This is a genomic window from Sphingomonas sp. Leaf23 (assembly GCF_001421585.1).
GTDB lineage: Bacteria > Pseudomonadota > Alphaproteobacteria > Sphingomonadales > Sphingomonadaceae > Sphingomonas.
The window spans coordinates 56,794-112,728 of sequence record NZ_LMKR01000001.1; the positions used below are offsets into that span (position 1 = coordinate 56,794).

58 protein-coding genes (2 of these 58 cut by a window edge) are annotated in these 55,935 nt (G+C 67.6%); 29 read left to right on the forward strand and 29 right to left on the reverse strand.

Translation table 11 applies throughout. The features are described 5' to 3' along the window. A protein-coding gene (locus ASE67_RS00285) for a COX15/CtaA family protein (protein ID WP_055755712.1) crosses the window boundary here: on the reverse strand, positions 1 to 395 show its beginning. 634 nt of this gene lie to the left of the window's left edge; the window shows 395 of its 1,029 coding nt (coding positions 1-395); it begins with the start codon at positions 393 to 395; its stop codon lies off the left edge, out of view. 101 nt (positions 396 to 496) lie between these two features. Between ASE67_RS00285 and ASE67_RS00290 the strand changes: the two genes are divergently transcribed. Further along, entirely contained in the window at positions 497 to 1,051 is a 555-nt protein-coding gene (locus tag ASE67_RS00290) for a DedA family protein (RefSeq protein ID WP_055755714.1), read from the forward strand. Between the two features lie 24 nt (positions 1,052 to 1,075). On the opposite strand, the gene coaD is transcribed toward ASE67_RS00290, so the two are convergent. The 8 genes from coaD to ASE67_RS00325 all read right to left on the reverse strand — a co-directional run bounded on the left by coaD (position 1,076) and on the right by ASE67_RS00325 (position 7,567). Next, positions 1,076 to 1,576, reverse strand: a complete 501-nt coding sequence (gene coaD / locus ASE67_RS00295) for a pantetheine-phosphate adenylyltransferase (protein WP_082456866.1) — start codon at positions 1,574 to 1,576, stop codon at positions 1,076 to 1,078. Next, complete coding sequence (locus ASE67_RS00300; RefSeq protein WP_055755716.1) at positions 1,573 to 2,478, reverse strand: polyprenyl synthetase family protein; 906 nt, start codon at positions 2,476 to 2,478, stop codon at positions 1,573 to 1,575. The genes coaD and ASE67_RS00300 overlap by 4 nt, the downstream gene beginning before the upstream one ends. Next, a complete protein-coding gene (locus ASE67_RS00305) occupies positions 2,478 to 2,720 on the reverse strand; it encodes an exodeoxyribonuclease VII small subunit (RefSeq protein WP_055755721.1) in 243 nt (80 codons plus the stop codon). The genes ASE67_RS00300 and ASE67_RS00305 overlap by 1 nt, the downstream gene beginning before the upstream one ends. Before the next feature lie 112 nt (positions 2,721 to 2,832). After that, entirely contained in the window at positions 2,833 to 3,258 is a 426-nt protein-coding gene (locus ASE67_RS17985) for a DUF6678 family protein (protein ID WP_156348441.1), read from the reverse strand. 22 nt (positions 3,259 to 3,280) lie between these two features. Beyond that, positions 3,281 to 3,847 carry a DNA-deoxyinosine glycosylase gene (locus tag ASE67_RS00310; RefSeq protein ID WP_235511730.1) on the reverse strand — a complete coding sequence of 189 codons (567 nt, stop codon included), beginning with the start codon at positions 3,845 to 3,847 and terminating at the stop codon, positions 3,281 to 3,283. Then, entirely contained in the window at positions 3,811 to 4,977 is a 1,167-nt protein-coding gene (locus ASE67_RS00315) for an NAD(P)/FAD-dependent oxidoreductase (RefSeq protein WP_055755723.1), read from the reverse strand. The genes ASE67_RS00310 and ASE67_RS00315 overlap by 37 nt, the downstream gene beginning before the upstream one ends. A 39-nt stretch (positions 4,978 to 5,016) precedes the next feature. Continuing rightward, positions 5,017 to 6,435, reverse strand: coding sequence for a M48 family metalloprotease (locus tag ASE67_RS00320; RefSeq protein ID WP_055755725.1), 1,419 nt, complete (start codon positions 6,433 to 6,435; stop codon positions 5,017 to 5,019). A gap of 61 nt (positions 6,436 to 6,496) precedes the next feature. Then, positions 6,497 to 7,567, reverse strand: coding sequence for a PA0069 family radical SAM protein (locus ASE67_RS00325; protein ID WP_055755727.1), 1,071 nt, complete (start codon positions 7,565 to 7,567; stop codon positions 6,497 to 6,499). A gap of 54 nt (positions 7,568 to 7,621) precedes the next feature. Between ASE67_RS00325 and ASE67_RS00330 the strand changes: the two genes are divergently transcribed. Further along, positions 7,622 to 7,951 (forward strand): VOC family protein, encoded by a 330-nt coding sequence (locus tag ASE67_RS00330; protein WP_055755730.1) that lies wholly within the window; start codon positions 7,622 to 7,624, stop codon positions 7,949 to 7,951. Positions 7,952 to 8,010: 59 nt separating this feature from the next. Continuing rightward, on the forward strand, positions 8,011 to 8,496 hold the full coding sequence (locus tag ASE67_RS00335) for a YbjN domain-containing protein (RefSeq protein ID WP_055755732.1): 486 nt from the start codon (positions 8,011 to 8,013) through the stop codon (positions 8,494 to 8,496). Between the two features lie 49 nt (positions 8,497 to 8,545). Here the strand turns inward: ASE67_RS00335 and moaB are convergent, their stop codons facing one another. The 3 genes from moaB to ASE67_RS00350 are packed head-to-tail and all read right to left on the reverse strand — an operon-like array spanning position 8,546 to position 11,548. Next, positions 8,546 to 9,073 carry a molybdenum cofactor biosynthesis protein B gene (gene moaB / locus ASE67_RS00340; RefSeq protein WP_055755734.1) on the reverse strand — a complete coding sequence of 176 codons (528 nt, stop codon included), beginning with the start codon at positions 9,071 to 9,073 and terminating at the stop codon, positions 8,546 to 8,548. Further along, entirely contained in the window at positions 9,063 to 10,835 is a 1,773-nt protein-coding gene (locus ASE67_RS00345; protein WP_055755736.1) for a lytic transglycosylase domain-containing protein, read from the reverse strand. The genes moaB and ASE67_RS00345 overlap by 11 nt, the downstream gene beginning before the upstream one ends. Beyond that, positions 10,832 to 11,548, reverse strand: coding sequence for a uracil-DNA glycosylase family protein (locus tag ASE67_RS00350; protein WP_055755738.1), 717 nt, complete (start codon positions 11,546 to 11,548; stop codon positions 10,832 to 10,834). Before ASE67_RS00350 ends, ASE67_RS00345 begins: the two co-directional genes overlap by 4 nt. Positions 11,549 to 11,662: 114 nt before the next feature. On the opposite strand from ASE67_RS00350, the gene ASE67_RS00355 reads away from it, so the two are divergent. The 9 genes from ASE67_RS00355 (at position 11,663) to ASE67_RS00395 (ending at position 22,126) form a co-directional block, all read left to right on the forward strand. Then, positions 11,663 to 13,324, forward strand: a complete 1,662-nt coding sequence (locus ASE67_RS00355; protein WP_055755740.1) for an electron transfer flavoprotein-ubiquinone oxidoreductase — start codon at positions 11,663 to 11,665, stop codon at positions 13,322 to 13,324. Between the two features lie 25 nt (positions 13,325 to 13,349). Beyond that, a complete protein-coding gene (locus ASE67_RS00360; protein ID WP_235511731.1) occupies positions 13,350 to 14,906 on the forward strand; it encodes a tetratricopeptide repeat protein in 1,557 nt (518 codons plus the stop codon). A gap of 5 nt (positions 14,907 to 14,911) precedes the next feature. Continuing rightward, complete coding sequence (locus tag ASE67_RS00365) at positions 14,912 to 15,739, forward strand: 4-(cytidine 5'-diphospho)-2-C-methyl-D-erythritol kinase (RefSeq protein ID WP_055755742.1); 828 nt, start codon at positions 14,912 to 14,914, stop codon at positions 15,737 to 15,739. Positions 15,740 to 15,888: 149 nt separating this feature from the next. Next, complete coding sequence (locus tag ASE67_RS00370) at positions 15,889 to 16,608, forward strand: enoyl-CoA hydratase/isomerase family protein (protein ID WP_055755745.1); 720 nt, start codon at positions 15,889 to 15,891, stop codon at positions 16,606 to 16,608. Then, on the forward strand, positions 16,609 to 17,334 hold the full coding sequence (locus ASE67_RS00375; RefSeq protein WP_055755747.1) for an N-formylglutamate amidohydrolase: 726 nt from the start codon (positions 16,609 to 16,611) through the stop codon (positions 17,332 to 17,334). A 9-nt stretch (positions 17,335 to 17,343) separates the two neighbouring features. Further along, entirely contained in the window at positions 17,344 to 19,065 is a 1,722-nt protein-coding gene (gene ilvD / locus ASE67_RS00380; protein ID WP_055755748.1) for a dihydroxy-acid dehydratase, read from the forward strand. A 75-nt stretch (positions 19,066 to 19,140) separates the two neighbouring features. Next, positions 19,141 to 19,539 carry a hypothetical protein gene (locus tag ASE67_RS00385; RefSeq protein WP_055755750.1) on the forward strand — a complete coding sequence of 133 codons (399 nt, stop codon included), beginning with the start codon at positions 19,141 to 19,143 and terminating at the stop codon, positions 19,537 to 19,539. Continuing rightward, entirely contained in the window at positions 19,536 to 20,930 is a 1,395-nt protein-coding gene (locus tag ASE67_RS00390) for an NAD(P)H-hydrate dehydratase (RefSeq protein ID WP_235511732.1), read from the forward strand. Before ASE67_RS00385 ends, ASE67_RS00390 begins: the two co-directional genes overlap by 4 nt. After that, positions 20,921 to 22,126, forward strand: coding sequence for a class I SAM-dependent RNA methyltransferase (locus ASE67_RS00395; protein WP_055755752.1), 1,206 nt, complete (start codon positions 20,921 to 20,923; stop codon positions 22,124 to 22,126). The genes ASE67_RS00390 and ASE67_RS00395 overlap by 10 nt, the downstream gene beginning before the upstream one ends. Positions 22,127 to 22,138: 12 nt before the next feature. Here ASE67_RS00395 and truA read toward each other — a convergent pair whose 3' ends face one another. Beyond that, on the reverse strand, positions 22,139 to 22,885 hold the full coding sequence (gene truA / locus ASE67_RS00400; RefSeq protein WP_055755754.1) for a tRNA pseudouridine(38-40) synthase TruA: 747 nt from the start codon (positions 22,883 to 22,885) through the stop codon (positions 22,139 to 22,141). Continuing rightward, complete coding sequence (fmt, locus tag ASE67_RS00405) at positions 22,882 to 23,793, reverse strand: methionyl-tRNA formyltransferase (RefSeq protein WP_055755757.1); 912 nt, start codon at positions 23,791 to 23,793, stop codon at positions 22,882 to 22,884. Before fmt ends, truA begins: the two co-directional genes overlap by 4 nt. Positions 23,794 to 23,847: 54 nt before the next feature. Here fmt and recR point away from each other — a divergent pair, with 54 nt between their 5' ends. From recR to rmuC, 3 genes are all read left to right on the forward strand, one after another. Then, positions 23,848 to 24,444: a recombination mediator RecR gene (gene recR, locus ASE67_RS00410; RefSeq protein ID WP_055755758.1), complete on the forward strand. Its 597-nt coding sequence runs from the start codon at positions 23,848 to 23,850 to the stop codon at positions 24,442 to 24,444. Between the two features lie 31 nt (positions 24,445 to 24,475). Then, a complete protein-coding gene (gene def, locus ASE67_RS00415; RefSeq protein WP_055755760.1) occupies positions 24,476 to 25,000 on the forward strand; it encodes a peptide deformylase in 525 nt (174 codons plus the stop codon). 93 nt (positions 25,001 to 25,093) lie between these two features. Next, a complete protein-coding gene (gene rmuC, locus ASE67_RS00420) occupies positions 25,094 to 26,518 on the forward strand; it encodes a DNA recombination protein RmuC (RefSeq protein WP_055755762.1) in 1,425 nt (474 codons plus the stop codon). A 114-nt stretch (positions 26,519 to 26,632) separates the two neighbouring features. On the opposite strand, the gene ASE67_RS00425 is transcribed toward rmuC, so the two are convergent. The 8 genes from ASE67_RS00425 to ASE67_RS00460 all read right to left on the reverse strand — a co-directional run bounded on the left by ASE67_RS00425 (position 26,633) and on the right by ASE67_RS00460 (position 33,786). After that, positions 26,633 to 27,580 (reverse strand): arginase family protein, encoded by a 948-nt coding sequence (locus tag ASE67_RS00425; RefSeq protein ID WP_055755764.1) that lies wholly within the window; start codon positions 27,578 to 27,580, stop codon positions 26,633 to 26,635. 30 nt (positions 27,581 to 27,610) lie between these two features. Then, positions 27,611 to 28,408, reverse strand: coding sequence for a TrmH family RNA methyltransferase (locus ASE67_RS00430; protein ID WP_055755767.1), 798 nt, complete (start codon positions 28,406 to 28,408; stop codon positions 27,611 to 27,613). A 9-nt stretch (positions 28,409 to 28,417) separates the two neighbouring features. Then, positions 28,418 to 28,639, reverse strand: a complete 222-nt coding sequence (locus ASE67_RS00435; RefSeq protein WP_055755768.1) for a hypothetical protein — start codon at positions 28,637 to 28,639, stop codon at positions 28,418 to 28,420. A 78-nt stretch (positions 28,640 to 28,717) separates the two neighbouring features. After that, positions 28,718 to 29,965, reverse strand: coding sequence for an N-succinylarginine dihydrolase (locus ASE67_RS00440; protein WP_055755770.1), 1,248 nt, complete (start codon positions 29,963 to 29,965; stop codon positions 28,718 to 28,720). Beyond that, positions 29,962 to 30,972 carry an arginine N-succinyltransferase gene (locus ASE67_RS00445; RefSeq protein WP_055755772.1) on the reverse strand — a complete coding sequence of 337 codons (1,011 nt, stop codon included), beginning with the start codon at positions 30,970 to 30,972 and terminating at the stop codon, positions 29,962 to 29,964. Before ASE67_RS00445 ends, ASE67_RS00440 begins: the two co-directional genes overlap by 4 nt. Then, positions 30,969 to 32,177: a hydrolase gene (locus ASE67_RS00450; RefSeq protein WP_055755774.1), complete on the reverse strand. Its 1,209-nt coding sequence runs from the start codon at positions 32,175 to 32,177 to the stop codon at positions 30,969 to 30,971. Before ASE67_RS00450 ends, ASE67_RS00445 begins: the two co-directional genes overlap by 4 nt. A gap of 168 nt (positions 32,178 to 32,345) precedes the next feature. Beyond that, entirely contained in the window at positions 32,346 to 33,242 is an 897-nt protein-coding gene (locus ASE67_RS00455; protein ID WP_055755776.1) for a DUF481 domain-containing protein, read from the reverse strand. A gap of 64 nt (positions 33,243 to 33,306) precedes the next feature. Then, on the reverse strand, positions 33,307 to 33,786 hold the full coding sequence (locus ASE67_RS00460) for an RNA pyrophosphohydrolase (RefSeq protein WP_055755778.1): 480 nt from the start codon (positions 33,784 to 33,786) through the stop codon (positions 33,307 to 33,309). A gap of 63 nt (positions 33,787 to 33,849) precedes the next feature. Here ASE67_RS00460 and ASE67_RS00465 point away from each other — a divergent pair, with 63 nt between their 5' ends. Both ASE67_RS00465 and ASE67_RS00470 read left to right on the forward strand, forming a co-directional pair. Continuing rightward, positions 33,850 to 34,758, forward strand: a complete 909-nt coding sequence (locus ASE67_RS00465; RefSeq protein ID WP_055755780.1) for a histone deacetylase family protein — start codon at positions 33,850 to 33,852, stop codon at positions 34,756 to 34,758. A gap of 9 nt (positions 34,759 to 34,767) precedes the next feature. Continuing rightward, a complete protein-coding gene (locus ASE67_RS00470) occupies positions 34,768 to 36,132 on the forward strand; it encodes a cryptochrome/photolyase family protein (RefSeq protein ID WP_055755782.1) in 1,365 nt (454 codons plus the stop codon). 42 nt (positions 36,133 to 36,174) lie between these two features. Here ASE67_RS00470 and ASE67_RS00475 read toward each other — a convergent pair whose 3' ends face one another. Then, positions 36,175 to 36,648: a hypothetical protein gene (locus ASE67_RS00475; RefSeq protein ID WP_055755784.1), complete on the reverse strand. Its 474-nt coding sequence runs from the start codon at positions 36,646 to 36,648 to the stop codon at positions 36,175 to 36,177. Continuing rightward, complete coding sequence (hisI, locus tag ASE67_RS00480; RefSeq protein ID WP_055755786.1) at positions 36,645 to 37,004, reverse strand: phosphoribosyl-AMP cyclohydrolase; 360 nt, start codon at positions 37,002 to 37,004, stop codon at positions 36,645 to 36,647. Before hisI ends, ASE67_RS00475 begins: the two co-directional genes overlap by 4 nt. Before the next feature lie 114 nt (positions 37,005 to 37,118). Here hisI and purF point away from each other — a divergent pair, with 114 nt between their 5' ends. The 3 genes from purF (at position 37,119) to ASE67_RS00495 (ending at position 39,941) form a co-directional block, all read left to right on the forward strand. After that, positions 37,119 to 38,579 carry an amidophosphoribosyltransferase gene (gene purF, locus ASE67_RS00485; protein WP_055755788.1) on the forward strand — a complete coding sequence of 487 codons (1,461 nt, stop codon included), beginning with the start codon at positions 37,119 to 37,121 and terminating at the stop codon, positions 38,577 to 38,579. Beyond that, entirely contained in the window at positions 38,576 to 39,283 is a 708-nt protein-coding gene (locus tag ASE67_RS00490; protein ID WP_055755790.1) for an SDR family NAD(P)-dependent oxidoreductase, read from the forward strand. The genes purF and ASE67_RS00490 overlap by 4 nt, the downstream gene beginning before the upstream one ends. A gap of 277 nt (positions 39,284 to 39,560) precedes the next feature. Further along, the gene (locus ASE67_RS00495; protein WP_235511733.1) at positions 39,561 to 39,941 is read left to right on the forward strand and encodes a hypothetical protein; all 381 of its coding nucleotides are present in this window, start codon (positions 39,561 to 39,563) and stop codon (positions 39,939 to 39,941) included. Positions 39,942 to 40,170: 229 nt separating this feature from the next. On the opposite strand, the gene ASE67_RS00500 is transcribed toward ASE67_RS00495, so the two are convergent. The 4 genes from ASE67_RS00500 to ASE67_RS00515 all read right to left on the reverse strand — a co-directional run bounded on the left by ASE67_RS00500 (position 40,171) and on the right by ASE67_RS00515 (position 43,868). Continuing rightward, positions 40,171 to 40,863 (reverse strand): prolyl hydroxylase family protein, encoded by a 693-nt coding sequence (locus ASE67_RS00500; RefSeq protein ID WP_055755794.1) that lies wholly within the window; start codon positions 40,861 to 40,863, stop codon positions 40,171 to 40,173. A gap of 52 nt (positions 40,864 to 40,915) precedes the next feature. Continuing rightward, positions 40,916 to 41,329: a methylmalonyl-CoA epimerase gene (mce, locus tag ASE67_RS00505; protein WP_055755796.1), complete on the reverse strand. Its 414-nt coding sequence runs from the start codon at positions 41,327 to 41,329 to the stop codon at positions 40,916 to 40,918. Between the two features lie 138 nt (positions 41,330 to 41,467). After that, positions 41,468 to 42,994, reverse strand: a complete 1,527-nt coding sequence (locus ASE67_RS00510) for an acyl-CoA carboxylase subunit beta (protein WP_055755798.1) — start codon at positions 42,992 to 42,994, stop codon at positions 41,468 to 41,470. A 76-nt stretch (positions 42,995 to 43,070) separates the two neighbouring features. Beyond that, the gene (locus ASE67_RS00515; protein WP_055755800.1) at positions 43,071 to 43,868 is read right to left on the reverse strand and encodes a DODA-type extradiol aromatic ring-opening family dioxygenase; all 798 of its coding nucleotides are present in this window, start codon (positions 43,866 to 43,868) and stop codon (positions 43,071 to 43,073) included. Between the two features lie 104 nt (positions 43,869 to 43,972). On the opposite strand from ASE67_RS00515, the gene ASE67_RS00520 reads away from it, so the two are divergent. From ASE67_RS00520 to ASE67_RS00560, 9 genes are all read left to right on the forward strand, one after another. Next, positions 43,973 to 44,515, forward strand: a complete 543-nt coding sequence (locus ASE67_RS00520) for a (2Fe-2S)-binding protein (RefSeq protein ID WP_055755802.1) — start codon at positions 43,973 to 43,975, stop codon at positions 44,513 to 44,515. A gap of 106 nt (positions 44,516 to 44,621) precedes the next feature. After that, positions 44,622 to 45,623 (forward strand): RcnB family protein, encoded by a 1,002-nt coding sequence (locus ASE67_RS00525; protein WP_055755804.1) that lies wholly within the window; start codon positions 44,622 to 44,624, stop codon positions 45,621 to 45,623. Between the two features lie 129 nt (positions 45,624 to 45,752). Then, positions 45,753 to 46,529 carry an enoyl-CoA hydratase-related protein gene (locus ASE67_RS00530; RefSeq protein ID WP_055755806.1) on the forward strand — a complete coding sequence of 259 codons (777 nt, stop codon included), beginning with the start codon at positions 45,753 to 45,755 and terminating at the stop codon, positions 46,527 to 46,529. Positions 46,530 to 46,577: 48 nt separating this feature from the next. After that, the gene (gene scpA / locus ASE67_RS00535; protein WP_055755808.1) at positions 46,578 to 48,707 is read left to right on the forward strand and encodes a methylmalonyl-CoA mutase; all 2,130 of its coding nucleotides are present in this window, start codon (positions 46,578 to 46,580) and stop codon (positions 48,705 to 48,707) included. Between the two features lie 2 nt (positions 48,708 to 48,709). Continuing rightward, positions 48,710 to 49,744: a biotin synthase BioB gene (gene bioB / locus ASE67_RS00540; RefSeq protein ID WP_443025512.1), complete on the forward strand. Its 1,035-nt coding sequence runs from the start codon at positions 48,710 to 48,712 to the stop codon at positions 49,742 to 49,744. A 60-nt stretch (positions 49,745 to 49,804) separates the two neighbouring features. After that, the gene (locus tag ASE67_RS00545; protein WP_055755812.1) at positions 49,805 to 51,922 is read left to right on the forward strand and encodes an acetyl-CoA carboxylase biotin carboxylase subunit; all 2,118 of its coding nucleotides are present in this window, start codon (positions 49,805 to 49,807) and stop codon (positions 51,920 to 51,922) included. A gap of 35 nt (positions 51,923 to 51,957) precedes the next feature. Further along, positions 51,958 to 53,514, forward strand: coding sequence for an alpha-amylase family glycosyl hydrolase (locus tag ASE67_RS00550; RefSeq protein ID WP_235511734.1), 1,557 nt, complete (start codon positions 51,958 to 51,960; stop codon positions 53,512 to 53,514). Beyond that, complete coding sequence (locus ASE67_RS00555; protein WP_055755814.1) at positions 53,514 to 54,524, forward strand: glycosyltransferase family 4 protein; 1,011 nt, start codon at positions 53,514 to 53,516, stop codon at positions 54,522 to 54,524. The genes ASE67_RS00550 and ASE67_RS00555 overlap by 1 nt, the downstream gene beginning before the upstream one ends. Positions 54,525 to 54,567: 43 nt before the next feature. Then, the gene (locus ASE67_RS00560; RefSeq protein ID WP_055755816.1) at positions 54,568 to 54,861 is read left to right on the forward strand and encodes a hypothetical protein; all 294 of its coding nucleotides are present in this window, start codon (positions 54,568 to 54,570) and stop codon (positions 54,859 to 54,861) included. Here the strand turns inward: ASE67_RS00560 and ASE67_RS00565 are convergent, their stop codons facing one another. Beyond that, positions 54,862 to 55,935: the 3' portion of an adenosylmethionine--8-amino-7-oxononanoate transaminase gene (locus tag ASE67_RS00565; protein WP_055755819.1), read on the reverse strand. Its footprint extends 168 nt past the window's final position; the window shows 1,074 of its 1,242 coding nt (coding positions 169-1,242); the start codon falls outside the window, past its right edge — the gene reads right to left on this strand; the stop codon is at positions 54,862 to 54,864.

The following is a 55,935-nucleotide window of genomic DNA, read 5'->3' on the forward strand; positions in this document are numbered from 1 at the left end:
GCCAGCAGCCGCCCCTTATAGCTGGTCGGGATCGCCCCCCGGACCCAGAACCACGCGAGTGGCACGGCAAAGGCGACGCCGACCAGCCGCGCGAGCAGCCGGTGGAAATATTCCCAGAAGAAGATGCCCTTGAACTGCGCCAGCGTCATGCCCTGGTTCAGCAGCTGGTATTCGGGGATTTTCCGGTAGTTGGCGAACTCCGCCTCCCACTGCGCGGCGTTCAAGGGGGGGAGCGTGCCCGACAGCGGCTTCCATTCGGTGATCGACAGCCCGGATTCGGTCAGCCGGGTGATCCCGCCGACCACCACCATCGCGACGACCAGCGTGGCGACCCACCAGAGCCAGCGGGCGACAGCGCCGGGGCGGGCGCGCGAAGGAAGGGGCGGGGCGAGCATCGCCGGTGTCTAGCGCGGCGGCGGCGGCCAAGAAAGAGGGTGCATGTGGCTTTACCGCCGGCCGCACGCCTGTACGATGGTGCAATGCGAAATGCGTTTCCGTGACGATCGAGGCCTTGGTCGCCCGCTATGGGCTGGGTGCGCTGTTGCTGGGCGCCGGTATCGAGGGCGAGACGGTCGTGGTCCTGGGCGGGATCATGGTCCAGCGCGGGGCGCTGCCCTATGTCGGTGCGATCCTTGCCGCCGCGATCGGGTCGTTCATCGCCGACCAGCTGTTCTTCGCGGCCGGGCGGCGGTTTCGCGACCATCCGCGCGTCCGGCGCTGGAGCGCCAAGCCGGCCTTCGCCCGCGCGCTCGCCGCGTTCGAGCGGCGCCCGACGCTGTTCGTCTTCGCCTTCCGCTTCCTCTACGGGCTGCGCACGGTCAGCCCGGTGGCGATCGGCACCACGCAGCTGCCGCTGGCGCGGTTCGTGGTGCTGAACGGCGCGGCGGCGTTGCTGTGGGCGACGATCTTCGTGTCGATCGGCTATTGGTTCGGGCACGGCCTGAGCGAAGTGATCGGGCGCTGGCTGCCGTCGTGGCAGGTGCTGGCGGGCGGGGCGGCGGTGCTTGCGGTGCTGGGCGGTGTTACGTGGTGGGTAAAGCGGCGGACCTAGCGCGCCCCCGGCAAGGGCAGGCGCCTATTCGCCCTTGCGGCCCAGCTTCTCGACCCGCGCGATCACCTCTTCGCACACTGCCGGCGACACGAACTTGGCGATCGAGCCGCCATACATCGCGATTTCCTTGACCAGCCGCGACGCGATCGGTTGCAGCGATACGTCGGCCATCAGGAAGACCGTTTCGATCCGGTCGTTCAGCTGCTGGTTCATGCCCGCCATCTGGTATTCATATTCGAAATCGGCCACCGCGCGCAGGCCGCGCACGATGACGCTCGCCCCCTGCCGCTCGGCAAAGGTCATCAGCAGCGCGTCGAACGCCACGACCTGAATATCGCCCCCGACATCCGCCACCTCGCGCTCGACCATCGCCAGCCGCTCGTCGAGCGTGAACATCGGCGACTTGGACGGATTGGTCGTGACCCCGATCACCAGCCGGTCGACCAGCTTCGCCCCGCGCCGGATGATATCCATATGCCCGCGCGTGATCGGATCGAACGTGCCGGGATAGACGCCGATCCTCACCGGTCGCGCTCCAGCACGTAACGGGCGATGGCGCGCAGCAGGTCGGCTTCGGGACCGAAGTCGCGCAGATGCTCGATCGACTGGTCGACCAGCAACCGCGCCTGTTCGCGTGCACGGTCGAGGCCGAGCAGCGAGAGGAAGGTTTCCTTGCCCGCCTCGCCATCCTTGCGCAGTGCCTTGCCGACCGCCGCCTCGTCGCCCTCGACGTCGAGGATGTCGTCGGCGATCTGGAAGGCAAGGCCGATATCACGGGCATAGCCGCGCAGCGAGGTGCGCTGATCGGCGGAAATGCGGCCAAGGATCGCGCCGGCCTCGACCGAGCAGGCGATCAGCGCGCCGGTCTTCATCGCCTGCAACCGGGTGACGGTGTTCAGGTCGAAGCTGGTGCCCTCCGCTTCAAGGTCCATCGCCTGTCCGCCCGCCATGCCCGATGGGCCGGAGGCGTGGGCGAGGTCGGCGATTAGTTCGATGCGGACATGCGGGTCGGGATGGGTCGCTTCATGCGCCAGGATTTCGAACGCCAGCGCGTGGAGACAGTCACCCGCCAGGATCGCGGTCGCTTCGTCGAATGCTTTGTGCACCGTGGGCTTGCCGCGCCGCATGTCGTCATCGTCCATCGCGGGCAGGTCGTCATGGACCAGGCTGTAGACATGGATGCATTCGATCGCGAGCGAGGCACGGGCGGCGCGCACCCGTTCGACATTGAACAGCCGGGCGGTGGCGAACACCAGCAACGGGCGCAGGCGCTTGCCCCCGCCGATCGCGGCATGGCGCATCGCGCGGTACAGGTTCGCACGCGGATCGCCGGGAACGGGCAGCAGCGCGTCGAACTGGCGATCCATCTCCGCCGAGATTTCGCGAAGGGCGGCGTTCAGCGACACCGGCGGCGCGACGGTCGCCATTATTGGGCGTCGAACGGCTGGGTGGTGGCGCGCCCTTCGGCATCAACCCGGATCGCCTCGATCCGGGCCTGCGCAGCATCGAGCCGCGCGGCACATTGCGCACGCAGCAGGTCACCGCGGGCATAGAGGTCGATCGCGGTCTGGAGGTCTTCCTGACCCGTTTCCAGCCGGCTGACGATGGTTTCGAGCTCGCGCAGCGCGTCTTCGAAGGACAGGGTGGAAACATCGCGTTCGTCGGACATGGGCGATGCTATGGGGCAGGGGAGGTCGGGTTGGCAACCGGGGTGTGCGGGGTTCGAAGCAAATCGGCCCTGACCGCCGTCACGTGCGTTTCAATCGTCAGAATACCTTGGTTCAGATTTGATGGCCGGTAATCCGTATCCCGTGTCGTGTCCGACTGAGCGGCAGCTGCTTGCCGGTCGCTTCCAACGCAGACCATGCAGCGTCAAGATCCTGAGTCTCACGCGTTGCCGGCATTTCCCGAGACGCAGCGGGAAGGAAAATGGAAGGCACTTCGATCCACTCGATCCCGACCAGCGGGAAAGGTCCAAATTCAAGACTGTCTACAAAGGCATGAGGCGCATCGAGCCATGGCAAGCCCATGGGTTTCGCGTGGTCGTTCCCGATGAACTTGACGTCGATCCGCGACAGCGCCGGACGCACATTTGCCAATGCCTCGAAAACTGCACGCCACTTGCTGTTGGACATCAGCGATGCGGTATAATCGCGTCGTGCGGCTTTCCGATCGCTACGAAGTTCTTCGGAAAGATCATTGGTCATCGATAGCGAATTCTACATCGTCTCAAGCTGGTCGCAACTCGGTATTCGGCGCTGCGTGAGGCTGTGGCGAGGGTCGATCGAGATACGCTTTGATCATATTCCACGCCGGCTGTTTCGCCGCCGCGCCGACCGTGTGTAGCGGGCTGCTCGACGGCAGGGCCAGCGTCTCGATCCCGTGCACCAGCGTTCGCCCTGCCTTCGCCGCAGTACCGCCATTGAACGCCACCAGCCGCAAGGCGGGCAAGGTCGCGATAAGTGCCGCCACATCATTCGCGGTCGCATAGCGGATCGCCGCATCGCTACTGCCGGGCCGGGTCGCGCTCTGCACCACGTCCCACAGGCCGATACCCGCGGCCCGAAGCGCGGCCAGCCGGTCGGGATAATCCAGCGCAGGCAACTCTACCCCGACCACCGGCGACAGCAATCGCCAGAACTGGTTCTGCGGATGGGCATAATAGCGCCCCGCCGCGAGCGACGCATCGCCCGGCAGGCTGCCGAGGATCAGCACCCGTGTCGACAGGTCGACAACTGGCGGAAACGATGCCTTGCGGTTCATACCGCCTGGCCCGCCGCCCAGCCGCTCGACCATGCCCATTGGAAGTTATAGCCGCCGAGCCACCCGGTCACGTCGACCGCCTCGCCGATGACGTGCAGGCCGGGCAGGTGCTTGGCCGCCATCGTCTTCTGGTTGAGGCCATCGGTCGCGACGCCGCCGACGGTGACTTCCGCCTTGACGAAACCTTCGGTGCCGTTGGGGTGGAATTGCCAGCCGCTCAGCCGTTGTTCGATCGCCGCCAAGGTCGCGTCGCGTTGGTTGCCGAGTTCGCCGGGGCAGTCGAACTTGACCGCCAGCGCCTCAGCAAGCCGGTCGGGCAGCGCCGATCCGAGCGCGGAGCGCAGGCCGATGCGGGGTCGTGCGCGCTTCAGCTCGGTCAGCCAGCCGGGCGCGCGGTCGGGCACGAAATCGATCGTCACCGGCTCGCGGTGGCGCCAATAGGACGAGGCCTGCAGGATCGCGGGACCCGACAGGCCGCGATGGGTGAACAGCGCCGCCTCGCGGAACTTCGCCTTGCCCGCACCCGCCACGACTTCGGTCGCGACGCCCGACAATTCGCGGAACAGCGCGTCGTCGGGCGGCAGGGTGAGTGGCACCAGCGCCGGGCGCGGCTCGACCAGTTTCAGCCCGAACCGCTTGGCAAGGTCATAGGCGAAGCCGGTCGCACCGAGCTTCGGGATCGATGGCCCGCCGGTCGCGATCACCAGCGACGGCGCGGTCAGGATGCGGTCGCCATGGACGACGGTGAACAGGCCATCGGCATGGGTGACGTCGCGGATCGGCTGGCCCAGCGCGATCTCCGCCCCCGCCGCCTCGTCCAGCAGCATCGCCACGATCTGCCGCGCTGATCCGTCGCAGAACAGCTGGCCGAGCGTCTTTTCATGCCACGCGATGCCATGGCTATCGACCAGTGCGATGAAATCCTGCGCGGTGTAACGCCCCAGCGCCGAGCGGGCGAAATGCGGGTTGGCCGAGACATAGCGGTCCCAGCTCGCCCCGACATTGGTGAAGTTGCAGCGTCCGCCGCCGGAAATGACGATCTTGCGCCCCGGTTCGGGCGCGTGATCGACCGCGACCACGCGCTTGCCGCGCTGGGCGGCGATCCCGGCGCAGAACAACCCGGCGCCGCCCGCGCCGAGGATGATGACATCATGTTGGGCCATCCGCCGCCCTTCGCACGGGTGAGGGGCGGCGGAAAGGGGTCAGCCGCGCACCACCAGCTTCACCAGCTGCCCCGGCACCAGCCGCGCATCGCCTTCCATCCCGTTCAGTGTCAGGAACCGGTCCCGCTGGAAATCGGAGTAGGCCATCTGGCGGGCGAGCGAGTCGATCGTATCGCCAGCCTTCACCGTGACGATGCGGATGCGCTTGCCGGTGATCGCATTCGCTTCGGCCTGGGTCAGCGTGCCGAAGCTGTCGAGCATTGGTTCGAACGGCCCGATACCGCGCCCGGCGGGCGTGACGATCTGGAAATAATAGGTCGCCGAGGGGTAGCGATAGGCGACGATGGTGACGTCGACCGCCTGGTTGTTGGCATTGGCGCGCACCGTCGCGATCGCGGCGTCGGTGCCGTTGATCCGCGTCGTCTGCGGCTCGGGCGCGTTCTGTGCGCCGAGTGCCGCCAGCCGCTGTCGCACGACGCTGGCCGGGTCGCCCGCCGGTCCCATGCGGAACTCGGCCTGTCCGCCTTGCCCGGCGATCGTCACCGCGTCGGTGCCGTTCTGCAACGCATAGCCGCTGGGCGCGGTGAAGCGGACGCGCAGGCCGGGATGCTTGAAGGTCGACCCCTCGATGACCCCCTGCGCGGGATCGTCATCATAGCGCAGCCCGTCGAGCATCCGCAGATAGGTGGTGTCCTGCACCGGCTGGGTCGTGGCACCGCCGGCCTGCTGCGCCAGCGCCCGCGCGCGCTTTACCCGGTCGGCACCATTGGGGTGGGTGCTCATCCAGGTCGGCACGGCGTTGCCGCCACGGCCGCTGGTCTGCGCGGCCAGTGCCTGTGCATCGTTCAGTTGGACTAGCGCGTCGGCCATCCCCGACGGCGCATAGCCGGCGGCAGTGGCATAGCGTACGCCGAACTGGTCGGCCTGATATTCCTGGTTGCGGCTGTACGACAGGGTATAGAGTTGCGATCCCGCCCCGGCGATCCGCCCGACCAGATCGCTGCCGGTCACCGCGCCCAGCAACGCCGCGCCAATCGACCCGATGCTCGACCGGGTGTTGCGCGAATTGCTGTGCCGCGCGGCGACGTGGCCGACCTCATGCCCCATCACCGCCGCCAGCTCCGCCTCGCTGTTCATCAACGCCAGCAGCTGCCGGGTGATGTAGACATAGCCGCCGGGGATGGCGAAGGCGTTCTCGACCGGCGAATTGAGCAGGGCGACGGTAAAATCGCCGCTGGCATTCGACAGGCCGGATTGAAGCGCGACCTTCTTGCCGACCCGCTCGACATACGCCGACTGTGGCCCGGAATATTTGCCGCCATATTGCGCCAGCAGCTGCGGATTGGCCTGCGCGCCCTGGCTGCGGTCGCTTTGCGAAATGGCGCGCGTCTGAGCATGTGCCGGCGCGGCGATCGTCGCGGCGGTCAGCATCGCGGCGGTCCAAAGGCGTGTCGTCATCGTGGTGCGTCCCCGTTTTCCTCGATCGGAATACGTTGCGATACGACAACGGTTCCGTCGATTAGCTGAACAACTCGCCCTGTGCCCCGGCCGGCGGGCGGAACAGGTCGCAGCGCAGCCGGGGATGGCCGCCGTTCAGCCCGTGCCGACGACAGGCGATGGCGAAGCGGGTGGCGAGCAGCTGTCCCCACACGCCTTGCCCCCGCATCCGCGAATGGAACGCCGGATCGTTGTCGCGTCCGCCGCGCAGCGACTGGATGACCGCCATCACCTTCCCCGCGCGATCGGGGAAATGCGCCTCCAGCCACGCGCGAAACAAGGGGGCAACTTCATGGGGCAGGCGCACCGGCAGGAAATAGGCACCCTGCGCCCCGGCGGCGGCGGCCCGTTCGAGCAGTCGTTCGACCTCATGGTCGGTGATCGCCGGGATCACCGGAGAGATCGATACGAACACCGGCACCCCCGCCGCCGCCAGCCGCGCCACCGCCGCCAGCCGCTTTTCGGGATGCGGCGCGCGCGGCTCCAGCGTGCGGGCGATCATCGGATCCAGCGACGTGACCGACAGCGTGACGCTGACCAACCCCTTTGCCGCCATCGGTATCAGCAGGTCGAGGTCGCGCACCACCCGGTCGGACTTGGTGGTGATGGTCAGCGGATGGTTCGTCTCCGCCAGCACCGCGACGCACTCCCGCGTGATCCGCCAGTCGCATTCGATCGGTTGATAGGGGTCGGTGTTCGTCCCCATCGCGATCGGCTGCACGACATAGCCGGGCCTGGCCAGTTCGGCCCGTAGCAGGGCGGCGGCGTCGGGCTTGGCAAACAGCTTCGTCTCGAAATCCAGTCCCGGCGACAGGTCGTGATAGGCATGGGTCGGCCGCGCAAAGCAGTAGATGCAGCCATGCTCGCAGCCGCGATAGGGGTTGATGCTCCGGTCGAACGGGATGTCGGGCGAACGGTTGCGCGACAGGATCGTGCGCGGCCGTTCGATCGCGACGGTGGTGCGCAAGATCGGCTCGGCGCCATCGACCGTTGTCCGCCAGTCGAGCCAGTCGCCGTCCGATTCCTGCATCGGCAGCGCGAACCGCGTGCTGGTCGCGTTGATGGTTGCGCCACGGGCTGGACGAGCGGACATTGCATCAGCGTATCGAACCGCCTAGAACGAAGCAAGAACATGAGGGGGTGTGATATGGCACGGCTGAATTATCTAGAGCTTCCGGTCACGGCGACCGAACCTGCCAAGGCATTCTATACGGCGGTGATGGGGTGGCAATTCGCCGATTACGGCCCGGACTATGCCGCCACGACCAGCGGCGATACCGATCTGGGGCTGGATGCCGACACGTCGCTCACGACGCTGCTGCCGGTGATCGAGGTCGACGATCTGGAAGCAACGCTGGCCGCGGTCGAGGCGGCGGGCGGGGTGGTGGTCCAGCCGATCTTCGCGTTTCCCGGTGGCCGGCGCTTCCATTTCCGCGATCCCGACGGGCATGTGCTGGCGGCGATGGTCGCGGAATGACCTTGTCGGTTGCCTCGCTCCGGCGATAGGTTCCGGGCGGGATAGCAGGGGGAGGTTCGATGATCGGAGCGTTGATGGGGGCGGCGGCGGCACTGGCCGCGCCCGAGGGGAGTGTGCTCGACCTGCGCCAGCCCGGTAATGTCGTCACCGCGTTGCAGGCGGCGGGCTACAAGGCCGAATTGAAGATCAACAAGGCGGGCGAGCCGTACATCCTGAGCGCGACCAACGGCGAATCGTTCACCGTGGAATTCTATGGTTGTGAGGGACTGAAGAGCTGCAACTCGTTCCAGTTCGCATCGTGGTACAAGAAGGAACCGATCTTCACCGCTGCGGTCGCCAATGAATGGAATGCGACGAAGCGTTTCCTGAAAGTCGCGGTCGACAAGGATGGCGACATGCGCGAGTTTCTGGACGTGAGCGCGGTCGGCGGCATGACCCAGGCGTCCTTCACCGATCTGGTCGGCTGGTACACCGAGATGGACGGGAGTTTCGGCAATTTCCTGAAGGAAAAGCGCAACGCGGCCAAGGCAAAACCGGCGAAATAGCGGTGGCGGGCAGGGGGTTGGTGCGCGACGGCTCCGGCTTCCCCGCTGCCTACCGCTCCAGCAAGCGCGGCATCAACTCGACGAAGTTGCAGGGGCGGTGGCGGATGTCGAGCTGTTCGCGCAGGATGCCGTCCCACCCGTCCTTCACCGCGCCGGTCGATCCGGGCAGCGCAAAGATATAGGTGCCGCGCGCGACACAGGCGGTGGCGCGCGACTGGATGGTCGAGGTGCCGATCTTGGCATAGCTTTGCCAGCGGAACAGTTCGCCGAAACCGGGGATCAGCTTGCTTGCAACGCGTTCGACCGCTTCGGGGGTCACGTCGCGGCCGGTGACGCCGGTGCCGCCGGTCGTTATGACGCAATCGATGCCGTCATCGTCGATCCAGCCGTGCAGCCTCGCGACGATGACATCGATATCGTCGATCACGATCGCCCGGTCGGCCAGGATATGGCCGGCATTCTCCAGCCGGGCGACCAGCGTGTCGCCGGAACGATCCTCCGCCAGCCCGCGCGTGTCGGATACCGTCAGCACCGCGATCCGGACCGGCACGAACGGCCGACTGTCGTCAATTGGCATCGGCCACCCGCGTCTGCGCGCCGTTTACACGGACGGCGGCGGCACCGGGCAGCCCCGGAAATTTCGGCCACATCCCCTGCGCCAGCGCGGCGCGGCTGGCCGACGGCTTGCCCGCCTGCTTTTCATACATCCAATAGTTGCGCAGCACCGTCATCACATAGCCGCGCGTTTCCCAATACGGGATCGATTCGATGTAGAGCAGCGGATCGCCGCCGTCCTTCAACTGCACGTTCCACGCCTCGACCGGGGTCGGCCCGGCATTATAGGCGGCGATGACCTTGGGCAGCAGGCCGCCGGTGAACGGCCGGTCGCGCAGCTGCTCGAGGTAGCTCTGCCCGACCGCCATATTCACCTGCGGCCGCGACAGCGCCGATTTTTCGAGGCTGAGGCCGTGCGCGCGCGCATAATCGGTCAGCGCACCGGGGCGGATCTGCATCAACCCGGTCGCGCCCGCCGGGCTGACCACGCCTGCATCGAAGCGCGATTCCTGTAAAGTGTGGGCAAACACCAGCGCCTTGTCGACGCGCCAGCCGCCATCGGGGGTCCAGTCGGGCGCGGGATAGCGCGCTTCGGCCAGCGGCCGTGCGCCCTGCGGCCCGTTATGCGATAACCACAGCTGCGTCGCGGGCAGGTTCAGCGACCCGCACAGCCGGGTCAGCGCGGCATAATCCCCCGCGCTGCCGATCCGCGCCTGATAGCGCAGCAGCTTGTCGGCCAGCGCACCTTCGCCGATTTCGGTAAGCGCGGCGGCAACCTTCACGTTCGACCGCCGCTCCAGCGCGCGCCAATCCTCGGTCACCGGTGCGCGGGCGCCGGCGTCGGCCCCTTCGACCAGGCCCAGTGCCTGCCGCGCGAGCAGCCCGTAATAGGTTTCGCCATATTGCGCAGCGGTCTGCAGCCGGGCCTGGACCAGATCGGGGCGGCCGCAGGCGATGTCGGCGCGGGTCGCCCAATACAGCCCCGCCGAGCGCAATTCGGTATCGCCGGCCCGCTGCGAAACGCTGGCAAAGGCGGCCTGCGCCCCGGCGCAATCCTGCTGGCGCCATGCGGCAAGACCCTGCGTCCAGTCGGCCTGTGCGGTCCAGTCGCCCTGGCCCTGCTGCGCGACGGCGGCGAGGCGGCGGGCATTGGCATCGTCGCCGGCCACGAAATAGATCCACGCGACCCGCCCGCGCATTTCGGTCAGCGCTTCGGGCGTCAGGTCGGCGGCACGGGTCGCGATCAGCGCTTCGGCGGCGGCACCGTCATCGGTCTTCACATAGGGCTTCATCGCGTCGAGCAGCTGCGCGGCGGCGGCATCGCTGCGCGCGGCCTTGGCCCGGACGCGCACCGGCGCGGCATCGAACCACACCAGCCGCTGCGGCGTCGGCAGTTCGGGGACGGCATCCGCCCCGCGCGTCTTCGCGAGCCGGGAGAGGTCGGGAGCGTGGGGCAGGTCGGGCGCTTCGTTCAGCAGCGCCAGCAGCTGCGGCAGCTCAACCTTGGGCGATCCCTTGGCGGTGTAGATCTCGGCGCGGGCGACGGCGTGGAGCGGCCCCGGCTTCATCGCGTCGAGCCGCAGCTGCGCATCGGCCCAGCGCTGCCCACGGATCGCGGCAAAGACCTGGGTATAGGCGTCGCGATCCTCGGGCGACAATTGCGGGGGGATGCGCGCTTCGGCAACGGAGATGGCCGTGCCGTGCGTCGGCGAATCATCGGCATGGGCAACGGTGGGAAGGGCGGGCAATAGCAGCGCCGCGAACACGAGTGGGTTGAGTTTCACGCGGTCGGTTCCCTGATAAGCAACTGCAGGTGCCGCCATGTTTCCGCCTTGGCCAAAGGCCGCTCCAACAGGAAGCGCGGGTGGAACGTGGCGATCGTGGGACAGGCTATGCCGCCGTGGTTAAGAGTGCGTAAACCACCGCGCTGCCCGTCGGGGCCAAGCAGGGCGCGGCACGGTTCCGCGCCGAACAGCAGCAATTTCTGTGGTGCGACCAGCGTGACGAGGCGGCGGGCCAGCGCCTCCAACGGTTCCTGCGCATCGGCGGGCAGGCGACCGGTCAGCGGGCGGGCATGGGCGACGCCGGCGATGACGACGCTTCCGCGCACCTCGCCGATCGCGGCCAGCATCCGGTCGAGCAAGACGCCGACCGGGCCGGTCATCCAGCCGCTGTCGCCCGAATCATCGGCTTCGGGCAGGTCGGTCAGGATCATCAGCGACGGATTTTTTTGTGGGGACACTGGCACGCGCGCGGCGTTCCATCCGGCTTCCGGCGCGGCATCGCCCATCCGCCACGCGGCAAAGGCGTCGAGCGTGTCGGGCACCAGTGCGGCGGCGGGCGCAGACGTTACGGCAAGCGGGCGGGCGGCGGGCGCGGGGGTCGCGAACCAGTCGCGCAGCTCGTCCTCGACCAGCGTGTCGACACCGGCGTCGTTCCACCATTCCAGCGCGCTTGCCGCCGCTTCGTGCCACTGAATATGCTGGTCCGCCCCCATGCCGCCGGTTAGGCACCGCCTTGACCTCCCCGTCAATCTGCCCAAATCGTTCGCAAGGACAAGGCGAGGCAACCGCGCGACGACACGGGACGGTGGCCCCAAGAGGATGAGAAGATGAGCGAACGGGAATCGATGCCCTATGACGTCGTGATCGTCGGTGCGGGGCCTGCCGGTCTGTCCGCTGCGATTCGGCTGAAGCAGATGGCGGGCGAAGCGGGCGAGGAACTGGCCGTCTGCGTGCTGGAAAAGGGGTCGGAGGTCGGCGCCCATATCCTGTCGGGCGCGGTGTTCGATCCGCGCGCGATGGACGAGCTGCTGCCCGAATGGCGGACCATGGGCTGCCCGATGGCCGAGGTGCCGGTGACGGAGAACCATCACTGGCTGCTGTCCGAGTCCGGCAGCAGCGAGGTGTCGCACCGCATCCTGCCGCCGTTCATGCAGAACAAGGGCACCTATACCGGCTCGCTCGGCAATATGTGCCGCTGGCTGGCGGAACAGGCCGAGGGGCTGGGCGTCGAGATCTTCCCCGGCTTCGCGGCGGCCGAAATCCTGTATCATGACGACGGGTCGGTAAAGGGCGTTGCGACCGGCGACATGGGTATCGCCCGCGACGGCACGCGCAAGCCCGACTGGCAGCCGGGTCTCGAACTCCACGCCAAATACACCTTCTTCGCCGAGGGCGTGCGCGGGCATCTGTCGAAGCAGATCATCCGTACCTTCGATCTGGCGAAGGACAGCCAGCTGCAGGTCTATGGCCTCGGCATCAAGGAATTGTGGGACATTCCGGCGGAAAACCACGTCCCCGGCCGGGTGATCCATACGCAGGGCTGGCCGCTGAGCGAAACGCGCGGGTCGAACGGCGGCGGGTTCCTGTATCATCAGGCGAACGGGCAGGTGGCGCTGGGCTTCGTCACCTGGCTCAACTATTCCAACCCCTATCTCTCCCCGTTCCAGGAGATGCAGCGGTGGAAGACGCATCCGGCGATCGCAGCGATCCTTAAGGGCGGCAAGCGCGTGTCCTACGGCGCGCGCGCGATCAACGATGGCGGGTGGCAGTCGGTGCCGAAACTGACCTTCCCTGGTGGGGTGCTGGTCGGCTGTTCGGCGGGCTTCCTGAACGTGCCCCGGATCAAGGGCATCCACACCGCGATGAAGTCGGGCATGATGGCTGCCGAGGCCGCCTATACCGCCGTGCGCGACGGCCGTTCGGGCGATGAGCTCACCGCCTACACCGCCGCCTATGAAGCGAGCTGGGTCTATGAGGAGCTGCGGACGGTGCGCAACGTCGTGCCGCTGGTAAAGAAATATGGCGATTTCGTCGGGTCGGGCATCGCCAATGCGACGATGTGGGCGGAACATTGGGGCATCCGCATGCCCTTCACGCTCGGCCACCACCCCGATCACGAAAGCCTGTGGCGCAAGGACCAGGTAAAGCCGATCGCCTATCCCAAGCCCGATGGCGTGCTGAGCTTCGACCGGCTGTCGTCGGTATTCCTGTCGAACACCAACCACGAGGAGGACCAGCCGGTCCACCTGACGTTGAAGGACCCCGACGTGCCGGTCGCCTACGACCTGCCGCTCTATGACGAACCCGCGCAACGATACTGTCCGGCGGGCGTATATGAAATCGTGGGGGCAGAGACCGACGCGCCGAAGTTCGTCATCAACGCGCAGAACTGCGTCCACTGCAAGACATGCGACATCAAGGACCCGACGCAGAACATCAACTGGGTCGTGCCGGAAGGCGGCGGAGGACCGAATTATCCGAACATGTAGCCTCGGACTGATCGTCGCGACGCTGGTGGCGACACCGGCGTCGGCGGCGCCGACCGTGCCTGTCACCCCGCTTGCCGCCTATGTGAAGGCCCGTGCCGCCGATGCGGACGGGCAGGTTGCCATCGCCGCGCAAGGCTATGCGCTGGCGCTGGCCGCGCAACCCGCCGATCGGTTGATCGCGGTGCGGGCATTGCGACAGGCGCTGGCCGCCGGTGACCTGCCGCTTGCCCGCCGCGCCGGGGCGGTATTGCGCGCCGCCGATGTCGCGCCGGCGGATCTCGACATCCTGGCGTTCAGCGATGCGGTGATCGCGCGCGATGCGGCGGGGCAGCGCGTCGCGCTTGGCCGGCTGGCCGAATCGCCGCTCGGCTTCCTTGCCCCCCTGCTCGCCAGCTGGGTCGATCTTCCCGCGCCGCCGGTGGCGGGCGACAGCGGTGCGATCCCGCGTCGCTATGCCGCCGAAAACGCCGCGCTGCGCCTGCTGGCGACGGGCAAGGCGGCGGAAGGAATCGCCGCCACCCGCGCGCTGCTGTCCACCACCGGCGGCGACGCCGATTTCAGATTGAACGCCGCGCAGCTGCTCGCCCGTGCCGGCGAACGCGACACCGCCCGCGCGCTGCTGGCCGGTGACGATCCGGTCTTGTCGCGCGCCGCCGAGACGCTGGGGCGCGGGAGCAGGGGCGATGCCCGCTTCGGGGTGTCGCGCCTGTTCGCACGGATGGCGGGCGACCTGTCGGCCGAAGGGACCGAGGCGCTGGCGATCATGCTCAGCCGCTCGGCGCTGCTGCTCGACCCCGATTATTCCCGCGCCCGCATCGCACTGGCCGACGCGCTGGCCCGCGACGACGCGATCGGCGAGGCGCGGGCGATATTGGCGCAGGTCCCGCCGGGCGATCCCTTCGCCGGCAGCGCCAATGCGCTGGGCGTCGTCGCGCTCCAGCGCGCGGGCGACCTGCCCGGTGCGCTCTCGCTGGCCCGCGAACAGGCGGCGCGGCGGGATGCCTCGACCGCCAGCCTGCGCCGCTATGGCGACCTGCTGCTCGAATCGAACCAGCCTGCCGAAGCGGCAGCGGTGTACGCGCGGGCATTGGCGCAGGCCGGATCGGCGGCGGACTGGACGCTATACCTGCAACGCGGCGCGGCGCTCGACCGGACGGGCGACTGGGCCGGCGCGCTGCCGATGCTGCGCCGCGCGGTGGAACTGGCCCCGCAGGAGCCGGCGGCGCTCAACTATCTGGGCTATGCGCAGGTCGATCGCGGCGAAAATGTCGCCGATGCGACGCGAATGCTCGAACGCGCCCATGCGCTGGCGCCGAAAGACCCCGCGATCGCCGATTCGCTCGGCTGGGCCTGGTTTCGCGCCGGCAACCTCCCCGCCGCGCTGCCGCTGATCGAGGGGGCGGTGCGGCAGGCGCCTGACGATCTGGAGATCAACGAGCATCTCGGCGACCTCTATTGGGCTGCCGGTCGCCGGGTCGAGGCGCGCTATGCCTGGAGCGCGGCGGCGGTGTCCGCCAGCGGTCCCGACGCGGCGCGGCTGGCGGCAAGGCTTGCGAACGGGCCGCCTTCGTCGCATCGCTGACCCGGATGATCGTCGAACCCGCACCCGCCAAGCTGAACCTCGCCCTCCACGTCCGCGCCCGGCGCGACGATGGCTATCACGAACTGGAGACGCTGTTCGTGTTCGTCCGCGACGGCGACACGGTGCGGCTGACCCCGGGGACACGCGACGGCTTCGCGATCGTTGGACCGTTTGCCGCCGGATTGAGCGGGGAGGGCGATAACCTCGTCACTCGCGCCCGCGATGCGTTTCGCGGCGCGTTCGGTGCGGGACAGCCCTTGTCGATCGTGCTCGACAAGCATCTGCCGGTCGCCTCGGGTATCGGCGGCGGATCGGCCGACGCCGCCGCGACGCTGCGTGGCATGGCGCAAATCGCCGGGATCGCGCCGGACGAACGGGAGCTGATGGCGATCGCCGCCGCACTGGGATCGGACGTGCCGGCCTGTCTGGCGGGGCGGACGATGATCGGGCGCGGGCGGGGCGAGCGGCTGACGCCGGTCGAAATCCCCGCGCTGCCGGTGCTGCTGGTCAATCCCGGCGTTGCCGTGTCGACCGCCGCGGTCTTTGCCGCATGGGACCGAACCGATCGCGGACCTTTGCCACAGGGTAACGCGCTCGCCATCGCGCTCGGCGGCCGCAACGATCTCGAGCCGCCGGCCCGCGCGCTGGCTCCGGCGATCGACACGGTGCTGGCGATGCTGGGCGACGCGCGGGGCGTGCGGCTGGCGCGCATGTCAGGATCGGGTGCGACCTGCTTCGCGCTGTTCGACCGGGCGGAGGATTGCGCCGCCGCGGCGCAGGCGGTTCGCATGGCCCGGCCCGATTGGTGGTGTCTCGAAACGGCACTGGCGTGACGGTCGATCGTCCTGATTTCGAACAGATGCCACCTGCGCCCGCTGGAGCGCCGGCTTGGCGCGATGTTTGCGAGGGATCGCACGCGGATCAAACGCCAGGAGCGGATCGTCCGTGGGCGGTCTCTTCGGACGCCGCCCACTTTCCCGCCATGATCGACTGCACCCGCGACGGGGCGATCGCGACCCTGTGGCTGGCGCGAGGCAGCGCGCGCAACGCCCTGCCCATCGCCGGGTGGCAGCAACTGGCCGCCCACGTAGCCAAATTGGCGACGTCGGATGCGCGGGCGGTGCTGATCGCCTCGCGCGAAGCGGGGGTGTTTTCGGCCGGGGCCGACATTGCCGAATTTCCCGAGCTGCAGCGCGATCCCGCCCGCCGCGCGCTGTTCCGCGAAAGCCTGTCCGCCGCGATCGAGGGCGTTGCCCGCCTGCCGATGCCGGTCATCGCCGCCATCGATGGCGGATGCTTCGGGGCGGCGGTCGCCATTGCGCTGGCCTGCGACCTGATCGTCGCCGGCGACGGTGCGCGCTTTGCGATTCCGCCGGCCCGGCTCGGCATCCTCTACCCCCCGGCCGATGTCGCAAGGCTGGTCGCGGCGGTCGGGCGGGGGCAGGCGGCGCGGCTGCTTTATACCGGTGACGCGATCGATGCCGACGAAGCCCTTGCCATCGGCCTCGCCCATCGGCGCGGCGGCGGTGCGCAGGCCCTTGCCGCGGCCATCGCCGCCAACGCCCCCGGCGCGGTGCGCGGCCTGAAGCTCGCTATCAATGGCGTTCCCGGCGGCGAAGCGCGCTTCGACGCGGCGTTCGGGAGCGCCGAACTGGCCGAGGGCCTCGCCGCCTTTCGCGACCGCCGACCGCCGGAGTTCTGAATGCACGCTGCCGATCACCTGCCCGGAACCGACACTGGCCTGCTCCTGCTATGCGACCATGCCTCTGCCTGGGTGCCGGACGGTGTGGCGATTCCCCGGCATCTGTTATCGCTGCACATCGGCGTCGATATCGGCGCGGGGCCGCTCACCCACGCGCTGTCGGCCGAACTCGACGCGCCCGCCATCCTCGGCACCGTGTCGCGTCTCGTGATCGACCTGCATCGCCAGAGCGATCATCCCGGCCTGATCCCCGAAGTTTCCGACGGTCACGCCATCGCCGCCAATGTCGGCGCCGACCGCGCCGATCGTATCGCCCGTTTCCACGCGCCCTATCACCTCGCGATCCGCGACCAGGTGCGCCGCGACCGCCCGTGCCTGATCGTCGCGATCCACAGCTTCACGCCTGCCCTCGAAACTGGCGGCGAACCGCGCCCGTGGGAGGCGGGCATCCTTTATGGCCGCGACGACCGCGCCGCCCGCATCGCGATCGACTTCCTCCGCGCAGAGGGCATCCCCACTGGCGATCAGCAGCCCTATTCGGGCCGCATCCTCAACGCGACGCTGGACCGCCATGCCGAGGGGCAGGGTATCCCGTCGCTGTCGGTAGAGGTCCGCAACGACCTGATCGCCGATGCTGCCGGGGTCGTGCGCTGGTGCGCGATCCTTGCCGATATGATCGCTGCGGTGCGCAATGGACTTGCGCTGGAGCGGCTCCCCGCGCAATAGGCTGTCGCCATGACCCAGCCTTTCGACAAATCGCGGCTGCCCAGCCGCCACGTTTCCGTCGGCCCCGAACGCGCGCCGCATCGCAGCTATTATTATGCGATGGGCATCGCCGAAGAGGACATTGCCAAGCCGTTCGTGGCGCTCGCCTCGGCCGGCAACGACAGCGCGCCGTGCAACACGACGCTCGATTTCCAGGCCGATGCCGCCCGCGAAGGCGTGGTCGCCGGCGGCGGCATGCCGCGCCGGTTCAATACCATCACCGTGACCGACGGCATCGCCATGGGGCACCAGGGGATGAAATCCTCGCTGGTCAGCCGCGAGGTCATCGCCGACTCGGTCGAGTTGTCGGTGCGCGGCCATTGCTATGACGCGCTGGTCGGCTTTGCCGGGTGCGACAAGTCGCTGCCGGGCATGATGATGGCGATGCTCCGGCTGAACGTGCCGTCGATCTTCGTGTATGGCGGGTCGATCCTGCCCGGCCGGTTCGAGGACCGCGACGTGACCGTGGTCGACGTGTTCGAGGCGGTCGGCCGCTATGCCGCCGGCACTTGTCCGCTGCATGACCTGACCGCGCTCGAAAAGGTTGCCTGTCCGGGGCATGGCGCGTGCGGAGGGCAGTTCACCGCCAACACCATGGCATGCGTCGGCGAAGCGATCGGCCTGTCGCTGCCCAATTCCAACATGGTGCCCGCGCCCTATCGCAGCCGCGAAGAGATCGCGATCGCGGCGGGCAAGCAGGTGATGGAGCTGGTGCGCCTGAACCTGCGCCCGCGCGACATCGCCACCCGCGCCGCCTTCATCAATGCCGCGCGCGTCGTGGCGGCGACCGGCGGGTCGACCAACGCCGCGCTGCACCTGCCGGCGATGGCGAACGAAGCCGGCATCGATTTCGACCTGTTCGACGTGGCAGAGGCTTTCAAATCAACGCCGTACGTCGCGGACCTGAAGCCCGGCGGCAAATATGTTGCCAAGGACATGTACGAGGCCGGCGGCGTCTACATGCTGATGAAGACCATGCTTGCCAATGACCTGCTCGATGGCAGCTGCATGACCGTCACCGGCAAGACGCTGGGCGAGAATATCGACGAGGTGACGTGGAATCCTGACCAGAAGGTCATCTACGACGTCAAGACGCCGATCACCCCGACCGGTGGCGTCGTCGGCCTGCGCGGGACGCTCGCTCCCGATGGTGCGATCGTGAAGGTCGCCGGCATGAAGCGCCTCCAGTTCACCGGCACCGCCCGCGTGTTCGACTGCGAGGAAGACGCCTTTGCCGCCGTCGAGCAGCGCAGCATCACCGACGGCACCGTCCTCGTCATCCGCTATGAAGGGCCGAAGGGCGGTCCGGGCATGCGCGAGATGCTGTCGACCACCGCTGCGCTCTACGGTCTTGGCATGGGCGAAACCGTCGCGCTTATCACCGATGGCCGCTTTTCGGGCGGCACGCGCGGCTTCTGCATCGGCCATGTCGGTCCCGAAGCGGCCGAAGGCGGCCCGATCGCGCTGGTCGAGGATGGCGACATCATCACAATCGACGCCGAAGCCGGTACGATCGACCTCGACGTGGCACCGACCATCTTGGTTGAGCGCCGGGCAAAGTGGCAACCGCGCGTGAACGACTATCAGGCCGGCGCGCTATGGCGCTATTCGACCACGGTCGGCCCCGCCTATCAAGGCGCGGTAACCCATCCGGGCGCGAAGGCGGAGCGGCACGTCTACGCCGATATCTGACGCCTTCGCGCGACAGCACCGTATCGCCGCCTGTGCGGGGATACGGTGCCGGTCGTGTTGTGGTATCGATCCGCCATGACCGGATTCGAACGATACCTTGCCCTTGCCGGCATCGTGCTGCTGGGTGCATGCGACCGCAGGCCTGACCCTGCCGTCCTTGCCAATATTGAAGCGGAACAGCGCGCGGCCGCCGATGACGCCGGGCGGATCGAATGCGCCGCCGATGCGACCGCGCCGCTCGCCGCTGATTGCACGATCGAGCGCACGACCGATCAGGGCGGCACCTTGCTGACCCTGCGCCAGCCCGATGGTGGCTTCCACCGGCTGCGTATCGCCCGCGACGGGCGAGGGGTCATCGCGGCCGACGGCGCGGAGGTGGCAAAGGTCACCGTCGTCGGCGACAACCGGATCGAGGTCGCGATCGGTGGCGCGCGCTATCGCCTGCCCGCGACGGTCGGTCCCGTCACACGGTGACGCGGTTCCCGGGGAACGCGCCGATCCTGCGCGGCGCGGCCATGCGAGGGGCGGAGGAGGCGACCTTTGCCTCCGGCGTCACGCAGGACGCGCTGATGGAACGCGCGGGATTGGCGGTGGCGCGAGAGGTACGTCGTCTGGCGCTCGGGCGTCCGGTCCTTGTCCTGGCAGGCTCTGGAAACAACGGCGGGGATGCCTTTGTTTGCGCAAGATTTTTGCAGGAATGGGGCTGCGACGTGGCGGTGGCGGCCTTACCCACCCGCGCATCCGGCGCGGCCGAGCGGATGCGTGCGGCATGGGCCGGGCCGGTGGCGACACTGTCCGGCGCCAAAGTCCGTCCAGTGGTCGTCGACGGTCTGTTCGGCATCGGACTGTCGCGTCCGCTCGCCCCCGACATCGCCGATCCGCTGGCACGGCTGATCCATGACGCCTTCGTCATCGCCATCGACCTGCCGAGCGGGATCGACGCCGATGCCGAGCGCCATTTCGCCGGTTGTGGCCGGGCGGATGTGACCGTGGCACTCGGCGCGCTCAAGCCCGCCCATGTTACCGGGGCGGCGGTCGCGCGCATGGGGCATGTCCTGCTCGCCGATCTCGGCATCGCTCTGCCCACCGCGCCCCGGACCATTGCGCGTCCGGTGATCGCCGCGCCCGACCGTGAGGCGCATAAATATCGTCGGGGGCTGGTTACCGTGCTGGCGGGTGCGATGCCGGGCGCCGCGCGGCTGGCGGCGCATGCCGCGTTGGCGGCGGGGGCAGGCTATGTCGTGTTGGCCGGTGACGATGCCGGGCAGGGCGGGCCCGACGCACTGGTCCGCCGGTCGCGGGACGATCTTCCGGCGCTGCTGGCCGACGATCGGCTGGCGGCGCTACTGGTCGGGCCGGGGCTGGGGCGGGACGATGACGCGACCCGCCTGATCGACGCCGCGCTTGCCTGCGCCGCACCGCTGGTCATCGACGGCGATGCCCTGTCCGTACTCGGAGCTGCGGGGATAGGGCGTATCGCCGCGCGCGCCGCGCCGACGTTCCTGACGCCCCATAGCGGCGAATTCGACCGGATGTTCGGGGCGGGGGGTGGCAACAAGATCGACCGGACGGCCCAAGCTGCGCTACAGGCGCGCGCCACCATCGTTCACAAAGGCCCCGATACCGTGATCGCTTCCCCCGACGGCACCGTTACCGTTTCTCCCGATGCGCCTTCGTGGCTGTCGACTGCCGGCACCGGCGACGTGCTGGCCGGCATCCTGGCGGCGCGCCTGAGGCCCGGTTGCGAGCAGGCGGCGGCGCAGGCGGTGTGGCTGCACGGTCGCGCCGCGCAGCTTGCCGGCCCGGCCTTCGTTGCCGACGCGTTGATCGGTCATCTAGGACAGGCGATCGCCGCATGTCGCTGAACCAGGACGACCTGATCGTCCGCGTCGCGGCGCGGGGCGAGGGAGTGACCGGCGATGGCTGTCACGTACCGCTGGCCGCCCCCGGCGACCGGTTGCTGGCGGATGGCTCGATCGAGCATGGGCCGCATCATGCCGTGCCGCCGTGCAGCCACTTCCCCACCTGTGGCGGGTGCCAGCTCCAGCATCTCGACCTGCCCAGCGAGGCCGATTTCGTCGCCGACCGGGTACGCGGCGCGCTCGCGTCGCAGTCGCTCGACGCCGTGGTCCGCCCGGCGGTCCTGTCCGCGACCCACACCCGCCGCCGTGCGACGCTCCACGCCGACCGGCGCGGGAAGCAGGTGACGCTGGGCTTCACCGAAAGCGGCACCCACCGCATCGTCGATGTCCGCGAATGCCATGTCCTCCTGCCCGAACTCTTCGCCGCCATCGCCCCGCTGCGCTGGCTGCTGGCAACGGCGCTCAAGGACCGCTCGCGCGCCGACGTCCATCTGGCGCGGGTCGATCAGGGGGTCGACGTCCTCATCATCGGCAAGATCGCCGATGGTTTGGCCGCAGCCGAAGCGCTGACCAACTTCGCGCAGGACCAGCGGCTCGCCCGGCTGTCGATCGACGACGGCATGGGCGCGGAGGCGCGCTGGGAGCCGGAGCCGGTCACGGTAACCCTGGGCGGCGTGCCCGTCCCGTTCCCGCCGGGCAGCTTCCTGCAGGCGACCGGCGATGGCGAAGCGGCGCTGACCGCGGCAGTCGACGAAGCGGTCGCAGGGGCGGTGATCGTCGCCGACCTGTTCGCCGGGCTGGGCACCTTCACCCTGTCGCGGGCTGAGAACACGCGGACCTATGCCGGGGAGGCGGGTCGCGAGGCGATCATGGCGCTGAAGCTCGCCGCCGCGCGTGCCGGCCGGCCGGTCGTGGCCGACCATCGCGATCTGTTCCGCCGCCCGCTGACCGCCGCCGAGCTCGACCGGTTCGACGCGGTAATCCTTGACCCACCCCGCGCGGGCGCCCGCGAACAGGCGGCCGCACTGGCGGAAAGCAAAACGCCGATCATCGCCTATGTTTCGTGCAATCCCAGCAGCTTCGCGCGCGATGCTAAGATGTTGGTGCAGGCTGGCTACCGGATCGACTGGGTGCAGCCGGTCGGGCAATTCCGCTGGTCGACCCATGTCGAACTGGTCGCGCGGCTGGTGCGCGACTAGCGCAGGGTTGCATCAGATCGCCGGATACGTCGCCCCGACGAAATACAGCCCGTCCGGCGGCGCGTTCAGCCACAGCGCTGCCCGGTCGCGCGCCGCAAGGATGTCCGCCAGTTCGTCCGGCGTCCGCTTGCCCTGTCCGACGATCGCGAGGCAGCCGACCATCGATCGTACCTGATGGTGCAGGAACGAGCGCGCGGCGGCGTGGATGTTGATCCGGTCGCCGTCGCGCTCCACTGCCAGCCGGTCGAGCGTTCGCAGCGGGCTGTCCGCCTGACAATGCGCCGAACGAAACGTCGTGAAGTCGTGCCGCCCGACCAGCCGCGTCGCTGCATCCGCCATCGCATCGGTATCCAACGGCTGCGGCACCCGCCACGCCAGCCCCAGTTCGTGGGTCAGCGGCGCGCGGCGACACATGATGCGATAGACATAGGCGCGGCCGAGGCACGAAAACCGCGCATGCCAGTCGTCCGGCACCACTTCGCAATCGAGGATCGCCACCGGATCGGGCCGCAACCGGGCGTTCAGCGCCTCCATCAGCCGGAACGGTTCGATCGCCTTCGCCACGTCGACGTGCGCGCGCATGCCCGTCGCATGGACGCCGGCATCCGTACGCCCGGCGGCGTGGACGGCGGCCTGTTCGCCGGTCACATCGAACAGCGCACGCTCGATCGATCCCTGCACGCTCGCCCCCTTGGACTGGCGCTGCCAGCCGACGAACGGGCGACCATCATATTCGACGGTCAGGGCAAAGCGGGTCATGCGATGCGCGTGCCCCTGGGGATCGCGAAGCCGCGGAGCAGTTCCTCGGCCGAGGTGACGCCGCGTCCGGCACGCTGGACCTGCATGGGGACGAACACCCCATCGGCGCATGCGATCTCCAGCGCGTCACCGACGACCATGCCCGGTTCGGCACACGCGGCTCCGTCATCTACCCGCGCCGCCAGCACCTTGATCCGCTCGCCATTCAGTTCGAAAAATGAACCCGGAGCCGGGTTGAACGCCCGCACCTGCCGCTCGGCATCGACCGCGCTCCCGTCGAAGCGCAACCTCGCTTCCGCCTTGTCGATCTTGGCGGCATGGGTCACGCCCTCATTTGGCTGCTCGACCGGCGGATAAGCGTCGGGATCGGCAAGCACCTCCAGCATCAACCGCGCGCCCATCGCGCTCAGCTCGCCCGCCAGCTCGCCCGCCGTCTTGCCAGCGACCGGGGTACGTCCCTCCAGCCGCACCGGCCCGGTATCCATCCCCACGGCCATCTGCATGATGCCGACGCCGGTTTCTTCATCCCCGGCAAGGATCGCGCGCTGGATCGGTGCCGCCCCCCGCCAGCGCGGCAGCAATGATCCATGGACGTTGAGGCACCCCAGTCGCGGCGCGTCCAGCACTGCGCGCGGCAACAGCAAGCCATAGGCGGCGACCACCGCCACATCGGCATGCAGCGCGGCAAACGCCGCCTGCACCGCCGGGTCGCGCAGGCTCTCCGGCACCCGCACCTCGATGCCCAGCGATTCGGCCAGCCGGTGGACGGGGGAGGGGGTCAGCGCCTTGCCGCGCCCGGCGCGACGCGGCGGCTGGCTGTACGCCGCAACGACCTCGTGCCCCGCATCGACCAGCGCCTGGAGGATTGGCACCGCAAATTCGGGCGTGCCCATGAAGATGATCCGCATGCGCCCTCTACGACACCGTGGCGTCCGCCCGCGCAAGCCCCTATCTTGAACGCGATGGCCTCTCCCGAAATCGACGCGCTGACCCAGGCGCTCTCCCGCCTTCCCGGTCTTGGCCCCCGTTCGGCCAGGCGCGCGGTGCTGCATCTGGTGAAAAAGCGCGAGACGGCGCTCGACCCGCTGCTGATCGCGCTTGACCGGGTGGCGCGCAATCTGTCGACCTGTTCGACCTGCGGCAATGTCGACACGACCGATCCGTGCGGCATCTGCACCGATCCGCGCCGCGACGATCGCTCGCTGTGCGTGGTGGAGGAGGTCGCCGATCTGTGGGCGCTCGACCGCGCGCGGCTGTTCCCCGGCCGGTTTCACGTGCTCGGCGGGCGGCTGTCGGCGCTGGAGGGGGTGCGGCCCGACGACCTCGCCATCGATTCGCTGGTCAGCCGCGTGGCGGCAGGGGGCATCGATGAAGTCGTCCTGGCAATGAACGCCACGCTGGAGGGGCAGACGACCGCCCATTACATCGCCGAGCGGATCGAGAAATTTCCGGTCCGCCTGACCCAGCTTGCCCACGGCCTGCCGGTCGGCGGCGAACTCGATTATCTGGATGAAGGCACGCTGGCACAGGCGTTACGGGCACGACGCCCGGTCGCTTGACCGGCGAAACTATGCTACTTACCCGACCGCTATGGCTATTCTTCCGATCATCGAAATCCCCGATCCCCGCCTCCGCCTCGTCTCCGAACCCGTCGAGGGCGTGACGGATGAGGTAAAGACCCTCATCGCCGACATGTTCGAGACGATGTACGACGCGCCCGGCATCGGCCTCGCCGCGATCCAGGTCGCCGTGCCCAAGCGCGTGCTGGTCATCGACCTGCAGGACGAGGAAGATGAAGAGGGCAAGCCGGTCAAGGCGCCGCGCGCCTTCGTCAACCCGGTGATCGAGGAAGTGTCGGAAGAGCTGTCGTCCTATCAGGAAGGCTGCCTGTCGATCCCCGAACAATATGCCGATGTCGTTCGCCCCGCGCGCTGCCGCGTGACGTGGCTGGACGAAAAGGGCGAGAGCCATGACGAATGGCTCGACGGGTTGATGGCGACCTGCCTCCAGCATGAGATGGACCATCTGAACGGCGTGCTGTTCATCGACCACCTCTCGCGGCTGAAGCGCGATATGGTCATCAAGAAGCTGAACAAGGCGCGCAAGGCGGCCTGAGGACCTTTCCAACGCGACGAACCGAACCCCCATCGCCTTGCCCGTCGGGCGGGGCGGGGGTAGGTTCCCTCTCCGTTCCTCCCGGAGTATCGCATGGACCCGCTTGTCATCGTCATCGTCGCCGCCGTCCTGCTCGCGGGGTTGGCGATCGGCTGGCTGATGGGCACCCGCCAGGTTCAGTCGCTGCGCGAGGAGCGCGACAGCCGCGAGGGTGATTTCAAACAGGCGATCGCCGACCTCGCGCTCGCGACCGAACGTGCGAAGGAAGTGCCGGCACTGCGCGAGGAGCTGGCCGAAATCCGTGGTGACCGCGACGCGCTGCTGCTCGACCATGCTGCGCTCAAGGCCAATGCGGCCGCGTTCGAGGAACGGCTGACCGAGTTCAAGGACGCGCGCGAGGCGATGGCCGGGCAGTTCCGCGAAACCGCGCAGATCATGCTGGACGGCGCGCAAAAGGCGTTCCTGCAACGCGCCAACGAACGCTTCGCGCAGGCCGGCGACACCAACGAAATGAAGCTGAAGGCGCTGCTGGCCCCGGTCGAGGCGACGCTGAAGCGCTACGAAGCCAGCATGACCAAGGTCGAGGGCGAGCGGCAGGAAGCCTATGGCACGCTGAAGGGCCTGATGGATGCGATGCGCATCGGGCAGGAATCGGTGAAGAGCGAGGCGGCGAAGCTGGTCAATGCGCTGCGCTCCGCACCCAAGGCGCGCGGTCGCTGGGGCGAGCAGCAGCTGCGCAACGTTCTGGAAACCTGCGGCCTTGCCGAACATACCGATTTCCAGATGGAGGTCTCGGTCGACCATGGCGACGGTCGCCTGCGTCCCGATGCCATCGTGAAAGTGCCCGGCGGAAAGAGCCTGGTGATCGATGCCAAGGTGTCGCTGAACGCCTATCAGGACGCGCACGGCGCGGTCGATGAAGTCGAGCGCGCGGCGTTCATGACCGCCCACGTCGCGTCGATGAAGAACCACGTCAACGCGCTGGGGGCCAAGAGCTACCAGTCGCAGTTCGAGGATACGCCCGATTACGTCGTGATGTTCGTGCCGGGCGAACATTTCCTCGCCGCCGCATTGGAACATGATCCGTCGATGTGGGACTATGCGTTCGACCGTCGCGTGCTGATCGCGACGCCGACCAATCTGATCGCCATCGCCCGCACCGTCGCGGCGGTATGGCGGCAGGAAAAGCTGGCCGGCGAAGCGCGTCAGATCGGCCAGCTGGGCCGCGAACTCCATGCCCGCCTCGCCAAGATGGGCGACCACGTCGCGAAGCTCGGCAAGAACCTGGAGGGTGCGAACACCGCCTACAACGCGTTCGTCGGCAGCCTCGAATCGCAGGTGATGACCTCGGCCAAGCGCTTCGAAACGCTGAACATCGATACCGGTGGCAAGAGCATCGATCCGCTGCCGGTGGTCGAACAGTCGCCGCGCCCGCTGACCAAGCTGGCCGTCGCCATCGCGCAGGCGGAGGACGCGGTGGAAGAGCGGATTGAAGCAGAAGGCGCGGCGGCGGAGTAGGGGCGCACCCCATGTCCTGATGGACGTCCCCCCGGCAAAGACCGGGACCTTTGCGAATGTCCGGATTGCTGGATCGTTTTCTTACCCCGCGGAGAGGGTGGGCCACCGAACGCCTTACCGCCCCGGTCGTGGCGGCACCCGCCCATTATCGCCCAGCACCAGCCCCATCGTGACCGCGACGATCCGCGCCGCCATTCCCGCACACAACCGATGCGGATCGTCGCGCGCCGGCACATATTCCGCCAGCACCAGCCCGGCGATCTCGCCCTTGTCCGCCAGCGCGCTCAGCAGCAGCACGACCTCTTCATACCGCAGGCCCCCTGGCGTCGGCATCGCCACCGCCGGAAACACCGCCGGGTCGATCCCGTCGCAATCGATCGACACCAGATAGCGCCCGCCCGCCGGCACCTGTGCGATCGCCGCGTCGATCCCGCAGCGGATCAGGTCATAGGCGGTGACGATTCGGCTGCCCCAGCGGCGCGCATCGTCGATCTGCCATTGGCCTCCGCTGCCAAGCCCGCGTACCCCGACCTGCACCATGCCCGTGACATGCGGCATTTCCGCCAGCCGTCGCATCGGCGATCCATAGCCCAGTGGCTCGCCCCGGATATCGTCGCCCCAATCGACATGCGCGTCGATCTGCACCACGGTCAGCGGCCGGTGATCGGCAAAGGCCGCCGCGAACGGGATCGGTACCGAATCGTCCCCGCCCAGCAGGATCGGCACCGCGCCGGCGTCCAGCACCGCACGCGTCGTCGCCTCGATCCGCTCGCGATTGCCCGGAGCATCTTCCGGCCGGGTATCGACATCGCCGATATCGACCACCCCGCGCGCATCGCCCGGATCGGGAAAGGGGGTAAAACCCAGATCGAAATCGATCTGCGACAATTGCCGGGCGAATCCCAGCGACGCGGCGCGGATCGCGGCGGGCGCGTCGGCCGAATGGCTCGGCTCGCCATCGTCATAGGGCGTGGCTTCGCTCGCCCCGAACAGGACGATGCTGGGGCGCTCCAGCGCCGTGATATCGGCGGCGGGCAGGGCGGCGAAGGTCGGTCGGGTCATCCCTGCTCAATCCCCCGCCGGCGCAAAGGTTCAGGGCCGGTGCTGCGCCAGCACGGTATACGCCATCACCGCCGTCGCCACCGCCGCGTTCAGGCTGTCGGCTTTGCCCAGCATCGGAAGCTTGACCAGCAAGTCGCATTCGGCGGCCATATGGTTGGGCATCCCCTGTGCCTCGTTACCGGTCAGCAGGAAGGTCGGATCGGGATAGCTCGCCGCGCGGTAATCTTGCTCGGTATCGAGGCTGAGGCCGACCAGCGTGCCCGGTCCCTTGCGCAGCCAGTCGCGGAACGTCGCCCAGTCGGCCCGCGCGACGGCGACAGTAAAGATCGCCCCCATGCTGGCCCGCACCGCCTCGACCGAAAACGGGTCGACGCATTCGTCGATCAGGATCAGCCCGCCGGCACCGGTCGCATCCGCCGTGCGCAGGATCGTGCCGAGATTGCCCGGATCGCGCAGCCGTTCGGCGACCAGCCATAGCGACGCGTTGCGCCGGTCTATCCCGGTAAGCGCGGTCGAGAATTCGTCATAGACGCCGACGACCGACCCCGGATTATCCTTGCCCGACAGCTTCGACAGGATGTCGACGGTGGTCGAAATGGCGATGCCGCCCGACGCCTCGGTCTCCTCGATCAGCGTCTGCAGAAGCGGATGCTGCTCGCTGCTCGCGAAATACAACTCGGCCGGCAGCCAACCGGCCTCGCGCGCTTCGGTCAGGATGCGTAACCCTTCGGCCAGGAAACGCTGCTGGTCGCGGCGGTGACGTTTCTCGCGCAGGTTGCGCGCGGACTTCACCATCGGGTTCGAATAGGCGGTAATTTCGCGTGGCATATTTTTCGCCTAGCGCCCCGCGCGCTCCGCGTCGATGGAATCGAGGATGCGCGTGCCCGCCATGAACACCGCGATCGGGCAGACCGCGAACAACAGCTTGCCGCCGATCCCCGGATATTGCGCCATGTAATGAAAGCCGCGCTCGACCGCGCCGACGCCCAAGCCATAGATGACGAGGAACGCCTCGAACTTCGACTTGATCGTGAACAGGTTCTTAAGCCGGGTCAGCATGATCCCAAAATACGCAAAATACGTACCAGTGGCGGTTTTCCGCCGATCCTTCCGCCCGGCTGATGGTTAATTGTCAATTTACCCGACAAGGTCGAGCGATTCGAGCAGCGCGCGCCGCGCGCCTTCGATCCGTTCGATCAGTGTCGGATCGCCGATATCGGCGGGTGCGATCCGCTCGGGCCAATGCGCCTCGATCACCGCCGCGATCCGGTCGAGCTTTGCACCATCGACCAGGAAACGCGGATCGATCGTCGCCGGATCGGCCACGACGCGCAGCCGCAGACAGGCGGGGCCGCCGCCATTGGCCATCGATTCGCGCACATCGACCACCTCCAGCCGGCGGATCGGGCCGTTGCCCGCGACCATTTCCTGCAACCAGCTCCACACGCGCGGATTGTCGCGTGCCTCGCCCGGCAGGATCAGCGCCATACCGCCGCCATCGGGCAGGGTCACCAACTGCGCGTTGAAGAGGTAGGAGGTGATCGCATCGGCCAAGCTCACCCGGTCGGCCGGCACCTCGACGATCTCGACCGACGGGATGGCGCGTCGCAGGTCGGCGAAGAAGCCCTCGCGATCCTCGAACGCCTGTTCATGGGCGAACAGCACGCGTTCATTGGCGACCGCCACCACGTCGTTGTGAAACGCGCCGGCCGCAATCGCCGCGTCCGATTGCCGCACCATCAGCGTGGCCGCCGGGTCCAGCCCATGCGCCCGCGCGATCGACGCCGACGCCTCGACATGCTGGCGCGCGGGGAAGGGGCCGCCACTCACGCCATAGACGAAGACCTCGACGCCGGCTGCGTCATGCGTGTCGCACAGCCGCATATGGTTGGCCGCGCCTTCGTCACCGAAGGGCGCCGGCACCGGGCCATGCACGACGAACGCCTCGCCGGCAAAGGCGGTGCGCAACTGCTTGAGCGTCGCCGGCCACTCATGGCTGCGATGGGCCATCGTCACGAGGTTCGCGACGGTCAGGTGGCAGCGCCCGTCGCTGCAATCACTGGCGGGGGAGACGGTCGCGGCATTGGCTGCCCACATCGCGGAGGCCGACAGCGCCTGCGCCCGCAGATGCGGCGCGGCGCTGGCATAGTCGATCGCCAGTGCGGCCAGCCAGCCATGGTCGGGTCGCGGATGCGGCAGCAGGATGCCCTGCGTCAGCCCCAGCGCAAGGTTCGCGCGCATCTTGGCGATCCCCTGCAACGCCGCCGCGCGCGGGCGCGACGTCTCGCCGGCATTGCGCGTCGCCGCCAGATTGCCGTGGCTCAGGCCCGCATAATTGTGGCTGGGACCGATGATCCCGTCGAAATTGATCTCGCGCACGCTCATCGTGCCACCTGCGAAATCATATCGCCGACCGTGACGTCCAGCGCGCGCGCGGCCTCCGCATCGATCACGATCCCGTCGTCGCGCAGCGTCACGTCCCCCATGCATGCGCGAAAATCAGCCAGCCGCCCCGTCGCCAACAGCGAGGGGCTGCCGCCTTCGCCAATCGCCACCACCTGCAGTTCGCGGCGGTCGCGCACCGTCGCGATCTGGTCGGTCCGCGCGGTCATGGTCGGGCCGCCGTCGAAGATGTCGACGTAATTCTCATATGCAAAGCCTTCATTCTCCAGCATCCGCATCGCCGCGCGCCCGGTCGGGTGGGGCAGGCCGATGACCCCGCGCGCCGCCTCGGGCAGCATCGCGATATAGACCGGATGGCGCGGCATCAGGTCGGCGATGAACTGGTTGCCATGGATCGCATTGAACTGGTCGGCATCCTGAAACGTCATGCCGAAGAAGCGCCCGGCCACCCCGTCCCAGAAGGGCGATCCGCCCGCTTCGTCGATGATCCCGCGCAGCTCCGCCAGCACCCGATCGGCAAAGCGCCCGCGATGCCGTGCGATGAACAGATAGCGCGACCGCGCGAGCAACAGCCCCAGCCCGCCGGCGCGCTCACCCGGATGCAGGAACAAGCCGCCGACCTCGCTCGATCCCTCCAGGTCGTTGACGAGGTTCAGGATATCGGCGCGGAAGGTCCGGCCCAGCGCTTCGCTATGCTTGGTCAGCGTCGCGACGCGATAGGAATAGAAGGGCCAGCGTTGCCCGACCTTCGTGAATACCTGGCACGTGCCGCGCACCTCGCCGGTGTCGATATTTTCCAGCACCAGCACGAACACTTCGTCGCGGGGGCTGTCCTCCTCATGGCTGAACGCCATGGCGCTCCGCTCCAGCCGGGTCATCAGCGCGTTGCGATCGGGCGGCAGGTTGGTGAAGCCGCCGCCGGTCAGCTTCGCCATTTCGTACAGATATTTCAGGTCGCTTTCGCGCGCCGCACGGATTCGAAACGTCACAATCCCCCCTGTGCCACAATCCGGGCAATGCTCAGCGCCGATAGCCGGGCGCGTTCGGCCAGGCTGTCGACGATCATGTACTCGTCGTTCGAATGTATCGCGCCGCCGCGCACCCCCATTGTGTCGATGACGGGCACGCCGCACGCGGCGATATTATTGCCGTCGCACACCCCGCCGGTATCGCGCCACGCGATCGGGATCGACAGGTCGGCCCCGGCCGCCTGCACCAGCGCGAACAGCTTGGCCGCGCCGGCATCGATCGGCTTGGGCGGGCGATTGAAGCTGCCATGCACCGCGATCGTGACCTCATGCGCCGCCGCGACCGCCGCCACCGCCGCGTCGATCTCGGCGCTCGCCCGCTCGATCTCGTCGCTCCCATGCGGTCGGAAATTGACGCGCAGCACCGCATGGTCGGGCACGACATTGTTCGGCCCGCCGCCATCGATCCGCGCCGGATTGACCGCGAGGTGCGGGCTCCGCGCAGCGCTCAGCCGCAGCGCGATATCGGCGGCGGCGACGATGGCGTTGCGGCCTTCCTCCGGATTGCGACCGGCATGGGCGCTGCGCCCGGTGATGACGATCGAGAAATTGCCGGTGCCGCCGCGGGCCCCCGCCAGCGTACCATCGGGCAGGGCGGGTTCGTAGGTGAACGCCGCGACCTTCCCCCGCGCCACCCGGTCGATCAGCCGGGCCGAGGAAAAGCTGCCGGTTTCCTCGTCCGAATTGATCATCACGTCATAGCCGAAGCTATCACCGATCCCGCCGGCCTCGACCGCCTTCAGCGCCGCCAGCATGACCGACAGCCCACCCTTCATGTCCGCCGCGCCGGGGCCGTTCAGCGTATTCGGATCGGTATAGCGCATCGCCTGAAACGCGTGGGTTTCGCCATACACCGTGTCCATATGCCCGGTGAACAGCATCCGCACCGGCGCCTTCGGGCGGACCTGCACCAGCAGATGCCGGCCATGCTCGATCGCGCGGACGGTGCCATCGGGCTCGACCGCTTCCGCCGAATCCGGATCGACCAGCGTGATTTCGCCCGGCAGCGCGGCGAAGCTGTCGGCCAGCATCCCCGCCACGGTGTTCAGCCCCGCGACGTTGCGCGTCCCGCTGTTCACCGCGACCCATTGTTCGACCTGCGTCAGCATCGCCGCCTGATCGATCGCGTCGATCGACCGGCGTTCCGCCTCATTCATCCTGTCCATCGGGTAGGTGTAGAGCGATCCGGTATCAAACGGAACCTCTTGTGGAGGAACTCCGATTACCACGTCACCCCGGGCTTGACCCGGGGTCCCGCTTCTTCTGCGACGGTCGGAAGGAAGCGGGACCCCGGATCAAGTCCGGGGTGACGAAAGGGGGGGCAAACCCAATCCCTAGAACGCATACACCAGCGACGCGCGGCCGGTCGTGTCGGCGTTGACGCGCCCGACCGGCGGCCGGCTTTCATACTGGATGTTGTACGACAGCCGCGCCGACAGGGGTCCCAGCACCTTGGCATCGACCGCGGTCAGGCTGGTGACGGTGCTGTTCGCGTCCTGCAGATAGGCCGAGGTATTCTGCCGCAGCGTCAGCGCCGGGGTCATCCGCCACCCGAAATCGACCGACCCGCGCGCCGCCAGATTCCGTTCGACCGTATCGGTCGTGAACGACGTATAGCGGAATGCCGGCCCCAGTTCGAGGTCGAGCGTCACCGGCCCCTTGGCGACGACGGTATAGCCCGCCCCGGTCGATGCCGAATAGCGGTCGTAATAGCCGAAGAACTTGTCCGATTCATACTGCGCCGCGCCATAGATATAGAGCCGGTCGTCGACCTTGTAGTTCGGTTCGAACGCGGCGAGATAATGTTCGCGCGTCGGGATATTGTTGGTTTCTTGGTAATCCGCCTGCAGCTTCAACTTGTGCCGCCAGCGATAGCCCTCGCGCGCCAGGTCGAGGATCGCGGTCACGCCCAGGCTGTCCGAATTGCCGCCATTGACCCATCCGCCAACCTCGGCCCGGCCCTTGACCAGCGCGCCGAACGACGCGGTGCGCAGCCGCTTCTCGGTCTTTTCCGACCGCTCGAACGTGTAATGCGACGCCAGCTCGGCGATCTTCTGCGAATGTTTCGGCGCGGCCTTGCGCGCATAGCGCACGATCGTCGCGACGTCGTTGTCGTTGCCCGACGCCATCGCCTCTTCCAGCATCGTGCGGATTTCGATCGGCAGGTCCGGCTCGGGCGGCGGCTCCGCGAAATACAGGCCGAGCGGCAGGAGGATCGCGGGGTTAGGCATCACCGCCCGCTATAGCCGATCGAATGCATATAGGCTGAACGATTCATCGCATGGGAGAGGCGCTTCACCGATGCAGATGGTCGGCAAACCCGGCGAGGACCTGCTCGTACAGCGCCTTCTTGAACGGCACGATCATCGACGGCAGGTCGGCGGGATCGGCCCAGCGCCATGCGCGGAACTCCGGCTCGGGTGTCTGGATGTCGATATCGGCGTCCGTCCCCTCGAACGCGAACAGGAACCAGCGCTGCCGCTGCCCGCGCCATTTTCCCTTCCAGATCTTGCCGATCATGTCGTCGGGCAGGTCGTAGAGCAGCTCTGCCGGGTTTTCCGCGATCAGCCGCACCTTGTCGGCGGCCACTCCCGTTTCCTCGCGCAGCTCGCGGATCGCGGCGTCGACCGGCGCTTCGCCATCGTCGATCCCGCCCTGGGGCATCTGCCACGCCTCCAGCGTCGAATCGAGCCGTTGGCCGACGAACACCTGTCCGTCGCGGTTCAGCAGCATGACGCCGGCACAGGGGCGATAGGGGAGGGCGGTCTTGTCCATCGCCGCTTCCTATCGCCTGAGGCTGCCTTTTGCGAGGCGCATCGGCATCTTATCTGTGCGTCCGTGATCCCCGTCGTCCACCATCCCGATTATGTCGCCGAAAGCCCGCCGGGCAGCCGCTATCGCTGGGGCAAGAACGGCCTCGTCCGCGATCTGCTGCGCGAGATGGGGGAGGCCATCGACTGGCACGGGTGCGACCCGATGCCGCGCAAGTGGATCGAGGCGGTACATGACGACACGTACGTCGCCGAGGTGATCGAAGCCCGCGTGCCCCCGCACAAGGAACGCCGCATCGGCTTTCCCGTCACCCCGCCGATGGCGCTGAGGGCGCAGGCGGTGCCCGGCGGCACCTATGCCGCCGCGCTGGTCGCGCTGGAACGGGGCTATGCCGCCAATACCGCCGGGGGCAGCCACCACGCGCTGGCGGATACCGGGGCGGGGTACTGCGTGTTCAACGACCTCGCCATCGCCGCCAACCGGCTGGTCGATGAGGGGACATGCGATCGGGTTCTGGTGGTCGATGTCGACGTGCATCAGGGCGACGGCACCGCATCGCTGCTGGCCGGGCGCACCAACCTCGCCACCTATTCGATCCATGCCGAAAAGAACTTCCCGGCGCGAAAGGCCGTGTCGACGCTCGACGTGCCGCTGCCCGATGGCGTCGGCGACGACGAATATCTGTCGACGCTGGCAGCGACCCTGGTCCCGCTGATCGACAGTTTTGCGCCGACGCTGCTGCTCTATCAGGCCGGGGTCGATCCCTTCGCCGACGATCGGCTGGGTCGTCTGTCGCTGACCCAGGACGGGCTGGACGCGCGCGACCGCTGGATTGGGCAGCTCGCCCGGACCCGCGGCCTGCCGATCGCCAGTGCACTGGGCGGCGGCTATGGCGATCTGCTCGAAGTATCGCGCCGCCATGTCGCCTCGATCGTCGCGGTGGCGGAGGGAACCGGGATCGTCGCGCGAGCGTAACGTCACGCGATGAGCGACCCCGTCCTACTCTGGCTCCGCCAGGACCTCCGCCTGCGCGATCAACCCGCGCTTCGTGCCGCGATCGACGAAGGGGCGGTGATCCCCGTCTATATCCTCGACGACACGTCGCCCGGCGACTGGGCGATCGGTGGCGCGCAACGCTGGTGGCTGCACCACAGCCTGACGTCCTTCGAAGAAGGGCTGCGAGGCAAGGAGTCGCGCCTGATCCTGCGCCGGGGCGAGGCCGTCGCCGAACTGCGCAAGCTCTGCAAGGAAACCGGCGCGACCCGCATCCACGCCATGCGCCACTACGAACCATGGTGGGTGAAGGCGCAGGAGGCGCTGGGCGACGCGCTGACGCTCCACGACGGCAACCATCTGCGCCCGCCGGAGGATGTCCGCACCGGTTCGGGTGGCATGTTCAAAATCTATTCGTCCTTCTGGAAAGCGCTGAACCAGATGCTGCCGCCCGAGGACCCGGCGCCGATGCCGCGCGCCATCCCGGCGCCGTCGAACTGGCCGAAATCCGACAAGCTCACCGACTGGAAGCTGCTCCCGACCAAGCCCGACTGGTCGACCGCGTTCGGCAAAGCATGGCAACCCGGCGAGGACGGCGCACACAAGGCGCTGAAAACCTTCGCGGATCGGCTCGCCGATTATGACACGGCCCGCAACCTGCCCTCGATCGACGGCAGCTCCAACCTGTCGCCGCACATCCATCACGGCGAAATCTCCCCGCGGCAGATCTGGGCGGCGCTCGACGGGCAGGGCGACAGCCTCACCACCTATCGCAAGGAACTGGCGTGGCGCGACTTCGCCAGCGGTGTCATCCTGTCGATGCCCGATTACGCCGACGCCAATGGCCGCCGGCGCTATGACAAGCTGAAATGGCGCAGCGACGCCGCATCGAAACGCGACCTGAAGGCATGGCAGCAGGGCCGCACCGGCTATCCCATCGTCGATGCCGGGATGCGCCAACTGTGGCAGACCGGCTGGATGCACAATCGCGTGCGGATGATCGCGGCCTCGTTCCTCATCAAGCATCTGCTGATCGACTGGCGCGAGGGTGAGCGCTGGTATTGGGACTGTCTGGTCGATGCCGATCTCGGCAACAATGCGGTCAACTGGCAATGGGTCGCGGGCACCGGCGTCGATTCGAACATGTTCGGGCGGATCATGGCCCCGCTCACCCAGTCGGAAAAGTTCGACGCCGCCGACTATATCCGCCGCTGGGTGCCCGAACTGGCGAAACTGTCGGATAGCACGATCCACGATCCCGACGCGGCGGGGTGCCGGCCGAAGGACTATCCGGCAAAGATCATCGACCACCGCGAGGCACGCGAACGCGCATTGGCGGCGGCAAAGGGGATCTGACCAGCCACTATAGTATCCCCGCCTACGCGGGGGTACGGGAACCTACCCGCACAACCCCCGCCCGGTGGGATCGCGCAGCGCCGCCGCTTCCGACCCGCTTTCGCTTAGCCGGTCGAACCGCAGCCCCGACAGCGATGCCCGCCCGCGACACGCCGCCTCGCACCCGGCCGGCAACTCCCCCGGAAAGCGCACCGCATCGCCGTCGAAGCCGGCCTCGAACGCACAGCCCTTGCCGAAATCGACCGTCAGCCGCTCGCCCGCGCGGACGAACCGCCCGCGCGCGCTGCACCCGTTCGCCTCGCCATAGTCGACGAATGCGCCGATCCGCTGTCCCGCAACGCACAGCCGGTCGCCCTCGCGCGCATATAGTCCGACCGGCTCGGCGGCCGCGGCATCGCGCACCACGCCACGCGCCATCGCCGCTTGTTCCAGCGCCGCGCCCTCCGGTTCGCGCAGCGGCGCGGTTCCTTGCGAACAACCCGCCAGCAACAGCAGGGCCGCCGCCCAGCCCCTCATGCTACCGGCACCAGCCGATCGCCCTCGATCCGGCGAAAGAAACAGCTGGTCGCCCCGGTATGGCATGCCGGCCCGGCGGGCACGCAGCGCACCCACAGTGCGTCCTGATCGCAATCGATCCGTACCTCGACGACGCGCAGCACGTTGCCCGATGTCTCGCCCTTCTTCCAGATCGCCGCGCGACTCCGCGACCAGAAGATCGCTTCCTTCGTCTCCAGCGTCAGCCGCAGCGCATCGGCATTCATATGCGCCACCATCAGCGGCGCGCCAGTATCGGCATCGACGCACACCGCGGTCAGCAGCCCGTCGGCATCGAATTTCGGGTTCAGGGTCAGGCCGGTATCGCGCGAAGTCATGCGCAACCCCTATCGCCGATCATGGTTCCGCCGCAATCGACGATCAAAGGGCGACAAATCGATAAAGGCTACCTATATGGCAGCCGCGTGACACGCTTATCCCCGGAAGGGCCTATGTTCACCACCCACCCATTTGACGACGACAAGCTGCGTGAAGAATGCGGCATCTTCGGTGTTTCCGGCGCGGACGGCGCGGCGGCCCTCGTGGCGCTCGGCCTCCACGCCCTGCAGCATCGTGGCCAGGAAGCGGCCGGCATCTGCAGCTGGGATGGGGCGATGTTCCACACCCAGCGGGCGCAGGGCCATGTCGCGGGCAATTTCGACCGGCCGGAGGTGATCGAATCGCTACCGGGCGCGACCGCCTGTGGCCATGTCCGCTATTCGACCACCGGCGAAACGTCGAACCGCAACATCCAGCCGCTATATGCCGAACTGGCGTCGGGTGGTTTTGCGGTGGCGCATAACGGCAATCTTTCCAACGCCATGCGGCTGCGCAAGGATCTGGTCCGCACCGGATCGATCTTCCAGTCGACCAGCGATACCGAAGTCATCATCCACCTGGTCGCGACGTCCAACTATCGGACGCTGCTTGATCGGTTCATCGATGCGCTGAAGCAGGTCGAGGGTGCGTACTCGCTGATCTGCATGACGCCCGAGGGGATGATCGCCTGCCGCGATCCGCTGGGCATCCGGCCGCTGGTGATGGGCAAGCTTGGCGACGACGCCTATATCTTTGCCTCGGAAACCGTTGCGCTCGACGTGGTCGGCGCCGAGTTCGTCCGCGAAGTCGAACCGGGCGAGCTGGTGATCGTCAAGAACGGCGAACTGCGCTCGATCCGCCCGTTCGCGCCGCTGTCCCCGCGTCCCTGCATCTTCGAATGGGTCTATTTCTCGCGCCCCGATTCGATCAGCGAAGACCGCTCGATCTATTCGGTGCGCAAAGCCATCGGCGCGGAACTGGCGCAGGAAAATGCGGTGGAGGCCGATCTGGTCATCCCCGTGCCCGATTCGGGCGTTCCCGCCGCGATCGGCTATGCCCAGGCATCGGGCATCCCGTTCGAACTGGGAATCATCCGCTCGCACTATGTCGGGCGCACCTTCATCCAGCCGGGCGACAAGGTCCGCCATCTGGGCGTGAAGCTGAAGCACAACGCCAACCGCAAGCTGATCGAGGGCAAGCGCATCGTGCTGGTCGACGATTCGATCGTGCGCGGTACGACGTCGCTGAAGATCGTGCAGATGATGCGCGATGCCGGCGCGGCGGAGGTGCATATGCGCATCGCCTCGCCCCCGACGCGTCATTCCTGCTTCTACGGCGTCGACACGCCCGAACGCGCCAAGCTGCTGGCGGCCAAATATGATCTGGGCGGCATGACTGACTATATCCAGGCCGACAGCCTCGCCTTCATCTCGATCGACGGCCTGTACCGCGCGCTCGGCGAAGCGAACCGCACCTCGGTACGCCCGAAATATTGCGACGCCTGCTTCACCGGCGACTATCCGACGCCGCTGACCGATCAGGATGAGACGACCCCGGTCGATCAGCTCGCCAATCTGGCCGAACGGGTCGGATGAGCTTGCCGTTGCAGGGGCAGCTGGCGCTCGTCACGGGTGCCAGCCGGGGGATCGGTGCCGCCACCGCCGTGGCACTGGCGGGGCAGGGCGCGCACATCATCCTCACCGCGCGGACGACCGGCGGGCTGGAGGAGGTCGAGGATGCGATCTATGCGGCGGGCGGCACGGCCACCATCGCACCGATCGACCTGTACGACCTGACCGCCATTCCGCAGCTGGTGTCGGCGATCGCCGATCGCTGGCGCGCGCTCGACATGCTGGTGCTGAACGCCGGGGCACTCGGCACGCTGGGGCCGGTGCCGTCGTTCGACCTGAAGGAATTCGACAAGGTGATGGCGCTGAACGTCACCGCCAACGCCGCATTGATCGCCGCCTTCTCGCCGATGCTGCGTTTGGCGCGGGCGGGCAAGGTCGTGGGTGTCACGTCCTCGGTCGGGGCCGCCCCGCGGGCCTATTGGGGCATGTACGGCGCGTCGAAGGCGGCGTTCGACAACATCATCGCCAGCTACGGCCTCGAAATGGCGAACATCTCGCCGGTCCGCACCGCGATCGTCGATCCCGGCGCCACCCGGACGAAGATGCGCGAACGCGCCTATCCTGGCGAAGACCCCCAATCGGTGAAGCCACCCGAGCGGGTCGCCGCCGCGATCGTGAAGCTGATGACCGACGGCTTCGACAGCGGTACCCGCATCCGCGTCGACTGAAGGCGGATTGATCTCCGTGAACTGATCCGTACCCCCGCGCAGGCGGGGGTCCAGAGCCAAGCAGACCGGCCGTATGTGCTGGCAACCCTGGACCCCCGCCTGCGCGGGGGTACGGTCTAAGCGGAATGATCGCTTTTACGAAAGCGCAGTACGGCACCGAACGTCAACGGTTCCAAACGCCCATAAAAACAAATAGTTCGTGTTTCTCGGGGCCGGCTTCGACCTCGCTCGTTGACCGGCGGCTGCGCGTGCAGCTTGCCCTTCGAGGAGCCTGACCATGGCCGTTAAATTCGCCGGAACGATGAACGCGATTAACCGCGGACTGGACGAAACCAAGCCCGCCAAGGGCGCGACGATGATCGAGGATTGGGAAGCCGCGCTGGCCGACACCGACGTGCCGGGTGCAAAGGGCATCCTCCGCGACCTCGCCTCGCTGCGCAAGCAACTCGAAAAGGACACGCCCGACAGCGACCGGGTCCATGATCTGCTCCACCGCCTGGGTGCGGCGACCACGAAGATTGCCGACAAATCGGACAAGCAGCAGGAGAAGCTGCGCGCCCTGGGCGAAGCACTGACCGAAGCCGGCGAGGAATCGCCCGACGAGGAAGAAGACACCGAAGCCGCCGCCGCCCCGAAGCGCGCGCGCAAGAAGGCGTAAGAGGGCAGGGGGGCGGGCAGTCTCCGGACGACCCGCCGCCTTTCGGCTTTCCTACAGCCACATCACCAGCCAAGATCGTCACCCCGGGCTTGACCCGGGGTCCCGCTTCTTCTGCACCATCGGTCAGAAAGCGGGACCCCGGATCAGGTCCGGGGTGACGTCGTAAATGGGGAAACAATGGAGCGCCACAAAACGCGGCGAGTGTGAACTTAGTGAACTTTGGCTGCGATCACGGCTCGATCGTCGGGGTCCAGGGCCGCTCGCGAAACCATTTCGTGATGATGTATTTGGTCCCCTCAACCACCGCCATCCCCTCATGCAGCGTCGCTAGGTTCGGGCTGCCATCGGCCAGCATGTTGTTCCACGCGACCAGCATCCCCGGCCGCGGATTGAACCGTACCCCGGCCTGCGGGAACCATGTCGCGCCGCCCTGTTCGACCTCGTTGAGGTAGACCATCGCCGTCCAGGTCCGCTGCCCGCCCTGCACCGCCATCGACGCCCAATAGGGCTCGTTCTCATTGAAATAGTCGTTATGCGCCCGGAACTGTTGCCCCGGCGCATAGCGCTGCCCCTGCATCGTCTCGCCATGTTCGGGCGGGATACCCAGCAGGTGCGCGATCTTTTCATCGATCGGCTGGAGCAGTGGGTGCCAGCGGTCGAGGTCGCAGCTGTCGCTGGTGCGGAAGTTCGGATCGTTGGTCGCAGTCAGCAGCGTCGATTTGCGGCGGCCCGAATCGATCGTCGCCATCAACATGTCGCACTCGTCGTCCGACAGGAAATCGGTGAGCGCGAACAGCACCGCACCCTCGGTCTTGGCCCGGCGGATACCGGGCACGGCGGAGAGCGTCGCCTCGACCGACCGGCCCCATTCGGCCCGAACGGGGGAGGGGCCACCGGGCGCTTTACGGACAGGCGTGTTCATGGCGCGGGTTCAACCAGATAGAGGGGGAGGTGTCGAGGGGGCGGACCAGCGCTCAATGCTCCGGCGTCTCCATCAATTCGATCAGCACCCCGCCCATGTCGCGTGGGTGGAGAAAGACGATCGGTGTCCCATGCGCCCCGATCCGCGGTTCGCCCAGCACCCGCGCACCCTTGGCGGTCAGCTCGGCAACGGCGACGGGAATGTCCGCCACCTCGAAGCACAGATGATGCTGCCCCCCCGCCGGGTTCTTCGCCAGAAACCCCGCGATGGGCGAGCTGGCGTCATACGGCTCGATCAACTCGATCTGCGTATTGGGCGCATCGATGAAGCAGACCTTCACCCCCTGCGCCGGCAGGTCGAACGGCTCGCCAATGGCGTCCGCGCCGAGCAGGTCGCGATACATCTCGATCGATGCTGCGATGGAAGGGGTCGCGACCCCGACATGGTTGAGACGGCCGAGGGTCATGCCGAATCCTCCCCGGAACGGGGAGGGGGACCATCCGAAGGATGGTGGAGGGGGGCGTCCTGCTCCACTACCATTGCGTTGCGGGGAACGCCCCCTCCACCAGCTGCGCTGGTCCCCCTCCCCGTGCCGGGAAGCAGCTTACAGCGGGATATTGTCATGCTTCTTCCACGGGTTCTCGAGCGTCTTGTTCCTGAGCTTGCGCAACCCCAAAGCCACCCGCCGCCGGGTCGAATGCGGCAGGATCACCTCGTCGATGAACCCCTTGCTCGCCGCGACGAACGGGTTGGCAAAGCGCGCCTCATATTCCGCCGTCCGCGCCGCGACCTCGGCCGGGTCCTTCGAGCGGAAGATGATCTCCACCGCGCCCTTGGCGCCCATTACCGCGATCTCGGCGGTCGGCCACGCATAGTTCAGGTCGCCGCGCAGATGCTTCGACGCCATCACGTCGTAGGCGCCGCCATAGGCCTTGCGGGTGATGACTGTGATCTTGGGGACCGTCGCCTCGGCATAGGCGAACAGCAGCTTGGCACCGTGTTTGATGATGCCTGAGTGCTCCTGTCCGACCCCCGGCAGGAAGCCGGGCACGTCGACGAACGTCACGATCGGAATCTCGAACGCATCGCAGAAGCGCACGAACCGTGCCGCCTTCTTCGACGAATTGATGTCGAGGCACCCGGCCAGCACCATCGGCTGGTTGGCGACCACGCCGACCGTGCGCCCCTCGATCCGGCCGAAGCCGATGATGATGTTGCCCGCGTGCGCCGGCTGCAACTCGAAGAAGTCGCCATCGTCCAGCGTCCGCACGATCAGTTCGTGCATGTCGTAGGGCTGGTTGGCGCTGGGCGGGATCAGCGTGTCGAGGCTCGGTTCCAACCGGTCCCACGGATCGTCGCTCGGCCGCTCGGGCACGCCGGTCTGGTTGTTCGCGGGCAGGAAGTCGACGAAATCACGCGCCGCCAGCAGCGCCTCGATATCGTTCTCGAACGCGCAGTCGGCGACCGACGACTTGGTGGTGTGGGTGATCGCGCCGCCCAGTTCCTCCTGGGTCACGACCTCGTTCGTGACCGTCTTCACCACGTCCGGGCCGGTCACGAACATGTAGGACGAATCCTTCACCATGAAGATGAAGTCGGTCATGGCGGGCGAATAGACCGCGCCGCCCGCGCACGGCCCCATGATGAGGCTGAGCTGCGGCACGACGCCCGATGCCAGCACGTTACGCTGGAACACCTCGGCATAGCCGCCAAGGGACGCGACGCCCTCCTGAATCCGCGCCCCGCCCGAATCGTTCAGGCCGATGACCGGCGCGCCGACCTTCATCGCCATGTCCATGATCTTGCAGATCTTCTGCGCATGGCGTTCCGACAGCGACCCGCCGAACACGGTGAAGTCCTGGCTGAAGACATAGACCAGCCGGCCGTTGACCGTACCCGATCCGGTGACCACGCCGTCGCCCGGCACGACCTGTTCCGGCATCCCGAAATCGACGCAGTTATGTTCGACATACATGTCGAGTTCCTCGAACGACCCTTCGTCGAGGAACACGTCCAGCCGTTCGCGCGCGGTCAGCTTGCCCTTGGCATGTTGCGCCGCGACCCGCTTTTCCCCGCCGCCGGCGCGCGCCGCCGCGCGGCGTTTCTCCAGCGCTTCGAGTGCTTCGAGCATCGTCTCTCCTTGGCCCGTTGGTCGGGCGTTTCCGCCCTTGTGCCAGCAGGAGGGGGCGAAGCGCAATATTCTTGCGCTATCCGAAGCGGTAACCGGACACGACCCAGCCCATCACCTCGTCGCGATAGTCGCACACTGCCGGGCCATCGCCGCCCGCGCCAAGGGCGACCATCAGCGGCAGCAGATGCTCCGCCTCAGGATGGGCGAAACGGGCGTGCGGCAGGCTTTCCCACCCCGCGACCCGTTCGGCCCGCGCGGCCGGATCGGGATCGGTGACGGCGGCAGTCAGCGCCGCATCCCATTCGTCGGCGATCGGCGTCACCGACGGCCCGCGCGCGCGCAGATTGTGGAAGCTCATGCCCGACCCGATGATCAGCACCCCTTCGTCGCGCAGCGGGGCCAGCGCCCGGCCCATCGCAATATGGGCGGCGGGATCGAGCGAGCGGTCGAGCGACAGCTGGACCAGCGGGATATCGGCATCCGGCACCGCGACCATCATGGGTACGAACACGCCGTGATCCCAGCCGCGCGTCGCCTCCTCTGCCGTCTCGAACCCGGCGCCTTCCAGCAGCCCGGCCGCCCGCCGCGCCACGTCCGGCGCGCCGGCGGCATCCCAGCGCAGGCGATAGGTGTGTTCGGGAAAGCCATAATAATCGAACAGCAGCGACGGGCGCTCGCCGACATGGACGGTCGGGCGATCCGCCTCCCAGTGGCCGGAGATCATCAGGATCGCGCGCGGCCGCTCGGGCAGCGAATCGATCAGCCCGGTGAGATACGCCTGCATCGGCCGCCACATCGGGTCGGGGGCCTGGCCGGGGTTCAGGAAGAAGCAGGGGCCGCCGCCATGCGGCACGAACAGGGTGGGGAGCGTCATGGGTGCCAAGGTCGCGCTGCGGGCGATGCGACTCAAGGCCGCGCACGGAAACGACTCGTTTCGACTTGGCGTCGCGGGGGGATGCCCCCTACAAGGTCGCCCGCATGAGCCGTTTCACCGTCAACAATTTGCCGCAGGAATATCGGCTCGACCCGGACACGCCGCTGCTATGGGCGCTGCGCGACGTGTCGAACCTGACCGGCACCAAATATGGCTGCGGCACCGGCCATTGCGGGGCCTGCACTGTCGATATCGACGGGCGCGCGGTAAAGTCTTGCCAGGTGACGATCGGCAGCCTGGAGGGCACGTTCGTCACCACGATCGAGGGGCTGGCCCGTGATCGCAGCCATCCGGTGCAGGCGGCGTTCCTGGCGGCGCAGGTCGTGCAATGCGGTTTCTGCATTCCCGGCTTCGTCATGGCGACGGTTGCGCTGCTGCGGCAGAACCGCGATCCCGGTGAGGCGGAGATCGCCGCCGCGCTGAACCATCTGTGCCGCTGCGGCATCTATCCGCGCCTGATCGATGCGGTGCGACAGGCGGCCGCCGCCGCGCGCGGCGATGCGACGCTCGCACCCCCGCCGCGTCCCGGCATCGACCGGGCAGAAGCCGCGCGCGAAACGCCTGCGCTGACCCCGCCGGCCAAATAGCCGATATTCTTTCAATTGGCTGTCACCGGCATTCAGCCACGGTTGATCGCGTCCGTAATAAACCGCATCCATCGAAGCCGGCGACATCCGGCGGTGGAGGCAAGCAATGAAGAGCCGTTTTCTTCTGGCCCTGTTGAGCGTGTCGGCGCTGGTTCCGACGGCGGCGATGGCGCAGGTCGATCCGGAATTGCGCGGGCCGCGCAATCGCGAACGGATCGAACGCTCGCCGGGCGGCGAGACCCCCGGCGCCCGCGCGGAATTTCGCAACGACATCCGCGTCGATGCGCCCCAGCCGCGCCCCGAGCGCCCGCGCATGGAGGAACAGCGCGTCGAACCGCAACGCAGCGCGGACGCTCCGCGCTGGCAGGATCGCGGCGATCGTGGTGACCGCGGCGATCGCGGCGGCTTCGACCGCACGCGCCCGCCGCGCGACGGCAACGGGCAGGTCGATCGCGAAGCGCTGCGCCGTGACTGGCAGCAGGGCAATCGCGGCGGGGATCGCGGCTGGCGGCCCGAGCCATCACCGGCCCCGCGGCCCGACCGCGACTTCCGCACCCCGCCACGCGATGCACAGGGGCAGATCGACCGTGAGGCGCTGCGCCGCGACTGGCCGCGTACCGAAGGGCGGGGGCAGATCGATCGCGATCGCAACGACCAGTGGCGTCGCGAACAATGGCGCCGCGAACAGCAGAATGGCGGCTGGGATCGTGGCACCCGCGATCGCGACTGGGGTCGTGACGACTGGAACCGGGGCGACCGGAACTGGGATCGCGGCAACCGGTGGGAACGCGGTGGTCAGTGGGATCGCGGCTGGCGGCGGGACGACCGCTATGACTGGAACCGCTATCGCCAGCAGAACCGCAACTTCTATCGCCTGCCGCGCTATTATGCGCCGTCGGGCTGGGGCTATGGCTATCGCCGGTTCGGCGTGGGCGTGACGCTCAATTCCTATCTGTTCGGGTCGAACTACTGGATCAACGACCCCTATTCCTATCGCCTGCCCGATGTGTGGGGGCCGTATCGCTGGGTGCGCTATTATAACGACGCATTGCTGGTGGACGTCCGCAGCGGCCAGGTGGTCGACGTCGAGTACGACATTTTCTGGTAAGCCTGTCGCTACGGCACGGGTGCGCGCGGTGGGGGCAACTCCGCCGCGCGTCTTTCTGTCTGGCGTTTGGGCTGGCAATCGCCGCGTCCTTTCCGCAAACCGTATCAAAAGATACGGGAGAGCGATTCGATGGCAGGCGATATCCAGGTGGCGCGCGACGGCGACGTGCTGCGCATCACGCTCGACCGGCCCGACCGTCTGAACGCCGCGCCACCGGCGATGTTCGATGCGATCCGCGATGCGCTGGCCGATCTCGATGGCGCGCGTGCGGTGCTGCTGACCGGGGCAGGGCGCGCCTTCTGCTCGGGCGCCGACGTCATGGCGGCGCTGAGCGGTGACGACGCGCCGGCCATGACCCATGCCGCGCTCACCAACCACTATAACCCGACGCTGCAGGCGATCTCCGACCTGTCGGTCCCGGTGGTCAGCGCGGTGCGCGGTGCGGCGGCGGGGATCGGGTGCAGCCTCGCGCTCGCCGCCGATTTCTGCGTCGCGGCCGACGATGCCTATTTCCTGCAGGCGTTCGTCAATATCGGCCTTGTCCCCGATGGCGGGGCCAGCTGGATGCTCCCGCGCCTGATCGGCCGCGCCCGCGCCACGCGGATGATGATGCTCGGCGAACGGGTGCCTGCCGCCACCGCGCTCGACTGGGGCATGATCCACACTGTCGTTGCGGGCGAGAGCCTCGACGACGAAGCGCTGGCGCTCGCCCGCCGATTGGCGGCAGGACCGACCGTCGCGTTGGGCCTGACCCGCCGCAACCTCGCCTATGCCCTCGACCACGACTATCCCGCCGCGATGGCGCGCGAAGCGGACGCGCAGCGCACCGCCCGCGCGACCAGCGATGCGGTGGAGGGCGGCACCGCCTTCCTCACCAAGCGTACTCCCCGTTTTACCGGAGCCTGACATGACCTGCCTCGACTTGACCCCCCGTCCGGCGATAGGGACCATGCGATGACCGGCCCGACGCTCGACGATTGGCAGAAGCTCGCCGCGCGCGAGGTGAAGGACGCCGACCTGCACTGGACCACGCCCGAGGGGATCGTGGTCAAGCCGCTCTACACCGCCGCCGACGCACCCGATCCCGGTCTGCCCGGCTTCGCGCCGTTCACGCGCGGGGTGAAGGCGTCGATGTATGCCGGGCGGCCATGGACCATCCGCCAGTACGCCGGATTCTCGACCGCCGAGGAATCGAACGCCTTTTACCGCCGCAACCTCGCGGCGGGGCAGAAGGGCCTGTCGGTCGCCTTCGACCTCGCCACCCATCGCGGGTACGACAGCGACCATCCGCGCGTGGCGGGCGATGTGGGGAAGGCCGGGGTCGCGATCGACACGATCGACGACATGAAGATCCTGTTCGACGGCATTCCGCTCGACACCATGTCGGTCAGCATGACGATGAACGGCGCGGTGCTGCCGTGCCTCGCCTTCTACATCGTTGCGGCGGAGGAGCAGGGCGTGGGCCCGGAGAAGCTGTCGGGCACGATCCAGAACGACATCCTCAAGGAGTTCATGGTCCGCAACACCTACATCTACCCGCCCGCGCCATCGATGCGGATCGTGTCGGACATCATCGCCTATACCGCCGAGCATATGCCGCGTTTCAACAGCATCTCGATCAGCGGCTATCACATGCACGAGGCCGGTGCGACCGCGGTGCAGGAGCTGGCGTTCACGCTGGCCGACGGCATGGCCTATGTCCGCGCGGCGCTGGACCGGGGCCTTGATATCGATGCGTTCGCCGGGCGGCTGTCGTTCTTCTTCGGCATCGGCATGAACTTCTTCATGGAGATCGCGAAGCTGCGCGCCGCGCGTACGCTGTGGAGCCGGATCATCGCCGATTTCGGCGGGTCGCCCCGCAGCCAGACGCTGCGCACGCACTGCCAGACCAGCGGCGTGTCGCTGACCGAACAGGACCCGTACAACAACGTCATCCGCACGACCGTGGAGGCGATGGCCGCGACCTTTGGCGGTACCCAGTCGCTCCACACCAACTCGCTTGATGAAGCGGTCGCGCTGCCGACCGACTTTTCCGCCCGGATCGCGCGCAATACGCAGCTGATCCTGCAGGAAGAGACCGGCATGACCCATGTCGTCGATCCGCTGGGCGGCAGCTATTATGTCGAGGCGCTGACGAAGGAACTGGCCGACAAGGCGTGGGCCTTGATTGAGGAGGTCGAGGCGGCGGGCGGCATGATCGATGCCGTGAACTCGGGCCTGCCCAAGGAGCATATCGAACGCGCCGCCGCCGCGCGGCAGGCGCGGGTCGACCGGGCAGAGGACGTCATCGTCGGCGTCAACAAATACCGGCTGGCGGAGGAAGACCCGATCGACATCCTCTCGATCGACAATGCCAAGGTCCGCGCCGACCAGATCCGCCGGATCGAGCGGGTGAAGGCCGAGCGGGACGAGGCGAAGACCCAGGCGGCGCTGACCGCATTGCAGGACGGCGCGCGCGGGGACGGCAATCTGCTGGCGCTGTGCGTCGATGCCGCGCGTGCCCGCGCTACGCTGGGAGAAATGTCGGCGGCGATGGAGGCTGCGTTCGGTCGCCATGCGGTGTCGGTCACGCCGGTGAAGGGCATCTATGGTCCGGCCCATGCCGATGACGAGGGTTGGCTGCGCGCGGGCGAGGGCGTCGCGGCGGTCGAACGCCGCATGGGGCGCAAGCCGCGCATGCTGGTCGCCAAGATGGGACAGGACGGCCACGATCGCGGCGCGAACGTCGTCGCCAGCGCCTTTGCCGATCTGGGGTTCGATATCGTGTCCGGGCCGCTGTTCCAGACGCCGCAGGAAACTGCGCAGCTGGCGATTGCCGAAGGGGTCGATGTCGTCGGCGCCTCCAGCCTGGCCGCTGGGCACAATACGCTGATCCCCGAACTCATCGGGTGCTTGGCGGATGCCGGTCGTGGCGATATTCGCGTCATTGCCGGCGGGGTGATCCCGCCGCAGGATTATGCGCTGCTCCGCGAAGCCGGAGTGGCGGCGATTTTCGGACCGGGCACCAACCTGGTCCATGCGGCGGCGGAGGTGCTGAAACTGCTCGGCCACAACCTGCCGCCGGTTGGAGAGACTGTGGAATGAATGTGATTGCGTCTGTCGAAGCTGCCCCGGCGATCGGAACGGGGAAGGTGCGCACCGACTGGACCCGCGCCGAAATCGCCGACCTGTTCGACCTGCCGTTCGACGAACTGATGTACCGTGCGCAGACCGTTCACCGTGTCCACCACGCGGTCGGGCAGGTGCAGCTCTGCACGCTCCTGTCGATCAAGACCGGCGGCTGCCCCGAAGACTGCGGCTATTGCTCGCAATCGGCCAGCGCCGATACGCAGCTGAAAGCCGAAAAGCTGATGGAGGTGCAGGCAGTGCTCGCTTCCGCTGCCGAGGCGAAGGCGGCCGGATCGCAGCGTTTCTGCATGGGCGCGGCATGGCGCAACCCCAAGGACCGCGACATGGACGCGGTGATCGCCATGGTCGAGGGCGTCCGGGCGATGGGCATGGAAACCTGCATGACGCTCGGCATGCTGACCCCCGATCAGGCACAGCGACTGGCGGCGGCCGGGCTGGATTACTACAACCACAATATCGACACCTCACCCGAAAACTACGCCAACATCATCTCGACGCGCAGCTTCGAGGATCGGATCGACACGCTGGCGCATGTTCGCGCGGCGGGGATCAACGTGTGCAGCGGCGGGATCGTCGGGCTGGGCGAGACCCGCGCCGATCGCGTCGGCTTCGTCCACGCACTCGCCACCCTGCCGCGCCATCCCGAAAGCGTGCCGGTCAACGCGCTGGTGCCGGTCAAGGGTACGGTGCTCGGCAACATGCTGGCCGACACCCCGCTCGCCAAGATCGACGATATCGAGTTCGTCCGTACCGTCGCGGTCGCGCGGATCACCATGCCGCTGAGCATGGTCCGCCTGTCCGCCGGTCGCGAAAGCATGTCGGATGCGACGCAGGCGATGTGCTTCATGGCCGGGGCCAATTCGATCTTCACCGGCGACCGGCTGCTGACCACCGGCAATGCCGGCGACGATGCCGACGCGGCGCTGCTGGCGAAGCTGGGCATGACGCCGATGGTCGCGGAGGAACCGATGCGAAAGGGCGGGTGCTGCTGACGCAGCGCCCCGCCGAATGACATGCTGACCCTGCCATAGCAGGGCGGACAGGAGAGTGACGTGTTCAAGAAGATTCTGGTCGCCAATCGCGGCGAAATCGCGTGCCGGGTGATGCGGACGGCCAAGCGGATGGGGATCGCGACCGTCGCGGTCTATTCCGATGCCGACGCCCGCGCACCGCACGTCATGATGGCGGACGAGAGCGTCCGGCTGGGCCCGGCACCTGCCGCCGAGAGCTATCTGAAGGCGGAACTGATCCTTGCGGCGGCGAAGGCGACCGGGGCCGACTGCATCCATCCCGGCTACGGATTCCTGTCGGAGCGCGAGAGTTTCGCGCGCGCCTGTGCCGATGCCGGCATCGCCTTTGTCGGCCCGCCGCCGAACGCGATCGCCGCGATGGGCGACAAGATCGAATCGAAGAAGCTGGCGCAGGCCGCCGGGGTCAACGTCGTCCCCGGCTATCTGGGTGAGATCGCCGATACCGAGGAAGCGGTGCGGATCGCGACCGACATCGGCTATCCGGTGATGATGAAGGCATCGGCCGGCGGCGGCGGCAAGGGGATGCGCCTCGCGTGGAGCGAGCAGGACGTCCGCGAGGGGTTCGAGGCGACCAAGCGCGAGGGGCTGGCCAGCTTCGGCGACGACCGCGTGTTCATCGAAAAGTTCATCGAAAGCCCGCGCCACATCGAAATCCAGGTGCTGGGCGACCAACATGGCAACATCGTCTATCTCGGCGAGCGCGAATGTTCGATCCAGCGCCGCCACCAGAAGGTCGTCGAGGAAGCGCCATCGCCCTTCGTCACGCCCGCGATGCGGAAGGCGATGGGGGAGCAGGCGGTCGCGCTTGCCCGCGCGGTCGGCTATTATTCGGCCGGTACCGTCGAGCTGATCGTCTCCGGCGCGGACGTGACGGGGGAGAGCTTCTACTTCCTTGAAATGAATACCCGGCTGCAGGTCGAGCATCCGGTTACGGAAGAAATCACCGGCCTCGACCTGGTCGAACAGATGCTGCGCGTTGCGGCGGGGGAGCCGCTCGCCTTTACGCAGGATGAGGTGAAGCTGACCGGCTGGGCGATCGAAAACCGGGTCTATGCCGAAGATCCGTATCGGGGTTTCCTGCCCAGTACTGGGCGGCTTACGCGCTACAATCCTCCCCGGCACGGGGAGGGGGACCGTGCGGAGCATGGTGGAGGGGGGCGTCCGCACGCGGATCGTTCGCGGCCAACCCCCTCCACCACCGACCTGCGGTCGGCGGTCCCCCTCCCCCCGAGCGGGGAGGAAACTATCCGCACCCGCGTCGACGACGGGGTGATCGAGGGTGGCGAGGTCAGCATGTTCTACGACCCGATGATCGCCAAGCTCGTCACCTGGGCCCCGACGCGCGAGGCGGCAATCGATGCGCAGATCGCGGCGCTCGACCGGTTCGAACTGGCCGGGGTAGGCAACAATATCGATTTCCTGTCGGCGATCATGCAGCATCCCCGCTTCCGTGACGGCGCGTTGACCACCGGCTTCATCGCGGAGGAATATCCGGAAGGGTTTCACGGCGCGCCGGCCGACGCGGCGCTGCTGCGGCAACTTGCGGCGGTCGCGGTGCTGATCGACCTCGAACAGTCGCTGCGGGTCCGTGCGATCGATGGGCAGTTGGGCACCCGCCCGGCCCCCTCGACCGAACGGATCGTCACCATCGGCGACCATCGCTTCGAAATTTGTGTCGATGGCTATGAGGGCGGTTTGCTGGTCAATATCGATGGCGACGTGCCGCTCGACGTCGTGATGCACTGGCGTCCGTCGCAGCGGGTGGTGGTCGCGCGGATCGACGACCACGAAATCGCCGTCCGCGTGGCCCGCACCATCGGCGGGTGGAAGCTGACCGCCCGCGGCGCAACCCATATCGTCCGCGTCCTGCCGCCGCATGTCGCCGCGCTGACCCAGCACATGATCGAAAAGGTCCCGCCCGATCTTTCGCGGTTCCTGTTGTGCCCGATGCCGGGCCTGCTGACCCGTGTCGAGGTGGCCGAGGGGCAGAAGGTCGAGGCGGGACAACCGCTGGCGGTGGTCGAGGCGATGAAGATGGAAAACATCCTGCGCGCCGAACGCCCCGGCACCGTCGCCCGCATCGCCCACGCCGCCGGCGACAGCCTGGCGGTCGATGCGGTCATCATGGAGTTCGAATAAGCGGAACCCTTTGCCCTCTGGCGGCTTGTCGGTGCGTGATCGTTTCCCCAGCGCAACCATGGTGGCAGGCCGCCACCATCTATCAAATCTACCCGCGCTCCTTCGCCGACAGCGACGGGGATGGGATTGGTGACCTGAACGGCATTGCCGACCGGATCGACTATTTGGTCCAGCTGGGCATCGATGCGATCTGGATTTCGCCGATCTACCCCTCACCGATGGCCGATTTCGGCTATGACGTGGCGGACTATACCGGCATCGATCCGCGTTTCGGGACGCTCGCCGACTTCGATGCGCTGCTGGCAAAGGCGCATGCGGCGGGTATCCGTGTGCTGCTCGATTTCGTGCCGAACCACAGTTCGGACCAGCATCCGTGGTTCGTCAAGAGCCGGTTATCGCGCGATAATTCCAAGCGCGACTGGTATATCTGGCGCGATCCGGCGCCGGATGGCGGGCCGCCGAACAACTGGATCAGCGATTTCGGCGGGCCGGCCTGGACCCTCGATCCCGCCACCGGCCAATATTATTCGCGCGCCTTCCTGCCCGAACAGCCCGACCTGAACTGGCGCAATCCAGACGTACAGGCGGCGATGCTGGCGGCGATGCGTTTCTGGTTCGAGCGCGGCGTCGACGGATTTCGCATCGACGTGCAGTGGCACATGGTCAAGCACGCCGACTTTCCCGACAATCCGCCCAACCCGAATTTCCGCGAAGGGATGGGCGACATGCACCGCGTGTTGCAGCTCAACTCGACCGATCAGCCCGAAGTCCACGCCATCGGCACGGCGATGCGGCGACAGGCCGACGAATTCGGCGCAGTGCTGGTCGGCGAAATCTATCTGCCGATCCCCAGGTTGATGACCTATTACGGCACGGCCGAAGCACCCGGCGTCCACCTGCCGTTCAATTTCCAGCTGATCGAGGCGAAGTGGGACGCCGCCGAACTCGCCGGGCGGATCGTGGAGTATGAGGCGGCGCTGCCCGAGGATGGCTGGCCCAACTGGGTGCTGGGCAACCACGACCGCCCGCGGATCGCAACCCGTGTCGGCATCGCCCAGGCGCGGGTGGCGGCGATGTTGCTGCTGACGCTGCGCGGTACGCCGACGCTGTATCAGGGTGACGAACTGGGCCTGAACGATGCGCAGGTACCGCCGGACAAGGTGCAGGACCCGCGCGAGCTGCGCGAACCCGGCCTGGGGCTGGGGCGCGATCCGGTTCGCACGCCGCTGCCGTGGGATGCGAGCGGCGGGTTCACCACCGGCGATCCGTGGCTGCCGATCGACCCGACGCACTTGCCGCTGAATGTCGAGGCACAGGCGAGCGATCCGGCGTCGATGCTCCGTTTCTATCGTCGTCTGCTAGCGCTCCGCCGCGCAACGCCGGCATTGGCGACCGGGCCGATCGACGACGTGCGGGCGCACGGCGATGTCCTGACCTATCGCCGCGGTGTTTACCGCATCGTCCTGAACCTCGGTGACCAACCCGTCGCCAACCCTGTCGGGGCGGCAGAGGTCGTGCTGTCGACCCATGCCGATCCCGGCGATCCCCACCATCTGCGCCCCGCCGAGGGGCTGATCCTGAAAGTATCCTGATGCGTATCGCGATGATTGCCCCGATCGCGTGGCGCACGCCGCCGCGCCACTATGGCCCGTGGGAGCTGGTCACCAGCCTGCTGACCGAGGCGCTGGTCGCGCGCGGTGTCGAAGTGACGCTGTTCGCGACGCAGGACAGCATCACCGCCGCGACGCTCGCCGGGGTGGTGCCCGCGCCGTACAGCGAAGACCCGTCGATCGATGCGAAGGTGTGGGAGTTCGCGCATCTGGCGCATGTGTTCGAGCGCGCGGGGGAGTTCGACCTGATCCATAATCAGGCGGACTTTCCGGCGCATGCCTTTTCGGGGCTGGTCGATACGCCGATGGTGACGACGATCCACGGCTTTTCGTCCGACCGCATCCTGCCGATGTATGCGCCCTATCAGGACCGGGTGCATTATGTCGCGATCAGTGATGCCGACCGGCATCCGTCACTGCACTACGCCGCGACGATACATCACGGGATTCCGCTGGATGATTTTCCATTCGATGCGGCGGGCAGCGACGACCTGCTGTTCTTTGGCCGGATGCATCCCGACAAGGGCGCGGCGGAGGCGATCGCCGCTGCACACGCCAGCGGCCGCCGCCTGCATATGGCCGGCATCGTGCAGGACGACCGCTATTGGCGCGAGGACGTCGAGCCGCATCTCGATGGCGAGCGCGTCGTCTATCACGGCGCGGTCGGGGGAACGGCGCGCACCGACCTGCTGGGCGGGGCGCGGGCGCTGCTCCACCTGATCGGATTCGACGAGCCGTTCGGCCTGTCGGTGGTCGAGGCGATGGCGTGCGGCACGCCGGTCATCGCCTATAACCGGGGATCGATGCCCGAACTGATCGAACACGGCGTCAACGGCTTCCTGGTCGATACGCTGGACGAAGCCGTCGCCGCGATCGACCGCGTGGGAGAGATCGATCGTGCGGACTGTCGCCGGATCGTTGCCGAACGCTTTTCGGTGGAGGCGATGGCCGAGCGCTACCACGCCCTCTACACCTCGATCCTGTTGGCATGAAAGCGCGCTAACTACCTGATTGTGCAAGCAACGGAGGCCCGACATGCCGCGCGGTGACAAGAGCAGCTATACCGACAAGCAGAAGCGCAAGGCCGATCACATCGCCGAAAGCTATGAAGCGCGCGGTGTGCCGGAGAAAGAGGCGGAGGCTAGAGCGTGGGCGACCGTCAACAAGGATTCGGGCGGCGGCAACAAGTCCGGATCGGGGCGCGGCAAGCCCGACACTCATGCCTCGGCCCGTCGTGGTAGCAAGGCGGCGTCAGAGCGTCCCGCCGCCGATCGCTCGGCCGCCGCGCGCAAGGGCTGGGAGACGCGGCGACACAACGCCGCGTCCTGATTACCCCGCGTCGCACGCCTCGCCGAGCGCGGCATAGATCGCGTCCAGGTCGGCTTCGTCGATGCAATAGGGCGGCATGACGTACAGCGTCGTGCCCAACGGCCGCAGCAGCAGCCCGGCATCGCGAAACCGCGCCATCAGCAGGGGTGCACGGTCGGACAGGTAACCTTCGTCGCCGTCCAGCTCGAACGCGGCGATCGTGCCCAGCCGCCGCGCATCCGACACGCGCGGATGCTGCGCTAATGCCGCCAGCCGAACCGCTTGTCGCTCGCTGAGCGACGCGATCCGTTCCGCGACCGGCTCGTCCCGCCAGATCGCCAGGTTGGCATTGGCGGCGGCGCAGGCAATCGGGTTGGCGGTGTAGCTCGACGAATGAAAGAACATCATTGCCCGGTCGGGCCCGTAATGCGCCTGATAGATCGCTTCGCTCGCCATGGTTACCGCCAGCGGGATCGCCCCGCCGGTCAGCCCTTTCGACAGGCACAGGATATCCGGCACGACCCCGGCCTGTTCGCACGCGGTCAGCGTACCGGTGCGGCCCCATGCGGTCATCACCTCGTCGGCGATGAACAGCACGCCGTGCGCGCGGCAGATGCGCTGCATTTCCGCCAGCACGGCGGGCGGGTACATCCGCATGCCCCCGGCGCCCAGCACCAGCGGTTCGACGATGAACGCCGCCGCGCCGTCGCGACACGCCGCCTCCAGTGCGTCATAGGTCGCCTGCTCGCGGCCGGGGTCGGGGAAGGGGATCGATCCCACGTCGAACAGCAGCGGGGCATAGGCCTGGTTGAACACGCCGCGCGCGCCGATCGACATCGCGCCGATCGTGTCGCCATGATAGCCATGCTCCAGCACGAGGATGCGGTGCCGCGCCTCGCCCCGGTTGCGCCAATAGCCGAGCGCCATCTTCAGCGCGACCTCGACGCTGGTCGACCCGGAGTCCGAAAAGAACACGCGGGTCAGCCCGTCGGGCAGCATCGCGCACAGCCCCGCCGCCAGCGTCTCGGCCGGCTCGTGGGTGTGGCCGGCAAAGATGATCTGGTCGAGCGTGCCCGCCTGTTCGGCGATGGCGGC

Coding starts and splice junctions, on each gene's coding strand:
- ASE67_RS00300 (WP_055755716.1), bottom strand. CDS start 2,478: ATGGCGACCGTCGCGCCGCCGGTGTCGCTGAACGCCGCCCTTCGCGAA.
- ASE67_RS00305 (WP_055755721.1), bottom strand. CDS start 2,720: ATGTCCGACGAACGCGATGTTTCCACCCTGTCCTTCGAAGACGCGCTG.
- ASE67_RS17985 (WP_156348441.1), bottom strand. CDS start 3,258: ATGACCAATGATCTTTCCGAAGAACTTCGTAGCGATCGGAAAGCCGCA.
- ASE67_RS00310 (WP_235511730.1), bottom strand. CDS start 3,847: ATGGTCGAGCGGCTGGGCGGCGGGCCAGGCGGTATGAACCGCAAGGCA.
- ASE67_RS00315 (WP_055755723.1), bottom strand. CDS start 4,977: ATGGCCCAACATGATGTCATCATCCTCGGCGCGGGCGGCGCCGGGTTG.
- ASE67_RS00320 (WP_055755725.1), bottom strand. CDS start 6,435: ATGACGACACGCCTTTGGACCGCCGCGATGCTGACCGCCGCGACGATC.
- ASE67_RS00325 (WP_055755727.1), bottom strand. CDS start 7,567: ATGTCCGCTCGTCCAGCCCGTGGCGCAACCATCAACGCGACCAGCACG.
- ASE67_RS00330 (WP_055755730.1), top strand. CDS start 7,622: ATGGCACGGCTGAATTATCTAGAGCTTCCGGTCACGGCGACCGAACCT.
- ASE67_RS00335 (WP_055755732.1), top strand. CDS start 8,011: ATGATCGGAGCGTTGATGGGGGCGGCGGCGGCACTGGCCGCGCCCGAG.
- moaB (WP_055755734.1), bottom strand. CDS start 9,073: ATGCCAATTGACGACAGTCGGCCGTTCGTGCCGGTCCGGATCGCGGTG.
- ASE67_RS00350 (WP_055755738.1), bottom strand. CDS start 11,548: ATGGGGGCGGACCAGCATATTCAGTGGCACGAAGCGGCGGCAAGCGCG.
- ASE67_RS00355 (WP_055755740.1), top strand. CDS start 11,663: ATGAGCGAACGGGAATCGATGCCCTATGACGTCGTGATCGTCGGTGCG.
- ASE67_RS00365 (WP_055755742.1), top strand. CDS start 14,912: ATGATCGTCGAACCCGCACCCGCCAAGCTGAACCTCGCCCTCCACGTC.
- ASE67_RS00370 (WP_055755745.1), top strand. CDS start 15,889: ATGATCGACTGCACCCGCGACGGGGCGATCGCGACCCTGTGGCTGGCG.
- ASE67_RS00375 (WP_055755747.1), top strand. CDS start 16,609: ATGCACGCTGCCGATCACCTGCCCGGAACCGACACTGGCCTGCTCCTG.
- ilvD (WP_055755748.1), top strand. CDS start 17,344: ATGACCCAGCCTTTCGACAAATCGCGGCTGCCCAGCCGCCACGTTTCC.
- ASE67_RS00385 (WP_055755750.1), top strand. CDS start 19,141: ATGACCGGATTCGAACGATACCTTGCCCTTGCCGGCATCGTGCTGCTG.
- ASE67_RS00395 (WP_055755752.1), top strand. CDS start 20,921: ATGTCGCTGAACCAGGACGACCTGATCGTCCGCGTCGCGGCGCGGGGC.
- truA (WP_055755754.1), bottom strand. CDS start 22,885: ATGACCCGCTTTGCCCTGACCGTCGAATATGATGGTCGCCCGTTCGTC.
- fmt (WP_055755757.1), bottom strand. CDS start 23,793: ATGCGGATCATCTTCATGGGCACGCCCGAATTTGCGGTGCCAATCCTC.
- recR (WP_055755758.1), top strand. CDS start 23,848: ATGGCCTCTCCCGAAATCGACGCGCTGACCCAGGCGCTCTCCCGCCTT.
- def (WP_055755760.1), top strand. CDS start 24,476: ATGGCTATTCTTCCGATCATCGAAATCCCCGATCCCCGCCTCCGCCTC.
- rmuC (WP_055755762.1), top strand. CDS start 25,094: ATGGACCCGCTTGTCATCGTCATCGTCGCCGCCGTCCTGCTCGCGGGG.
- ASE67_RS00425 (WP_055755764.1), bottom strand. CDS start 27,580: ATGACCCGACCGACCTTCGCCGCCCTGCCCGCCGCCGATATCACGGCG.
- ASE67_RS00430 (WP_055755767.1), bottom strand. CDS start 28,408: ATGCCACGCGAAATTACCGCCTATTCGAACCCGATGGTGAAGTCCGCG.
- ASE67_RS00435 (WP_055755768.1), bottom strand. CDS start 28,639: ATGCTGACCCGGCTTAAGAACCTGTTCACGATCAAGTCGAAGTTCGAG.
- ASE67_RS00440 (WP_055755770.1), bottom strand. CDS start 29,965: ATGAGCGTGCGCGAGATCAATTTCGACGGGATCATCGGTCCCAGCCAC.
- ASE67_RS00450 (WP_055755774.1), bottom strand. CDS start 32,177: ATGGACAGGATGAATGAGGCGGAACGCCGGTCGATCGACGCGATCGAT.
- ASE67_RS00455 (WP_055755776.1), bottom strand. CDS start 33,242: ATGCCTAACCCCGCGATCCTCCTGCCGCTCGGCCTGTATTTCGCGGAG.
- ASE67_RS00460 (WP_055755778.1), bottom strand. CDS start 33,786: ATGGACAAGACCGCCCTCCCCTATCGCCCCTGTGCCGGCGTCATGCTG.
- ASE67_RS00470 (WP_055755782.1), top strand. CDS start 34,768: ATGAGCGACCCCGTCCTACTCTGGCTCCGCCAGGACCTCCGCCTGCGC.
- ASE67_RS00475 (WP_055755784.1), bottom strand. CDS start 36,648: ATGAGGGGCTGGGCGGCGGCCCTGCTGTTGCTGGCGGGTTGTTCGCAA.
- hisI (WP_055755786.1), bottom strand. CDS start 37,004: ATGACTTCGCGCGATACCGGCCTGACCCTGAACCCGAAATTCGATGCC.
- purF (WP_055755788.1), top strand. CDS start 37,119: ATGTTCACCACCCACCCATTTGACGACGACAAGCTGCGTGAAGAATGC.
- ASE67_RS00490 (WP_055755790.1), top strand. CDS start 38,576: ATGAGCTTGCCGTTGCAGGGGCAGCTGGCGCTCGTCACGGGTGCCAGC.
- ASE67_RS00495 (WP_235511733.1), top strand. CDS start 39,561: ATGGCCGTTAAATTCGCCGGAACGATGAACGCGATTAACCGCGGACTG.
- ASE67_RS00500 (WP_055755794.1), bottom strand. CDS start 40,863: ATGAACACGCCTGTCCGTAAAGCGCCCGGTGGCCCCTCCCCCGTTCGG.
- mce (WP_055755796.1), bottom strand. CDS start 41,329: ATGACCCTCGGCCGTCTCAACCATGTCGGGGTCGCGACCCCTTCCATC.
- ASE67_RS00510 (WP_055755798.1), bottom strand. CDS start 42,994: ATGCTCGAAGCACTCGAAGCGCTGGAGAAACGCCGCGCGGCGGCGCGC.
- ASE67_RS00515 (WP_055755800.1), bottom strand. CDS start 43,868: ATGACGCTCCCCACCCTGTTCGTGCCGCATGGCGGCGGCCCCTGCTTC.
- ASE67_RS00520 (WP_055755802.1), top strand. CDS start 43,973: ATGAGCCGTTTCACCGTCAACAATTTGCCGCAGGAATATCGGCTCGAC.
- ASE67_RS00525 (WP_055755804.1), top strand. CDS start 44,622: ATGAAGAGCCGTTTTCTTCTGGCCCTGTTGAGCGTGTCGGCGCTGGTT.
- ASE67_RS00530 (WP_055755806.1), top strand. CDS start 45,753: ATGGCAGGCGATATCCAGGTGGCGCGCGACGGCGACGTGCTGCGCATC.
- scpA (WP_055755808.1), top strand. CDS start 46,578: ATGACCGGCCCGACGCTCGACGATTGGCAGAAGCTCGCCGCGCGCGAG.
- ASE67_RS00555 (WP_055755814.1), top strand. CDS start 53,514: ATGCGTATCGCGATGATTGCCCCGATCGCGTGGCGCACGCCGCCGCGC.
- ASE67_RS00560 (WP_055755816.1), top strand. CDS start 54,568: ATGCCGCGCGGTGACAAGAGCAGCTATACCGACAAGCAGAAGCGCAAG.